General features: G+C 46.4%; 55 protein-coding genes and 3 pseudogenes (1 of these 58 running past the window's edge). 40 read left to right on the forward strand and 18 right to left on the reverse strand.

What is annotated here, in order from left to right; translation table 11 throughout:
* Nucleotides 1-108 precede the first annotated feature (108 nt).
* The 5 genes and pseudogenes from OU793_RS15735 to hemC all read right to left on the reverse strand — a co-directional run bounded on the left by OU793_RS15735 (nt 109) and on the right by hemC (nt 4,953).
* A pseudogene (locus tag OU793_RS15735) lies at nt 109-618 on the reverse strand (transposase).
* A gap of 255 nt (nt 619-873) precedes the next feature.
* Nucleotides 874-2,055, reverse strand: coding sequence for a heme biosynthesis protein HemY (locus tag OU793_RS15740; protein WP_021453686.1), 1,182 nt, complete (start codon nt 2,053-2,055; stop codon nt 874-876).
* The gene (locus tag OU793_RS15745) at nt 2,055-3,266 is read right to left on the reverse strand and encodes a uroporphyrinogen-III C-methyltransferase (protein WP_005496369.1); all 1,212 of its coding nucleotides are present in this window, start codon (nt 3,264-3,266) and stop codon (nt 2,055-2,057) included. Before OU793_RS15745 ends, OU793_RS15740 begins: the two co-directional genes overlap by 1 nt.
* Nucleotides 3,267-3,283: 17 nt before the next feature.
* On the reverse strand, nt 3,284-4,012 hold the full coding sequence (locus OU793_RS15750; RefSeq protein WP_140103732.1) for a uroporphyrinogen-III synthase: 729 nt from the start codon (nt 4,010-4,012) through the stop codon (nt 3,284-3,286).
* Nucleotides 4,013-4,014: 2 nt separating this feature from the next.
* On the reverse strand, nt 4,015-4,953 hold the full coding sequence (gene hemC, locus OU793_RS15755; RefSeq protein WP_025622947.1) for a hydroxymethylbilane synthase: 939 nt from the start codon (nt 4,951-4,953) through the stop codon (nt 4,015-4,017).
* A 347-nt stretch (nt 4,954-5,300) separates the two neighbouring features.
* On the opposite strand from hemC, the gene OU793_RS15760 reads away from it, so the two are divergent.
* On the forward strand, nt 5,301-7,829 hold the full coding sequence (locus tag OU793_RS15760; RefSeq protein WP_005496375.1) for a class I adenylate cyclase: 2,529 nt from the start codon (nt 5,301-5,303) through the stop codon (nt 7,827-7,829).
* Between the two features lie 68 nt (nt 7,830-7,897).
* On the opposite strand, the gene cyaY is transcribed toward OU793_RS15760, so the two are convergent.
* On the reverse strand, nt 7,898-8,212 hold the full coding sequence (cyaY, locus tag OU793_RS15765) for an iron donor protein CyaY (protein WP_005459084.1): 315 nt from the start codon (nt 8,210-8,212) through the stop codon (nt 7,898-7,900).
* Here cyaY and OU793_RS15770 point away from each other — a divergent pair.
* From OU793_RS15770 to OU793_RS15800, 7 genes and pseudogenes are all read left to right on the forward strand, one after another.
* Nucleotides 8,192-8,403, forward strand: a pseudogene (locus OU793_RS15770) (lipoprotein). The gene cyaY and the pseudogene OU793_RS15770 sit on opposite strands and share 21 nt — an antisense overlap.
* Nucleotides 8,404-8,464: 61 nt before the next feature.
* Nucleotides 8,465-9,718, forward strand: a complete 1,254-nt coding sequence (lysA, locus tag OU793_RS15775; protein ID WP_005459130.1) for a diaminopimelate decarboxylase — start codon at nt 8,465-8,467, stop codon at nt 9,716-9,718.
* 10 nt (nt 9,719-9,728) lie between these two features.
* Nucleotides 9,729-10,559, forward strand: a complete 831-nt coding sequence (gene dapF / locus OU793_RS15780; RefSeq protein WP_005459097.1) for a diaminopimelate epimerase — start codon at nt 9,729-9,731, stop codon at nt 10,557-10,559.
* A complete protein-coding gene (locus OU793_RS15785; RefSeq protein ID WP_020839837.1) occupies nt 10,553-11,284 on the forward strand; it encodes a DUF484 family protein in 732 nt (243 codons plus the stop codon). The genes dapF and OU793_RS15785 overlap by 7 nt, the downstream gene beginning before the upstream one ends.
* On the forward strand, nt 11,250-12,182 hold the full coding sequence (gene xerC, locus OU793_RS15790; protein ID WP_005459099.1) for a tyrosine recombinase XerC: 933 nt from the start codon (nt 11,250-11,252) through the stop codon (nt 12,180-12,182). Before OU793_RS15785 ends, xerC begins: the two co-directional genes overlap by 35 nt.
* 8 nt (nt 12,183-12,190) lie before the next feature.
* Nucleotides 12,191-12,907 carry a 5-amino-6-(5-phospho-D-ribitylamino)uracil phosphatase YigB gene (gene yigB / locus OU793_RS15795; RefSeq protein ID WP_140103731.1) on the forward strand — a complete coding sequence of 239 codons (717 nt, stop codon included), beginning with the start codon at nt 12,191-12,193 and terminating at the stop codon, nt 12,905-12,907.
* 139 nt (nt 12,908-13,046) lie between these two features.
* Nucleotides 13,047-15,533, forward strand: a complete 2,487-nt coding sequence (locus tag OU793_RS15800) for an EAL domain-containing protein (RefSeq protein WP_140103730.1) — start codon at nt 13,047-13,049, stop codon at nt 15,531-15,533.
* A gap of 72 nt (nt 15,534-15,605) precedes the next feature.
* On the opposite strand, the gene OU793_RS15805 is transcribed toward OU793_RS15800, so the two are convergent.
* Nucleotides 15,606-16,220: a tRNA-uridine aminocarboxypropyltransferase gene (locus tag OU793_RS15805; RefSeq protein ID WP_140103729.1), complete on the reverse strand. Its 615-nt coding sequence runs from the start codon at nt 16,218-16,220 to the stop codon at nt 15,606-15,608.
* A pseudogene (locus tag OU793_RS15810) lies at nt 16,220-17,828 on the reverse strand (COG3650 family protein). The gene OU793_RS15805 and the pseudogene OU793_RS15810 overlap by 1 nt, the downstream one beginning before the upstream one ends.
* Nucleotides 17,829-17,875: 47 nt before the next feature.
* Here OU793_RS15810 and OU793_RS15815 point away from each other — a divergent pair.
* On the forward strand, nt 17,876-18,346 hold the full coding sequence (locus OU793_RS15815; RefSeq protein ID WP_011106124.1) for an EVE domain-containing protein: 471 nt from the start codon (nt 17,876-17,878) through the stop codon (nt 18,344-18,346).
* 50 nt (nt 18,347-18,396) lie between these two features.
* On the opposite strand, the gene OU793_RS15820 is transcribed toward OU793_RS15815, so the two are convergent.
* The gene (locus OU793_RS15820; RefSeq protein ID WP_005478981.1) at nt 18,397-19,221 is read right to left on the reverse strand and encodes a Cof-type HAD-IIB family hydrolase; all 825 of its coding nucleotides are present in this window, start codon (nt 19,219-19,221) and stop codon (nt 18,397-18,399) included.
* 245 nt (nt 19,222-19,466) lie between these two features.
* Entirely contained in the window at nt 19,467-20,477 is a 1,011-nt protein-coding gene (locus tag OU793_RS15825; protein WP_005459120.1) for an alpha/beta fold hydrolase, read from the reverse strand.
* Between the two features lie 65 nt (nt 20,478-20,542).
* Between OU793_RS15825 and rhtB the strand changes: the two genes are divergently transcribed.
* The 6 genes from rhtB (at nt 20,543) to arsJ (ending at nt 25,875) form a co-directional block, all read left to right on the forward strand.
* Nucleotides 20,543-21,160: a homoserine/homoserine lactone efflux protein gene (rhtB, locus tag OU793_RS15830; RefSeq protein WP_005459098.1), complete on the forward strand. Its 618-nt coding sequence runs from the start codon at nt 20,543-20,545 to the stop codon at nt 21,158-21,160.
* Nucleotides 21,161-21,184: 24 nt separating this feature from the next.
* A complete protein-coding gene (locus OU793_RS15835) occupies nt 21,185-22,408 on the forward strand; it encodes an EAL and HDOD domain-containing protein (RefSeq protein WP_015297478.1) in 1,224 nt (407 codons plus the stop codon).
* A 106-nt stretch (nt 22,409-22,514) separates the two neighbouring features.
* On the forward strand, nt 22,515-22,850 hold the full coding sequence (locus OU793_RS15840) for a metalloregulator ArsR/SmtB family transcription factor (protein WP_005478993.1): 336 nt from the start codon (nt 22,515-22,517) through the stop codon (nt 22,848-22,850).
* A 42-nt stretch (nt 22,851-22,892) separates the two neighbouring features.
* Nucleotides 22,893-23,894 (forward strand): ArsJ-associated glyceraldehyde-3-phosphate dehydrogenase, encoded by a 1,002-nt coding sequence (locus OU793_RS15845; RefSeq protein ID WP_140103727.1) that lies wholly within the window; start codon nt 22,893-22,895, stop codon nt 23,892-23,894.
* Between the two features lie 12 nt (nt 23,895-23,906).
* A complete protein-coding gene (locus OU793_RS15850; protein ID WP_005485516.1) occupies nt 23,907-24,401 on the forward strand; it encodes a cyclin-dependent kinase inhibitor 3 family protein in 495 nt (164 codons plus the stop codon).
* Nucleotides 24,402-24,657: 256 nt separating this feature from the next.
* On the forward strand, nt 24,658-25,875 hold the full coding sequence (gene arsJ / locus OU793_RS15855; protein ID WP_005485505.1) for an organoarsenical effux MFS transporter ArsJ: 1,218 nt from the start codon (nt 24,658-24,660) through the stop codon (nt 25,873-25,875).
* Between the two features lie 80 nt (nt 25,876-25,955).
* On the opposite strand, the gene OU793_RS15860 is transcribed toward arsJ, so the two are convergent.
* Nucleotides 25,956-26,336, reverse strand: coding sequence for a cystatin domain-containing protein (locus tag OU793_RS15860; protein WP_020839828.1), 381 nt, complete (start codon nt 26,334-26,336; stop codon nt 25,956-25,958).
* 251 nt (nt 26,337-26,587) lie between these two features.
* Here OU793_RS15860 and OU793_RS15865 point away from each other — a divergent pair, with 251 nt between their 5' ends.
* Nucleotides 26,588-27,601: an acyltransferase gene (locus OU793_RS15865; RefSeq protein WP_030000799.1), complete on the forward strand. Its 1,014-nt coding sequence runs from the start codon at nt 26,588-26,590 to the stop codon at nt 27,599-27,601.
* A gap of 1 nt (nt 27,602) precedes the next feature.
* On the opposite strand, the gene OU793_RS15870 is transcribed toward OU793_RS15865, so the two are convergent.
* Nucleotides 27,603-27,932, reverse strand: a complete 330-nt coding sequence (locus tag OU793_RS15870) for a DUF2500 domain-containing protein (protein WP_015297474.1) — start codon at nt 27,930-27,932, stop codon at nt 27,603-27,605.
* Nucleotides 27,933-28,173: 241 nt separating this feature from the next.
* Between OU793_RS15870 and OU793_RS15875 the strand changes: the two genes are divergently transcribed.
* Nucleotides 28,174-28,542 carry a hypothetical protein gene (locus OU793_RS15875; protein ID WP_005489749.1) on the forward strand — a complete coding sequence of 123 codons (369 nt, stop codon included), beginning with the start codon at nt 28,174-28,176 and terminating at the stop codon, nt 28,540-28,542.
* 62 nt (nt 28,543-28,604) lie between these two features.
* Here the strand turns inward: OU793_RS15875 and OU793_RS15880 are convergent, their stop codons facing one another.
* On the reverse strand, nt 28,605-28,784 hold the full coding sequence (locus tag OU793_RS15880; protein WP_159408063.1) for a hypothetical protein: 180 nt from the start codon (nt 28,782-28,784) through the stop codon (nt 28,605-28,607).
* Between the two features lie 734 nt (nt 28,785-29,518).
* Here OU793_RS15880 and OU793_RS15885 point away from each other — a divergent pair.
* From OU793_RS15885 to OU793_RS15895, 3 genes are all read left to right on the forward strand, one after another.
* Nucleotides 29,519-30,139 carry a lysoplasmalogenase gene (locus tag OU793_RS15885; protein WP_005481960.1) on the forward strand — a complete coding sequence of 207 codons (621 nt, stop codon included), beginning with the start codon at nt 29,519-29,521 and terminating at the stop codon, nt 30,137-30,139.
* 69 nt (nt 30,140-30,208) lie between these two features.
* Nucleotides 30,209-30,430, forward strand: a complete 222-nt coding sequence (locus tag OU793_RS15890) for a YecH family metal-binding protein (protein WP_015297472.1) — start codon at nt 30,209-30,211, stop codon at nt 30,428-30,430.
* 119 nt (nt 30,431-30,549) lie between these two features.
* Entirely contained in the window at nt 30,550-31,134 is a 585-nt protein-coding gene (locus OU793_RS15895) for a YhgN family NAAT transporter (RefSeq protein ID WP_140103824.1), read from the forward strand.
* 40 nt (nt 31,135-31,174) lie between these two features.
* On the opposite strand, the gene OU793_RS15900 is transcribed toward OU793_RS15895, so the two are convergent.
* Complete coding sequence (locus OU793_RS15900; RefSeq protein WP_005496405.1) at nt 31,175-31,441, reverse strand: DUF1145 domain-containing protein; 267 nt, start codon at nt 31,439-31,441, stop codon at nt 31,175-31,177.
* Between the two features lie 25 nt (nt 31,442-31,466).
* Nucleotides 31,467-32,066, reverse strand: a complete 600-nt coding sequence (rsmD, locus tag OU793_RS15905) for a 16S rRNA (guanine(966)-N(2))-methyltransferase RsmD (protein WP_140103825.1) — start codon at nt 32,064-32,066, stop codon at nt 31,467-31,469.
* A 223-nt stretch (nt 32,067-32,289) separates the two neighbouring features.
* On the opposite strand from rsmD, the gene ftsY reads away from it, so the two are divergent.
* From ftsY to glpG, 6 genes are all read left to right on the forward strand, one after another.
* Complete coding sequence (gene ftsY, locus OU793_RS15910; protein ID WP_031841715.1) at nt 32,290-33,519, forward strand: signal recognition particle-docking protein FtsY; 1,230 nt, start codon at nt 32,290-32,292, stop codon at nt 33,517-33,519.
* A 22-nt stretch (nt 33,520-33,541) separates the two neighbouring features.
* Nucleotides 33,542-34,216: a cell division ATP-binding protein FtsE gene (gene ftsE, locus OU793_RS15915; RefSeq protein ID WP_005481953.1), complete on the forward strand. Its 675-nt coding sequence runs from the start codon at nt 33,542-33,544 to the stop codon at nt 34,214-34,216.
* Nucleotides 34,206-35,174: a permease-like cell division protein FtsX gene (gene ftsX / locus OU793_RS15920; RefSeq protein WP_005481956.1), complete on the forward strand. Its 969-nt coding sequence runs from the start codon at nt 34,206-34,208 to the stop codon at nt 35,172-35,174. The genes ftsE and ftsX overlap by 11 nt, the downstream gene beginning before the upstream one ends.
* 175 nt (nt 35,175-35,349) lie before the next feature.
* Entirely contained in the window at nt 35,350-36,210 is an 861-nt protein-coding gene (gene rpoH / locus OU793_RS15925) for an RNA polymerase sigma factor RpoH (RefSeq protein WP_005490420.1), read from the forward strand.
* A gap of 491 nt (nt 36,211-36,701) precedes the next feature.
* Entirely contained in the window at nt 36,702-37,022 is a 321-nt protein-coding gene (gene glpE, locus OU793_RS15930; RefSeq protein ID WP_005460380.1) for a thiosulfate sulfurtransferase GlpE, read from the forward strand.
* Nucleotides 37,022-37,864 (forward strand): rhomboid family intramembrane serine protease GlpG, encoded by an 843-nt coding sequence (glpG, locus tag OU793_RS15935; protein WP_025547935.1) that lies wholly within the window; start codon nt 37,022-37,024, stop codon nt 37,862-37,864. Before glpE ends, glpG begins: the two co-directional genes overlap by 1 nt.
* 59 nt (nt 37,865-37,923) lie before the next feature.
* Here the strand turns inward: glpG and OU793_RS15940 are convergent, their stop codons facing one another.
* Nucleotides 37,924-38,334: a flagellar basal body-associated protein FliL gene (locus tag OU793_RS15940; RefSeq protein ID WP_005460376.1), complete on the reverse strand. Its 411-nt coding sequence runs from the start codon at nt 38,332-38,334 to the stop codon at nt 37,924-37,926.
* Between the two features lie 153 nt (nt 38,335-38,487).
* Between OU793_RS15940 and OU793_RS15945 the strand changes: the two genes are divergently transcribed.
* Complete coding sequence (locus OU793_RS15945; protein WP_005460374.1) at nt 38,488-39,027, forward strand: chorismate lyase; 540 nt, start codon at nt 38,488-38,490, stop codon at nt 39,025-39,027.
* Nucleotides 39,028-39,882 carry a 4-hydroxybenzoate octaprenyltransferase gene (gene ubiA, locus OU793_RS15950; protein ID WP_005460372.1) on the forward strand — a complete coding sequence of 285 codons (855 nt, stop codon included), beginning with the start codon at nt 39,028-39,030 and terminating at the stop codon, nt 39,880-39,882.
* Nucleotides 39,883-39,940: 58 nt separating this feature from the next.
* Here ubiA and plsB read toward each other — a convergent pair whose 3' ends face one another.
* Nucleotides 39,941-42,367: a glycerol-3-phosphate 1-O-acyltransferase PlsB gene (gene plsB, locus OU793_RS15955; protein WP_005460370.1), complete on the reverse strand. Its 2,427-nt coding sequence runs from the start codon at nt 42,365-42,367 to the stop codon at nt 39,941-39,943.
* 367 nt (nt 42,368-42,734) lie between these two features.
* On the opposite strand from plsB, the gene lexA reads away from it, so the two are divergent.
* The 3 genes from lexA to dinF all read left to right on the forward strand — a co-directional run bounded on the left by lexA (nt 42,735) and on the right by dinF (nt 45,744).
* A complete protein-coding gene (gene lexA, locus OU793_RS15960; RefSeq protein WP_005480871.1) occupies nt 42,735-43,355 on the forward strand; it encodes a transcriptional repressor LexA in 621 nt (206 codons plus the stop codon).
* Between the two features lie 195 nt (nt 43,356-43,550).
* Nucleotides 43,551-44,345, forward strand: coding sequence for a class I SAM-dependent methyltransferase (locus OU793_RS15965; RefSeq protein WP_025523168.1), 795 nt, complete (start codon nt 43,551-43,553; stop codon nt 44,343-44,345).
* A 55-nt stretch (nt 44,346-44,400) separates the two neighbouring features.
* Nucleotides 44,401-45,744, forward strand: a complete 1,344-nt coding sequence (gene dinF / locus OU793_RS15970; RefSeq protein ID WP_180793920.1) for an MATE family efflux transporter DinF — start codon at nt 44,401-44,403, stop codon at nt 45,742-45,744.
* 95 nt (nt 45,745-45,839) lie between these two features.
* Here the strand turns inward: dinF and sthA are convergent, their stop codons facing one another.
* Nucleotides 45,840-47,270, reverse strand: a complete 1,431-nt coding sequence (sthA, locus tag OU793_RS15975; RefSeq protein ID WP_072829052.1) for a Si-specific NAD(P)(+) transhydrogenase — start codon at nt 47,268-47,270, stop codon at nt 45,840-45,842.
* Nucleotides 47,271-47,532: 262 nt separating this feature from the next.
* On the opposite strand from sthA, the gene fabR reads away from it, so the two are divergent.
* From fabR to OU793_RS16020, 9 genes are all read left to right on the forward strand, one after another.
* Complete coding sequence (gene fabR, locus OU793_RS15980; RefSeq protein WP_274647800.1) at nt 47,533-48,141, forward strand: HTH-type transcriptional repressor FabR; 609 nt, start codon at nt 47,533-47,535, stop codon at nt 48,139-48,141.
* Nucleotides 48,141-48,506, forward strand: coding sequence for a YijD family membrane protein (locus tag OU793_RS15985; RefSeq protein ID WP_005460363.1), 366 nt, complete (start codon nt 48,141-48,143; stop codon nt 48,504-48,506). The genes fabR and OU793_RS15985 overlap by 1 nt, the downstream gene beginning before the upstream one ends.
* 283 nt (nt 48,507-48,789) lie before the next feature.
* On the forward strand, nt 48,790-50,058 hold the full coding sequence (locus tag OU793_RS15990) for a site-specific integrase (protein WP_069548444.1): 1,269 nt from the start codon (nt 48,790-48,792) through the stop codon (nt 50,056-50,058).
* A gap of 171 nt (nt 50,059-50,229) precedes the next feature.
* Nucleotides 50,230-51,372, forward strand: a complete 1,143-nt coding sequence (locus OU793_RS15995; RefSeq protein WP_069548443.1) for an ImmA/IrrE family metallo-endopeptidase — start codon at nt 50,230-50,232, stop codon at nt 51,370-51,372.
* Entirely contained in the window at nt 51,372-51,932 is a 561-nt protein-coding gene (locus OU793_RS16000) for a PIN domain-containing protein (RefSeq protein WP_017050840.1), read from the forward strand. The genes OU793_RS15995 and OU793_RS16000 overlap by 1 nt, the downstream gene beginning before the upstream one ends.
* Before the next feature lie 137 nt (nt 51,933-52,069).
* Nucleotides 52,070-54,211 carry an N-6 DNA methylase gene (locus tag OU793_RS16005; protein ID WP_238826983.1) on the forward strand — a complete coding sequence of 714 codons (2,142 nt, stop codon included), beginning with the start codon at nt 52,070-52,072 and terminating at the stop codon, nt 54,209-54,211.
* Nucleotides 54,208-55,338: a restriction endonuclease subunit S gene (locus tag OU793_RS16010; protein WP_238826982.1), complete on the forward strand. Its 1,131-nt coding sequence runs from the start codon at nt 54,208-54,210 to the stop codon at nt 55,336-55,338. Before OU793_RS16005 ends, OU793_RS16010 begins: the two co-directional genes overlap by 4 nt.
* 14 nt (nt 55,339-55,352) lie before the next feature.
* A complete protein-coding gene (locus OU793_RS16015; RefSeq protein ID WP_238826981.1) occupies nt 55,353-57,452 on the forward strand; it encodes a RecQ family ATP-dependent DNA helicase in 2,100 nt (699 codons plus the stop codon).
* Nucleotides 57,449-57,671 carry the start of a DNA-processing protein DprA gene (locus OU793_RS16020; RefSeq protein WP_238826980.1) on the forward strand. Its footprint extends 1,106 nt past the window's final position, so only the first 223 of its 1,329 coding nucleotides appear in the window; it begins with the start codon at nt 57,449-57,451; the stop codon falls past the right edge of the window. Before OU793_RS16015 ends, OU793_RS16020 begins: the two co-directional genes overlap by 4 nt.

A 57,671-nucleotide genomic window follows, 5' to 3' on the forward strand; every position in this document is an offset into this window, starting at 1 on the left:
CCGTCCGCTCCGCCACTTATTTGAAAGCCCTGCTAGAAATAGCAGGGCTTTTGTCGTTTTAGGGGCTGTCATTTTCCCTTCCAAGAGAAGTCATACCAATCTGGAAAATTAACTGGTCAGGTCTATCCATCTTCTCGAGCATATTTTGGTGACTCTTTTGGAGCAATCCAAAAACCAATACTATGCATCGCAGACTTTGGAGATGATGTCGTCGTAATCAGTAAAATATTGATTGGCTAAATAGTGTTGCCTCAACCAACGCCATACTTGTTCGATAGAGTATAGCTCTAGAGAATAGGACGGAAGTTTGATGATACTGACATTCTTAAAGTCATTGGCTTTATCTTTTATGCATTGGCTCAATTGCTCTCTTTGCTCGGAAGTTAAGAATGGTGGTCTTCCTGATCTTGGCTTTTCTTGTCGTCCTTCCAGCCCTTCTTCAAGAAAGGTTTGAACCTACTTATTGACACTGGTTCGGCTTACCTTGAGAAACTTGGCGATTTGTGTACGTGAGTGTCCATCTTTGAAATGAGTAAGGGTCAGTGGCCTCATTTTCATCTGAATGGATTTTTGCTGACTTGCGAGTTTTTTAAAGTCGATATTATTGAGGCTGGCCATAGCGAATCAGTTCTGTTGTTGGACAGCCTCAATTGGATCATGTTTTTACTTAGATTGGTATTGCTTGTCTGTTGAGTGGTGCTCATTGGCGTGGGAGGAGAAAAGCCGAAAAAACGATAAGGGTCAAACTGTAGCGAGTGGGTTAAGAGAGAGGCTGGGTTTCTAGTTAATTTAATACGTGTTGATGGTTATGGATAAATGGCAGGCAATAAAAAAGCCGACAGTAAACTGTCGGCTTGATAATGTTGTTACTGGTTAGTCGTGCTGAACCAGCATCAGAGCTTTACGAGAGACTTCATGAGCTGCTTTGGTTAGATTTTGCTTCTCTAGTGTGTCTGCTAGGAAAGCATAGTCAGATACGTCTGAGCGAAGTTTTAGAGCTATTTCAAAGTGCTCCTGAGCTTGTTGCCATTTCTCTTGACGGAAGTAGAAGTGTGCTAGAGCGCTGTGTGCCGCTGCGTTGTCAGCTTCTTTCTTTACTACGCCTTCTAGGAAGACTACCACAGGATGGATATCTGGTAGATTTAAGTCTGGCAGTAGTTGGTAAAGTTCTGGTTCAGGCTGCTTTTTCAGTGCTTCTTTCAGTACGGTAAAGGCTTCGGTATCGGCTTTACGAGCGATAAGCTCACGTGCAAAACAAGCAATAAGATGCGTGTCTTGCTTCACTTTACGAGCCAGACTGTTCCAATGAGAAATTAGCCCTTCGCTACCTTGTTGTTGCGCGACTTCATGCAGTAAACCACATTGTGCTTTCTGAATCAGTTCTGCTTGCTCTTCTTCCGTTACTAGCTTTGCTTTCGCCAGTTGTGGCATTAGGTCAATCAATGGCTGCCACAATTTAAGCTGCATGTAAGTTGTTTTGAGTAAGTTCAAGACAATCGAGTTATTTGGGTATTGGCCTTTTAGCGATTGCAGGGTATCGAAAGCGGCTTCGAACTCATTATCACGAATAAATTGCTTGGCTCGAGTCAGTTCGACAGCGAGATGAGCATTCTCCTGTTGGCTAGCTAATGCAAGATAATGATCGCGTTTTGCTTTATCACCTTGACCTTGAGCAGCTTCAGAAGCAACGAGATAGCAAAGTAGTGGCATATCGTGGTGATTTGCCCAACGAGTGACTTTCTTTTCAGCACCTTTCCAATCACCTTCGAGGAGCTTGATAATGCCTTCATTGGTGTAGCGACGAGAACGACGCATTTTACGTACGCTGAAGTAGTTCCAAGTGCTTGAGCTTGCGTAAACCAACTTTTTAATCAGGTATTCAAGGAGGAAAAGACCAGCTAGCGTAGCGATAACGAAGATCACCAAAGTGGTCACGCTCATTTCGATGGTCTTGTTTGCTATTGAGATCAGTACATATCCTTGTTGACCAGAAAACTGAGTACCGACAAATAGACCTGCACCTAGAACGACAAATAGGAAAATAAGGCGAATCATTATTTATCCCCCGTACCTGTCATTGTTGTGACTTCACGACGTAGTCGCTCACGAATCACATCCGATAGCTGAGATTGGCTTTCCAGTTTTGCAGGGTACTCAACTTGAATATTTTGTTGGCTTAATTGGTTGAGTGCTTTGTTGAATTCTTTCACCGCGTTGTCGTCTTGATTGAAGAAAGCCATCGCCCACTTGTCAGCTGTCGTTAACGAAGTGGTGTAGATTTCGCCTTGCTCTTGGTAAACCGCTTTGATTGCTGTTTCCAGTTTGGCCTTGATGTTTTCTTTTAAATAGAAATGCTGCTCTGGAGACAATAATGGGATGACGTTGCCATCGCGAGTACGGAAAGTAATAAAGTTCTCAGAGAAGTCTTTCAGAGAGGTCATCAAATTATCTTGCCAGTTTGAAATGTCTTCTGATACTTCATGTTGAGCAACGACTTGGGCTTCCGGCAGTAGTGCATTTGCTAGAGGCAACTTATCTACTTGCTGCTGTAGAGCGGTTAAACGCAGAACAAGACCGTCACGGTCAATCAATGGGACAGTGCGCAGTTTGGTGATGTCGTTTGCCATCGCTTTACGCAGTTTAACTAAGCTTGGATCGTTTAGCGCGGCAATACGTTGGTCTGCGCTTTCCATTAGTTGAGTTGCGCTTTCTACGTCATGCTCTAAGAACAGTTTACGACCAGCCAACTTCACAAGGTAATCCGCTTCTGCCAATAGCCAGTCGTTTGGACGTCGGCCTTTCACATCAGCGACGGCGAGTTGTAAACTTTCAATGCTCTTTTGTTGTTGACCAAGCACCACTTCTGCTTTGTGCGTTACAGTGGTCGCTTTCTCGATGGTTTCTTCTTTAACTTGGTTTAGCTCTTGCTTCATCGAAGCTTGCGCTTTTTCTAGTTGGTTTTGTAGCTGAGCGATTTGGGTTTGGTAATCGGCTTGTTGTTCATGAAGTTTATAAGCGAGACCACCACCGAAGATGATTGAAAGAATGATCGCTACTGTGCCGAGTTTGACACCACGTTTGCCTTGCTTCTCTTCAAATTCAACCTTTGTTGGCTCCGCTGGTTTTGCTGGCTCAACCGGTTTAGAGGCTTCCTTTTTAGATTCAGCATCCTTTTTCGGTGCGTCTTTTTCAGCTAGCGGTGCCGATGAGGTTTCTTCGGAAAGGTTTTTATCGTTATTTTTTTGGTCGTTATTTTTACTTGTCATGCCTATATCCTGTGTAGCTAGGGCTGGAGAGCAGCCAGTAATTCTTGGTTGGATGCGCTTCCTGTGCACCTCACCCGAGTGAACCCCCTTTGAATTGCAATGTCAGCGATGCGCTGGCTGGGGATATACAACTCTTGTTGATTAAGCCAAGTCAATTGCTCTGACGTCAATTGGCTGCACAAATAATCCAGTTGTTCACCACTGGTGACGACGATCTGGTCAATTTGTAGGGTTTTCCATAGTGAGACACAGCTTACTGGATCGAATGGGATGAATTCTCTCTTGTAAGTCTCACTATAGTGAACTTTTGCTCCGCGTCTCACCAATGCATCTTTGATCAGCTCTCTTCCTCCGTTACCACGAAGGATAAGAACCGGCTGCTGCTCTACATTCTGTAACGCTGGAAGTCGCAATAAGTGTTCACTATCACTGACTTCGGGATAGTGTACTTTCTGTTGGGTGCATTTGCTTAAATAGTGTGCTGTTTTTTGACCAACGGCAAGGTATACCGCTTGTTTCGGCCATGATGCGCCATTGCTGGTTAGGATTTGCTGGGCGCATTGCACGGCGTGTCGGCTAACGGCGATTACTATTTGAGCTTGATGGAGATGAGTCGTGAGGTGCGTGTCCGTGAGATCGGCAACAATGTCGATCAGCGGATGGTGGTGTGCGGAAATGCCGTGCCTTTCGAGCAGAGAGCAAAGCGCGCTGCCTTGCTCTCCCGGCCGAGTGACCAACACTGCCATGATTAATCGTGGTCTGCGTACAGCTTGGTTAGAATGTCGCGGGCACCGTTATCAAGTAGCTCGTTAGCCAACCGGATACCGAGCGCTTCTCCATCTTTACGGTGACCACGCACTTCGCCACGCACAATTTCGCTGCCATCTGGTTCTCCGACGAGCGCGCGAAGCCAAACTTCATCACCTTCAAGTAGCGCGTAGCTACCGATTGGCACCTGACAGCCACCTTCAAGAGTTAGGTTCATGGCACGTTCGCACAACACGCGATCGGCGGTGTCTTTATGGTTGAGTGGCTCTAGAAGTTTGAGTAAGCGTTCGTCGTCTACGCGGCATTCAATACCGACTGCGCCTTGGCCAACCGCTGGCAGTGATTGTTCTGGTTCGATAAAGCTGCGAATTCGGTCTTCCAATTTCAAGCGCTTTAGACCTGCGGCTGCAAGAATGATAGCGTCGTACTCACCCGCATCCAGTTTGCCAAGTCGAGTCCCCACGTTGCCACGCAGTTCTTTGATAATGATGTCTGGGCGGTATTCTTTCAGTTGGCATTGGCGACGCAAACTGCAAGTACCGACGACCGCACCTTGAGGGAGTTCATCAATGCTGTTATAGGTATTAGAAACGAAGGCGTCGCGAGGGTCTTCGCGCTCGCAAATGGTCACGAGGCCAAGGCCTTCTGGGAAGTCGACAGGTACGTCTTTCATTGAGTGCACGGCTAGATCTGCACGGCCTTCAAGCATGGCAACTTCAAGTTCTTTAACGAACAAGCCTTTGCCACCAACTTTAGCCAGCGGTGTATCCAAAATCACGTCACCTTTGGTCACCATGGTTACCAACTCGACTTCCAAGCCAGGATGAGCGGCTTGAAGAGCGTCTTTAACAAAATGAGCTTGCCATAGTGCAAGTGGGCTTTTTCGAGTTGCAATGCGAATTGGTGTGGATTGGGTCATGATCTTCTCAATGCTGTTTGGATTTGGCTTTATCCTACCATTCTCATAAAGAAATGCTTACTGTTAGTTAGTTATCTCGTGGGGCTAAGGAAGGATTTACATAAGGTTGTGAAAATAGTGTGACTGGATTCTCAATTAGACTAAGGACTATTATTAGTTAGAGGCGATTACAAGCGACACTACCGCGTCTTCATTTTTGTGACTAAAGTATGGTTTTACGTCCGGTGCGAATTACGGGTGGAAAACTTTACCAACTCCAATGAAAGTGTTAAATTGATCACGTTTTTAGGCCATTTTGGTTTAAAACATCAGCAGATGTCCGTGATTGTTCAACCAAGGAATTACCCTTGCAGGCTTACACCTATACCATCATTCAGCGATTAGACAATTTGAACCAGCAGCGTATCGATCGCGCGCTGGCGCTTATGGATTCGCAAAGCCAGCAAGTTTTCCACTTGATTCCTGCCTTACTGAACTACAATCACCCTGTCATTCCGGGCTACTACGACGCTGACGTTCCGTACGGCGTACACGGGCTTGAACTCAATCCTATCCAACAGCAATTCATCGACGACATACAACTCGCCATTGGTCAGCCACTCAAGACGGCAGAAAAGCCAGCGATCTTGGGCTTATATACCATGGGTAGTACGTCATCGATTGGTCAAAGCACTTCCAGCGATTTAGACATTTGGGTATGTATTTCGCCAGAGATGGATTGTGACGAACGTGAACTGCTCACCAACAAATGTTTGCTGATCACCGATTGGGCGCAAAGCCAAGGGGTGGAAGCGAACTTCTTCTTGATGGATGAAGAGCGTTTTAGAAGTAACCATTCTGAAGAGATGACGGGTGACAACTGCGGTTCCTCACAGCATTTGCTTTTGCTTGATGAGTTCTATCGCAGTGCGGTGCGTATCGCTGGTCAGCGCTTGTTATGGCAAATTGTGCCACCAGAAATGGAAGAGTGTTACGACGAGTACGTTTCTCAATTGTGCAGCGATGGCTACATCGACTGTAGCGAGTGGATCGATTTTGGTAAGTTGAACCGCATTCCTGCCGAAGAATACTTTGGCTCGAACTTGTGGCAACTGTACAAAAGTATCGATTCGCCATACAAGTCGGTATTAAAAGCCATTCTGCTAGAAGCTTACTCGTGGGAATACCCGCACACACAACTGTTAAGTATTGACACCAAGCGTCGATTCTTTGCCCATGAGCCAGATCTCTATGGCATGGACGCATACTACTTAATGTTGGAAAAAGTTACGCGCTATTTAGAACGAATCCAAGACGATACACGTTTGGATTTGGTGCGTCGTTGTTTTTATCTCAAAACCCATGAAAAGCTGTCGCGTGAACCAGATGTCGGTTCAGTGGCCTGGCGTCGTGAAGCGCTGAGCGACATGATTGCGAAATGGAATTGGGATGACAGTGTGGTTGCCGAGCTCGATGACCGCCGCAACTGGAAAGTTGAACAGGTGAAAGTCGTACATCATGCGTTGCTTGATGCGTTGATGCAGAGCTACCGTAACTTGATTCAGTTTGCGCGTCGCAACGACATCACATCCGCGATCAGCCCGCAAGACATCAGCATTCTTGCGCGTAAGTTGTACGCTGCGTTTGAGGTGTTGCCGGGCAAAGTGACGTTGCTGAACCCACAAATTTCCCCTGATTTACATGAACCAGATTTGAGCTTCATCGAAGTTAAAGAAGGCGGGGTGAACAAGTCGGGTTGGTATCTCTACAAGCAACCATTGATCGCACATCGCATTCTTGGTCAGCCATGTCTTGAGCATCACGAGTACTTGAGCAAACTGGTCTCGTGGGCTTTCTTTAATGGCCTCATCACCGAATCCACGCGTTTGCATGCCGTGGTGCGTGAAGCACAGCTAGATATCGATAAGTTCTACCAAATGGTGAGTGACTTACGAAATACCTTTGCACTGCGTAAACGTCGTCCGACGATGCAAGCGTTAGCGAGCCCGTGTGAAATCAGCCAGTTGGCGATGTTCATCAACTTCGAAAATGACCCTACGTCGGAGCTGTCGGGGCGTTCACTGAAAGTGGATGTGAAAAATACCGATATCTTCAGTTTTGGTCCGGAACATAAAAACTTAGTCGGCAGTGTCGATTTGGTTTACCGCAACTCCTGGCATGAAGTGCGTACACTGCATTTCAAAGGCGAAACGGCGATGTTGGATGCGCTAAAAACCATTTTGGGCAAAATGCACCAAGATGCGTTGCCACCAGAATCGGTAGATGTGTTCTGCTACGCGAAAAACATGCGTGGAGTGATGCGTAATATGGTGTATCAGCTTCTTGCGGAATGCATCGACTTGCGTTTGAAGCCGGTGGAGCAAGAAAAACGCCGCCGCTTTAAAGCGATGCGTCTTGGTAACCAAACCTACGGATTGTTCTTTGAACGCCGTGGTGTGTCGGTGCAGAAGTTAGAAAACTCCATCGATTTCTACCGCAGCATTTCTACCAATAAGCTAAAAGGCTCGCCGCTGTTAATGCTCGACCGCGAGCAAGAATACCAATTACCAGAAGCGGTGGATGGTTTTGCCAGTGAAGGTTTGGTGCAGTTCTTCTTTGAAGATAACGAAGACGGTTTCAACATCTATGTATTGGATGAGTCGAACCAAGTGGAAGTGTATCACCAGTTCAGTGGCTCAAAAGATGAGATGATCGCTTCGGTCAACAGCTTCTACACTTCGGTTAAAGACGACAGCCGTGTGGCGTCTAAGTTTATTAACTTCAATTTACCGCAGTACTATCAGATCATTCACCCTGAAGAGGGTAACGCTTACATCATTCCTTATCGCAATGATGGGTGCTCACCGCATCGTCCTACTAAAGCGGTAAACGCGTAACGTAACCATATCCATAAACAAAAAGAGCACCTCGGTGCTCTTTTTGTTTTGGTGTTCATCGAGAGGATTTACGCCCAATCAATCTCTTCGCCAGCGTGTTTTTCACACTCTTGCTTCACCATTTCAAACAGCTCCATGCCCGTTTTTGAGCAGGTCCATTTGTCTTCTACTAACTTGAAGTGGAAACCACCCGATTTTGAGGCCAACCAAATCTCATGCATTGGCTCTTGGCGGTTGATGATGATCTGGCTGCGGTCTTCAAACTCTAATGTCATTACGTTGCCAGACACCTCGTAATCAATGTCTGCGCCTGAATCATCGATGGATTCTTCGATGATTTGCATCTGCGCATCCACCAGTTGATGAAATTCAGTATCGTTCATCCGTCTATCCTATTGCTTTTCCTGAGTGTGGTGCGATTATAGGGGGCATTGATTCAATAATCACGATATGCCAAATGAAAAAATTAGTAACAGTGTTGTTTGTGATGGCTGCCGCGATGCTGGCAGGGTGTGGCCAATCTGGCTCGCTGTACATCCCAGATGACGCACAACAAAACGAGCAATCACAATAAATAACCGCACCTTAGGGTGAAATTAGGGTTCAGCAGTCGAATTAAATAAGGGAAGCGAATTTTGGATTACTTCAACTATCAGGATGATGGCCAACTTTGGGCCGAAGACGTCCCACTTCAAGCTCTTGCCGAGCAATATGGCACTCCTCTTTACGTATATTCTCGAGCCACGCTAGAGCGCCACTGGAAGGCGTTTGATAGTGCTGTGGGTCAACATCCTCATCTTGTGTGCTACGCAGTAAAAGCCAACTCAAACTTGGGCGTACTGAACGCGCTGGCTCGTTTGGGTTCGGGTTTTGATATCGTATCTGGTGGTGAACTAGAGCGTGTGATTGCAGCGGGCGGTGATGCGAAGAAAGTCGTGTTTTCTGGTGTGGGTAAAACGCCAGCAGAAATGAAGCGCGCACTAGAGCTTGGCATCAAGTGCTTCAACGTTGAATCAGAGCCGGAACTCGAACGCTTGAATAAAGTTGCGGGTGAGCTTGGTGTGATTGCGCCTATTTCGCTACGTATTAACCCAGATGTTGACGCGAAAACTCACCCTTATATTTCGACCGGTCTTCGTGACAACAAATTTGGCATTGCGTTTGACCGCGCGCCAGAAGTGTATCAATTCGCCCAGAGCCTACCTAATCTGAATGTGCAAGGTATCGACTGCCATATTGGTTCTCAGTTAACGAGCATTGACCCATTTATTGATGCAACCGACCGTTTGCTGGCTTTGATTGATGACCTGAAAGCACAAGGCATCAACATTCGTCACCTCGACGTTGGTGGTGGTTTAGGCGTGGTATATCGTGATGAATTACCGCCTCAGCCTTCTGATTACGCGAAAGCGTTGTTGGGGCGTCTTGAAAATCATCAAGACCTAGAACTGATTTTTGAACCAGGCCGTGCGATTGCAGCAAACGCCGGTATTTTGCTCACCCGTGTGGAATTCCTAAAACACACCGAGCATAAAAACTTTGCCATCATTGATGCGGCGATGAATGACTTGATGCGTCCAGCACTGTACCAAGCTTGGCAAGATATTGTGCCTGTTTCCCCTCGTAATGGTGAGCCACAAACTTACGATTTGGTTGGCCCGATTTGTGAAACTGGTGACTTCTTGGGTAAAGATCGCGCGCTCGTTTTGCAAGAAGGTGATCTACTCGCGGTTCGTTCAGCAGGTGCCTATGGTTTTGTGATGTCTTCGAACTACAATACTCGTACCCGAGCGGCAGAAGTAATGGTGGATGGTAATCAAAGCCACCTTGTTCGCCAGCGTGAAGAGCTGACCAGTTTGTGGCAGCTGGAACAGATTCTACCGGAGTAACACACAACAAATGCATTTCCACTTTTCCAAAATGCACGGTTTGGGCAACGACTTCATGGTCGTCGACTGCATTACCCAGAACGTGTTTTTCTCGCAAGACTTGATCCGTCGTTTGGCGGATCGTCACACTGGCGTCGGTTTTGACCAATTGCTCGTGGTAGAAGCACCTTATGATCCTGAAACCGACTTCCACTATCGCATTTTTAATGCCGATGGCAGTGAAGTGGAGCAATGTGGCAACGGCGCGCGCTGTTTCGCGCGTTTTGTTCGTTTGAAAGGGTTGACCAATAAATACAGCATCAGCGTGAGCACCAAGAAAGGTAAGATGATTCTTGATGTGGAAGACGACGGTGAAGTGACGGTCAACATGGGTGTGCCAGAGTTTGAACCGAACAAAATTCCGTTCAAAGCGAAGCAGAAAGAAAAAACCTACATCATGCGCGCGGGTGACAAGACGCTGTTTTGTGGCGCTGTCAGCATGGGTAACCCGCATGTGGTGACAGTAGTGGATGACGTGGATACCGCAGATGTGGACACTCTAGGTCCGCTGCTTGAATCACACGAACGCTTCCCTGAACGTGTGAACGCTGGCTTTATGCAAGTGGTGAGTCGTGACCACATTCGTCTTCGAGTTTACGAGCGCGGCGCAGGTGAAACACAAGCTTGTGGTAGCGGCGCATGTGGCGCGGTGGCTGTGGGTATTTTGCAAGGGCTTTTGGATGAGAGTGTGAAAGTATCGCTACCTGGTGGTGAGCTGCATATTTCTTGGCAAGGCCCGGGCAAACCACTCTTTATGACAGGCCCTGCTACTCACGTATTTGATGGTCAACTGTCGTGCTAGTCAAAGAAAAAGGAAACGGTTTGTCTCAAGTTGAAGCTGACGCATTAACGGCAGAAGTGGTGGCTGAATACCTAAAAGATCACCCTGACTTTTTTGTTGAGCGCCCTGAGCTGGTGGATCGTCTGTCTTTTCCACATTCGGATTTAGGTACGGTTTCGTTGGTGCATATTCAAATGAATCGCCAGCGTCAGCGTATTGAAGAGCTTGAAGAAGAGATCACCACGTTAATGTCGCTTGCGGCAAACAACGATCGTACCTTCTACGAGTTCATGGATTTGCAGGGCTCGATTCTAAAGTGCGGTGACTTCAAGCAAGTTATTAGCGCGATAGAGCTAAAAGCCAAAGATCTCGGACTGCGTGCGTATGTTCGCTTGTTTAGCCAATGTGATGCATCGACGCAACTTAGCAAAGAACATTACCAGCGTTTTGCGACCAACCACCTAAATGGCAAAGAGGCTTATTTGGGCCGCTTGCGTAAAGTGGATCGTGAAGCGTTGTTTGGCAATATGGATGTGCCAGAAATGGGTTCCTATGTGGTACTGCCGCTGGTGAAGAAGCAGACGCTTGGCGTGCTTGCGTTTTCTAGCGAAGATGGCGGTCATTTCCAACCAGATATGGATACCTTGTTTTTGCGTCACCTATCCTTAGTAGTGGCACATCTTGCTCAAACATTGGTATGGCAAAGTTACGATGACGACAACTCCCAACACTCCTCTGCCAAATAGTCTTCAAAAGCCTCTTGAACGCTTCTACGAATTCTTGCGAAGCGAAAAGGGGCTCAGCTTGCACACTCAACGCAATTACAAGCAACAGTTGGAAACCATGGCGCAGCATCTTGCCGAAATGGGACTGAAAGATTGGTCTCAAGTTGATGCTGGCTGGGTTCGACAACTTGCGGGTAAAGGCATGCGAGAAGGCATGAAGGCCAGCAGCTTAGCTACGCGCTTGTCTTCGCTGCGTAGCTTTTTCGATTTCTTGATTTTGCGTGGTGAGATGTCAGCCAACCCTGCCAAAGGGGTGTCTGCACCTCGTAAAAAGCGCCCGCTGCCAAAAAACCTCGATGTGGATGAAGTGAATCAACTGCTCGAAGTGAATGAAGATGACCCATTGGCGATCCGCGATCGCGCAATGATGGAGCTGATGTACGGTGCCGGCCTGCGTTTAGCCGAGTTGGTCAGTGTGGATGTGCGAGATGTGCAGCTGCGCAGTGGCGAGCTTCGTGTTATCGGTAAAGGTGACAAAGAACGTAAAGTGCCTTTTTCGGGGATGGCAACGGAATGGGTAGGTAAGTGGCTGCGCGTTCGTGGTGACTTAGCAGCGCCAGGTGAACCTGCATTATTTGTGTCTAAACTCGGAACCCGTATTTCGCACCGCAGCGTGCAAAAACGCATGGCCGAGTGGGGACAAAAACAGTCTGTAGCTAGTCACATTAGCCCACATAAGTTGCGCCACTCATTTGCTACGCACATGCTGGAGTCGAGCAACAACTTACGTGCGGTGCAAGAGCTTTTAGGTCACGAGAACATATCGACGACCCAAATCTACACACACTTGGATTTCCAGCATCTAGCGCAAGCGTATGACCAAGCCCACCCACGAGCCCGCAAAAAGAACGGGGAGTGAGCCAAAGCATGAAATTTTACCGCCGTATCGAGCCGATTAAGGCCATGACATTCGATCTAGATGACACGCTGTATGACAACCATCCAGTGATTGTCCGTATGGAGCGCGAGTTACTGACTTGGTTGCAACAAACGCATCCTGCAGTGGCGCACATGGAAAAGGCCGATTGGTTGCAGGTAAAAAAACATGTGCTCCAGCAATGTCCTGCTCTCAAAAGCGATGTGACGCTTTGGCGCCTAGTGCAGTTAAAGCATGCTTTTCTATCCGTTGGCTACGATGAAGCGCAAGCTCAAGTTGCAGCGGAAGAGGGCGTGCAACTGGCGTTGGAATGGCGCAGTCAGTTTGACGTGCCGCAGCAAAGTCTCGATGTATTGGCGGAGTTGGGAGAACACATTCCTCTGGTGGCGATCACCAATGGTAATGTCGACTTAGATAAAATCGGTTTGACGCCATACTTCCAATGCGTATTAAAAGCGGGCCCTGACGGTCTCGCCAAGCCTGCTGCCGATTTGTTTGTCAAAGCGCAGCAGTTTCTCGATTTACCTGCCGAAAACATTCTGCATGTTGGTGACCACCTCACGACGGATGTACATGGTGCAAAGTTAGCGGGTTTTGCCGCATGTTGGTTTAATGATATGAATAAAAATGTCATTAATCATTCAAGAATACGTACGTTACCTGACATTGAAATCAATAGTTTGCAGCCGTTACTCACACTTTTTTAATTGCTTTCGCATTAATCCATTCTAAAGTCATTTTGTGCCTAGAAAAGCATCAAAAAGAAACGTAAATTACTAAGCCTAAAGTAAAAATAACGACGCCACTCATCGTGGTGAAAATAGTGTTACGGCAGTAGTAGGGTACATGCGAGCTTTTTCCAAACGGGTCCACGATGTAAGTCAGCTTAATGACTTTTTAGTCACTTCTCAGTTGCACCCAGATAAACAGTATTTGGTGCAAATTTTGTCTACGCAATCGCGAGAATGTGCGGCTGCACTCGCCAAAGCGGTTTTGTCGATGTTGCCCAATGCTCATGTCATCGGCCACAGCACTCGCAATGTAATTTTGGATGGCGACATTTTTACCTCTGGCTGCCTCATCAACCTGATTGAATTTGGCCAAACCACGCTAACGTCTGCCGTCCAAGCGTATTCTTTCTCTCCCGATATAGACGGTGGCGAGCTCAAACGTTCGCTGCAGTTACAAAGCAACTCTCAAGTCATCATCAGTTTTGCCGTGCAAATCGAACGTCGTGATTATCCTTTGTATCAAACTTTTGCGACCGAAAACGTGCGAGTGTCTGGTGGATTAGCGCAGACCATAGAAGACGGCTGTTGGGTGCTCTATCAAAACCAGACATACGACAACGCCGTAGTGGCAGTGGCTTTGCACAGTGATACTTTGAAAACTTGGACAGACGCGTATTCCGAGTGGAACCCAATCGGCATGCCGCACAAAGTGACGCATGCGAAAGGCACGCGCTTGTATTGCTTAGGAGAGCGTAAAGCCCTCGATGTTTACAAGCATTATCTTGCCGACGGGCACGACGTGACGATTAACCAATTACTCAGTTTCCCGTTGTATCGAGAAACGTTGGGGCGCAAGGAAGTTTGTACCGTCACAGAACTTCACGCCGATGGAAGCATGAGTTTCGATAGGCCGTGGTGCCTCGGTGATGAGGTTCAGTTTTGCTATAACCATCCTTCTCTGACGTTAGAACAAGTGCGTCATGGGGTGGTGGAACTTGCTATGCATCAGCCAGAAGTAGTGATGATTTACAACTGTGCCTCACGGCTGGATTTTATTGATAGCAGCGATGAAGTGCAGGCGTTTATGGATATTGCCGCGACCTTTGGCAGCTACTGCATGGGTGAGATACATGGTGACATTGGCCAGCCAGAAATTCTTCACCACAGTTTGACTTACCTTGCGATGCGCGAAGGCGATGAGGTGCAATCGCTGAATTTGCCTAAACCGCAAGTGAGCGCTTCGATTTCACCGCTGTTTAGTTTAATACGCAATGCGATTGGCGATTTGAATCATATGAACGCTCACATGGGTTATCAACTTGATCGTCAAACTCGCAAGTTACAAGAAAGCTACCGTCGTGACAGTCGCACGGGGCTGCAAAATCGCGTGGCACTGCAAGAGCGCTTAAGTCACATCGATTGTGACGAGCATTTGTTAACGCTTAAGCTACTCAATTTCAGCCACATCAACGAAAAGTACGGGTATCGAGTCGGAGACCAGCTGCTCAAAGATCTGTCGATGCATTTTACCAATCGATTGAGAAAGCGCTTAGGCATGCCAGCGGCGCTGCAACTGTACAGCATTGGTGTAGGTGAGTGGGCTTTTGTGTTTAAGGCTGAACAAAGTAGCGAGACGATAAAACAGCACTTTACTCGTTTTGCTGATGCGGTTGAGCAAACTAACTTTGAGCCGCTCGGCCTGCGCGAAATTGATTACCTGTCTATTTCCTTGTGTGGTGGCTTGGTTAGCCGTCGTGATTTTCCTTCGGCTTCTCCTGATGAGCTCTTATTAAAAGGCATAGAAGCGCGTCGTTCTGGCGTTCGCAGCAACACGCATATTTGCAACGCTAAAGACATCGAAGTCAGTGAAGATGTACGTAAAGAGCAACTAGGGTGGTTGAGTTGCGTCAGCCGAGCGATTCTCAAGCAGAACATTATTACGTATAGCCAACCGATTGTGCACGCTTACAGTCATCTTCCTGCCAGCCAAGAATGTCTGGTGCGGATTTTAGAAGAAGACGGAACAGTGATTGCTCCAGGGCGATTTTTACCGATCATCTCAGACACGCATTTGTACACCAGATTGAGTCGTCACATGATCCGCTCGACGCTGCATTACATGCGAGATAAGAAAGGGGATTTCTCGATTAATCTGTCTCCGCAAGATTTGTTGAGCGACAAAACGTTGATGTTGCTGGAGCATGAAATCAGCCAGTTGAATGACCCGACGCGGATAGGGCTGGAAGTGCTAGAGTCTGAACAGATTAAAGATTACGGTCGTATGATAGAAGTGTGCAGCCATTTCAGAAAACTGGGTGCGCGCATTATCGTGGACGATTTTGGTTCTGGATACTCCAATATTGATGAGATCTTAAAGCTAGAGCCGGAAGTGATAAAGCTGGATGGCAGCTTGATTCGAGACATCGATAAGGATTTAAAGCAGCGAAAAATAGCTTCTCAGTTGGTGCGTTTGTGCCAGGTGTTTAATGCAGAAACGGTCGCAGAGTTTGTGCACAATCGAGAGGTGTGCAAAATCGCGCAGGATATGGGCGTCGATTATCTGCAAGGCTACTACTTGGGTGAACCTAAGCGTCTGTTTTAGTCGTGTTTCACGTGAAACAATGCCAATAAAAAAACGCAGCCTTGGCTGCGTTTTTTGTTTCGTCGATTGGGTTTATTCGAGAGAGCGTGGTGACGGTTTGAGAGCATGGCCACTTTTCTCGGCTTGGAACAGTACAAGGTAGTGAGCAAAAAACGTATGCATTTGCTGTTGGTTATCCTGCTCACCAAGTTGACCTAATAAGTGGGCAGCAACCTCAAAGGTGCACAAATTGCCTTGTTGCTGATTACGTCGCAGTTGATATTGAGAATCGGCGAGTACGGAAAGTCCCATGGTAGGGATACCTTCTAACCAGCGACTCTTATTGATCATCTTGCGCGCTTCTTGCCAGGTGGCATCCAAAATAATGTACAGCGGCATTTTGGCTTGTTGCTGGCTTTGCATTTCCACATGTTCGAGTGTGATACTTTCTTCACTTGGGAATAAAATCACCGGGTACAGCGATGGATCAGCCAAGCGAGTGAGCAACTCTGCTGGTGGTTGTTTGCGATCCCAGATTGCTTGCTCGACGTTGAGTTGGCAATGCTGTAATAGCTGGCCCGTATTGGTGTCACGAGTTAGCTCATTTGGGTGCATCAATAGCAGTATTTCGAGCTTGCTGGTGAGTTTAGGCACCAGCGAGCAAATACAGTTGAACTGAAAACCGCAATGGGGACACGGTTGTGACATTACAGTCGAACCCCTTCACGCACAGGGCTAATACCATCCGAGAACAGACGAACACCACTGATTTGTTCTGGTGTGGCTGTTGGTGCCATGCTCGGGTTCAGAGGGTAGCTTACGCCAGTGTACTGCATGACATGTTTTGCTGGTGTTGCACCGCCGCCACTAACATCGAAAATCAGGTCGCGCCAACCGTGCGACGTTTGTTGGCCGAGCGCCGCCACTAACATCGAAAATCAGGTCGCGCCAACCGTGCGACGTTTGTTGGCCGAGCATCATTGGGCTTCTTACCAGTGTAATTCGACTGTTGAAGCGCCATTCTTTTTCATGGTTTTCGAACACCAAGAGCGTACAACCGCCTGAGCCGCACCAATCCAATTGAACCAGCAGTTCTTCATTACCATCACCATTGAGATCGTACGTTAACCAGCGGTATTGGTTATTGCTTGGGTCGGTTTGGTGAATGAAGAAGTAGTTACGTACCGCAGCATCGACTTTGGAATCGAAATCGGCACTGGATGGGACGTCAGCACTGCCGATAGGTTGGTCTGCGCGCTTCGCCGCCGGTTGTTGAACGCCTGCATCACGAACGGTTGCTGGGTAAAGCACTAAGCCACCATCGGCGATCGGGTACACCATGCTGCCCACTTTTTCCTTGATGGCTTTGAGTTGGTTGCCTTCGCGCGTAAAGAGTCGCTCAGACATCAAACGTTGTTGCTGGTGGTGGGTCATCACAACTTGAACTTGCGACGGGCTCAACTGTTGCCAGAAGCCGCGTTCCACTAATGGGTCTTGACCGTTTGAGTAGCTGTATTTCGTCGTGGCGCTGTGGTCAGGGTTTAAGGTCATTTGCACCTCAAAACCTTGTGATTGCGTTGAGGTGGCTACATAGGTATTTGCCCAGCCAAGTGTTGCATCAACGTTCGCGGCCATGCCACACCCTTGGTAAGTGTTTCCATCGTGTTTGAGTGTTGCTTTCCAGCCATACAAAGAGTCGCTCATGGTGTCTGAACAGAGGTTTTCCGTCATGCGTAGTTCACCATCATCAAGCCTATAAGTGCGTTGGCGTGGCTGCAGTTGACTGCTTTGAATAGACAGCATTTCGGTGGTTTTACCCATCTGTTGGAACTTAAGCGCATTGGCTTCAAAACTGGCTGCCCAAGACGGCTCGTTGCCAAATACACGCGTCGGTTTTTGCGGTTGGCTGCAACGATTTGGGTTTTCGGTAGTGAGGAAGTTCACTTGCTCAACCACAAAGTTGGCGTCGAAATCCGCAGAGAAACCATCAATGCCCGGAGGATTAAGATGACCGATGACTTCGCCATACATGGTTTGGTACGGTTCATTGCCGAGCTTAATGGCGCGTTGAATTTGTTGTGGTGACAGTTGCAACCAATATTGTTTGTCGCTGCCGCAAGGCATGATGTATTGGCTTTCATGGCCGATGATTACTTTGCCGCGCAACATAAAAGTTTGAGGTTGAATAGTTTCAGGCTTATCTAATGATGCTGGTGGAGAGGTTGGTGTTTCCGCGCCAGATTGTGGCGGTTGCGAACTACATGCTTGCAGAACCAGCAGAGTGGCGAGTGCCACTGGGTTTTTCAAAGCCTTCATGTTATATCTTCCTCATTATTGTTACTCAATCGGCATCGGATGGCATTATGGCATATTGGTTATTTAAAACAGAACCAGATACCTTTTCTATTGACACGCTTAGAACCCAAAAGGTTTCATGTTGGGAGGGAGTTCGTAATTATCAGGCGCGCAATATGATGCGTGACCAAGTAAAGGTGGGCGATTTCGTCCTGATTTACCACTCTTCCTGTAAAAATGTTGGCGTGGCGGGGATTGCCAAAGTCGTGCGAGAAGCCTATCCCGACCATTTTCAGTTCGACCCAGAAAGTGATTATTACGACCCAAAATCGGACCCAGACAACCCTCGTTGGATCATGGTCGATATTGAGTTTGTGCGTAAAACCGCGCGGGTGATCCCACTGTCGGTCATGAAAGCGATGCCTGAACTTGAGAACATGCCGCTGGTGAAACGCGGAAATCGTCTTTCGATCATGCCTGTGACCGAAGATGAGTGGGAAGCGATTCTTGGCAAAGAGAAGTTACCAAGCCAGAGATAAAAAAGGGCTGCAAGTAGCAGCCCTTCGTGATTTTGTTGTTAACCCAAGGGTTAGAGCAGGTGATCTTGCAGGTAATGCGCCACGGCATCGTCTGCGTTGCTGCCAATCACTTCATTGTTTGGCAGCGCTTTCATCACTTTCTCGTGTGATGTGCCCATTACTAAGCCTTTGCCTGCCATTGATAGCATTTCGACATCATTCATGCCGTCGCCAAATGCAATGCAGTTTTCGAGCGTTAAACCCAGAGTTTCTGCGACTGCTTGTAGCGCGTGGCCTTTCGAAACGCCCGCACTCATTACTTCCAAACACCAAGGAGTAGAGAACGCGATATTCAATTTATCGCCAAACTGTTCACGCAGTTTGTTTTCAAACACCACCAAACGTTCATGATCTTGCGCTGGATGGGTGAAGAAAATTTTCGCAATGCCGTCGGTTGGCGCTTGGTCTTCATCGAATAAGACGTATGTGAATTCGTCATGGAAATCACGCAGTGTTTCGTCGTCTTTATTCATCAACCAACTGTCGTTTTGATACATGTGGATAAGTATCTCGTGATCATGTTTGATCGTGTCGATCACTCCTTGAACCAAATCCGCAGGTACGTTTTCACTGTACATCAGTTGATCGTTTTGGTCATGAACACGCGCACCGTTTGAGGTGATCATGTAAGCCGGAATGCCCACTTGGCGACGAATGCTTGCAACGTCTACGTGGTGGCGACCCGTTGCAAAGACAAAGGTGTAACCCTTTTCATGCAGCGCTTTTAGCGTCTCTTTTGAGTAAGCACTTAGCTGATGGTTTGGTGCCAGTAACGTGCCATCCAGATCTGAGGCAACGATTTTAGTGATCTCTTTGCAAGGTAGCGATGTGCTCATGAAGCCCTCGTAAACGGTTTGGATAGAGTGGAACAGGTTGATTGCAAACGGAGTACAGTAGACTGACTAGATCATACTGCTCCGAATGCGGGGGAACTTAATGCTGCCTGCTTTCCTCGTTAAACGTGCGAGGTGCGCGAAACAGACGCAAGCAGTGTACGCCAAAATAAGGATGAAAAAGAGGGTAAATCGTTTGAGAGACATTTCCTCTTTAATCATTGCGGTGAAGTGGTCGCCTACAACTCTTATTGCATTTTTTCGTCTGACGACGAAGTAGGGTCATCCATAAAGCGGAAGATCGCATCGAGCGCTTGATTGCGGTACTGGTCTGTTTCGAACAAGATTTCATGCTGTGCGCCTTCAATAGAAAGCAATGCCGCATGAGGATTGGTTTTACGCAGCTTCTCGATAAAGCGTTTTTGCGCGAGATTGCTGACGATACGATCATTACCTGCTTGAACCAGTAGCACAGGCACTTTTACTTGGCGAGTTAACAAAAAGCACTGTTTCGCTGCCATGAGTCCTTGCCATACCCAGCGCGTGCTTGGTCCGCCGACTTGCAGTTCCGGCTTTTCTGTATAGAGATTGCGAAACCACTGGTAGCGGCCTGCGCTTTGGCTGAGAGGATTGTCCTCAAAAGGCTTGGGAAAGTACGGCTTGTGGCCCGGCGCATAACGCGGCAGTGGTGACACGGCAGAAAGAATTTGCGTCACTGGGATAGCGATGGGTGATAAGTACCACGGTAAGTTAATGCCAAACATGGGTGCGCTTAAAATCAAACCAGTGAATGGGTGCTCTGGGTGGGTTTGCAGGTAGCGCGTTGCGATGGCACCGCCCATGGAGTGCGCGATGATAAAGCACTGCTGATATTGTTTAAGGTCGTGTTGTTTGATCACCACGTCCATATCATCAATATAGTCAGTAAAGTCATAGACGTGACCCATATCAGAGTCAGATAATAGGCGATCTGATAAACCTTGTCCTCGGTGGTCAAAGGAATACACATCGTAACCTTGGCGGTAGAGATCGTAAAACAGCTCTTGGTACTTCCAGGAAGATTCGATGCGGCCATTGACGATCAGCACGGCTTTTTTGTGTTCAGGGTTGGTGAGTTTGCACCAGTAGATTTTCTTTTTCTCTGTCCCTTTAACAAAGCCCTCTTGGCGAGTTTGCCAAAGTGCTGCGATCGGACCACCAATTGCTTGCTCAAATAAAGTCTCTTGAGTATAAGTCAAAGGTGAATGGTTAGTAGCCATTAGTCGATTACCTGAAGATACATTGTAGACGCGATGTATCATCGAAGAATTAGTGAGGAAATGCAATGGATACCCACGTTTGGTTGGCCTATGTGGTAACTGCAATCGTTTTTAGTTTGGCTCCGGGTTCTGGCACGGTTAACTCAATCAGCAATGGCTTGAGTTACGGCACGCGTAAATCGCTTGGCGCGATTGTTGGTCTGCAAATCGGGCTCGCGATTCACATCGCCTTGGTTGGCGCTGGCATCGGTGCGCTGGTGGCGCAATCGGCAACTGCGTTTACTATCATTAAATGGGTAGGTGCGGCTTACCTTGTATGGTTGGGTATTCAGAAATGGCGTGACACTTCCGGCTTGATTGCCAATGAGAGTCACAAAGAGATGTCAGGTAGCGCATTATTGTATAAAGCCGTTTTAATTAACCTGACTAACCCTAAATCGATCGTCTTTTTGGTGGCGTTGTTCCCACAGTTTATCGACCCTGCAAAAGACCAACTGACGCAATTGTTGGCGCTAGGGGTGACGACAGTGGTAATTGATGCTTGCGTAATGTTGGGTTACACCACGTTAGCGGCGCAGATGGGACGCTTTATCCGTTCAGACAAGATCATGGGTAAAATTAACAAAGTATTCGGTTCAATGTTTATGGGTTGTGGCGCATTATTAGCGGCTGCAAAATCCTAAGCCATTTATAGGTAGTTCTATCGCATGAATACAACGTATGTCGCTCGTCAGCCGATTTTTAACCGTAAAAGACAGACGCTGGGTTATGAATTGTTATTTAGAGATGGGGAAAGCAACGCCTATCCCGCTCATATCGAATCAAACCGAGCGACATACCGATTAATCGTCGAGAACTTTCTATCACTGGGTACTAACCCAGTGATTGCGTCTTCGCGATGCTTCATCAACTTTCCTCATCAGAGCTTGGTACGCCGTTTGCCTCGCAGCTTGCCAAAAAACAAAATCGTCGTAGAAGTCTTAGAGACTTGCCAACCTACCGATGATCTTCTCGATGCAATTCGCGAGTTATATCGAGAAGGTTATTTGATCGCGCTGGATGATTTCACCTTAACGCCGGAGTGGCGTCGCTTCTTACCTTATGTGCACATCGTTAAACTCGATATCATGGCAATGGGGCTAGAAAAAGCGTGTGAACTGGTTAAAACCCACCTCGCCAAGCGCGTCAAATATCACTTTTTAGCGGAACGCGTCGAAACCGCAGAAGAGTTTGAGCAAGCCAAAGCGGCGGGTTTTAAATTCTTTCAAGGCTACTTTTTTAGCAAGCCATTGGTGTCGCAAACCAAATACGTCAGTCCGGAGCAGGTGTTAGCGTTACAACTGTTTCGGGAAGTCTGCGCGCCAGAGCCGGATTTTGACCGCATTGAAAGCATCATTACGCAAGATGTGGCCTTGTCGTACAAGTTACTGCGTTTTGTAAATACCCAGATCACCACATTAGAGGTGGAAATCAGCTCGTTCCGTCAGGCGCTGATTTACCTTGGTCAAGACAAGCTGAAGCAATTTGTCTCTTTGGTGGTGGCGTCTTACATCTCAAGCAACAAACCGCGTGAGTTGTACAACCTCTCTTTGCAACGTGCCCAGTTCTGTGAGCTGATGTCGCGTTACCAACCTTTTTCTCATCTTAATGAGCAAGGCTTTATGGTCGGCTTATTGTCGATCTTAGATGCTATGCTCGACTTATCGATCGAAGCCTTGGTGAAGCAACTGCCGTTGAGTGATTCTGTACAGCAAGCATTACTGCATCGTAAGGGTGAGTACGGCGTGCTGATCTCGCTAGAAGAATGCTACGAGCGAGCTGATTGGCATGGCGTCGAAAAGCTCTCGGGTCAGTTGGGTTTGTCATTCGATGAAGTCAAAGCCTCGTTAAGCGAAGCGGTTCGCTGGAGCCAAAGCGTCGTCGCGGTCTAATTCTCTCTATTAGTATGAAACTTTTATGAAGGCAAGGGTGTGGCTCTTGACGCCTTGGCACAATTAAATAAACATATACGCATATCCATATATAGGTATGTTAACTATGCTTCCACATCAGTTTTTCAAGCTTTTATCTGACGAGACTCGTGTGCGCTGCTTAATGCTGGTGGCCCGCGAAGGAGAAATTTGCGTAGGTGATTTGGCGTTTGCATTGCAAGAGAGTCAGCCGAAAGTTTCTCGTCATCTTGCTCAGTTAAGATCGAGTGGCATTTTAGTCGATAAGCGTCAGGGACAATGGGTGTACTACGAGTTATCGCAGCAATTACCAGGATGGATGCGCAAGTTGATTGAAGACTTAGTGGCATCGAATTGCTTGAAGCAAGAATACCAAGACGACATTACACGCTTGCACGATAAAAGTCGTGAGGCTTGCTGTTAACAGCGAACAAAGATTCAAGGTTGAAGATTAAAGGGTAAGACTATGACGATTAAAGTAGGGATTAACGGGTTTGGGCGCATTGGACGTTTGGCGCTGCGCGCGGCATTCGATTGGCCAGAATTGGAATTTGTGCAAATCAATGATGTTGCGGGCGATGCAGCAACGTTGGGCCACTTATTGGAGTTCGACTCTGTTCAAGGCCGTTGGCACCATGAAGTGCAGGTTGAGGGAAATGAACTCGTCATCAATGGCAAGCGCATCGCGACGACGCAGCATCGCGACATCGATGCAGTGAATTGGTCTGGTTGTGATGTTGTGATTGAAGCGACAGGCGTGCACCGCAAAACATCGTACCTTGACCAATATCTCGATCAGGGCGTGAAGCGAGTGGTGGTTAGCGCACCAGTGAAAAAAGAAGGCATTGCGAACATCGTTGTTGGCGTGAACGACCACATTTTCGATCCTGACAAACACCGTATCGTGACAGCGGCTTCGTGCACGACTAACTGCATCGCACCAGTAGTAAAAGTCATTCATGAGAAATTGGGCATTGAGCAATCTTCTTTCACGACGATTCATGATTTGACCAATACGCAAACCATTTTGGATGCACCGCACAAAGATCTGCGTCGTGCCCGTGCGTGTGGCATGAGTCTTATCCCGACCACCACGGGCAGTGCGACTGCGATTGTGGAAATTTTCCCTGATTTAAAAGGCAAGATTAACGGCCACGCAGTGCGTGTCCCGTTGGCGAATGCGTCACTGACAGACATCATCTTCGATGTGAAACGCGATACCACCGCAGAAGAAGTGAATGCTTTGCTGAAAGAAGCGTCAGAAGGTGAGCTAAAAGGCATTCTTGGCTTTGAAGAGCGTCCGTTGGTGTCGATCGATTACAAAGGCGATCAACGCTCAACCATCGTTGATGCACTCTCAACAATGGTCGTTGGTTCTCGCATGGTGAAGATTTACGCGTGGTACGACAATGAAATGGGTTACGCAACGCGCACCGCAGAATTGGTTCGTAACGTTGGTTTGGCTTAATAGGAGTTCACAATGTCTCATCCTACATGGCAATTAGATTTGGACTCTGGTGCATTAGTTTTAACACCGTGCCCGGGTACGAAAGGCGTCGATTTGCAAACGTCTTTACAGCAATTAAAAGAGCAGGGTGTTCAAGCCGTGGTTACGGCATTGGACAATGCTGAGCTAGCATCGAAAGACGTCGCGGATTTGGGTGAAGTTACCCAACAACTGGGTATGAAATGGTTCCAGATCGAGATTGAAGATGATTGCGCACCCAGTGAGGATTTCGCGATGAAGTGGCAACAAGCTAGCCCTGAACTGCATGCGATTCTTGCTCAAGATGGCAAAGTCGCGATGCACTGCATGGGCGGCTCGGGTCGCACTGGTTTGTTCGCAGCTCACTTACTGCTAGAAAAAGAATGGACGCTGGACGATATCGTGCGAGAAGTTCAGGCACTGCGCCCAGGCGCGTTTACCAAACCAGTGCAGCTTGAGTACATCGAACGGGTGGCAAAAGACGCGTGATCAGCTTAAATAGCTTTTGGAACATCATGATCCAAAAGCTATTGTCTGGTTTTTATAATGGAATATAGCTCAGTAATAAAACGGAAGGTGGTAATTTAAACTTTTGTTTTTATTGATTATTAATTTTAAATTATAAATGCCAGCGTGTTTGTAAACTTGAACTAAGGTTGTATCGCCTTATGGCTGGTGTGCAGGTTAATCAGTATTTAGAACATGATGATCTAAATACGTCTATCGCTGTACATAAGAGGTCAATATGATTTCTCAATTGAGCAAAAGTATTCGTCAGTACATGTTAGTGACGTTTAACTATTGGAACTTTACCGTAACCGACGGAGCGCTGCGTATGCTGGTGGTGCTCTATTTTCACGACTTGGGTTATTCCACGTTAGCCATTGCCTCGCTCTTTCTTTTCTATGAATTTTTTGGCGTGGTGACCAATCTGATTGGTGGTTGGTTAGGGGCCCGGTTAGGCCTGAACAAAACCATGAATATTGGCCTAGCGATGCAAGTGTTTGCGTTGTTAATGTTGGCTGTGCCCAACGCTTGGCTGACGATTCCTTGGGTGATGGCTGCGCAAGCTTTGTCTGGTATCGCTAAAGATCTCAACAAGATGAGTGCAAAGAGTGCGATTAAGACGCTAGTACCAGATGAGCAGCAAGGCGCGCTTTACAAATGGGTGGCGATTTTGACAGGCTCGAAGAACGCACTCAAAGGGGCGGGTTTCTTTGTCGGTGGCTTGTTGTTGTCTTGGGTGGGTTTCCAAAACTCGATGTTTATTATGGCAAGTGTGCTCGCGGTAGTGTTCATTTGCAGCATGATCTGGCTAGAAGCCGATATGGGCAAAGCGAAAAATAAGCCTAAGTTTAGCCACATCTTTTCTAAGTCTGAATCGGTCAACATCTTGTCCGCAGCGCGCATGTTCCTGTTTGGTGCGCGGGATGTCTGGTTTGTGGTGGCTTTGCCGGTTTATCTCGGCAGCGTATTTGGCTGGGATCACTTGTGGGTTGGTGGCTTTTTAGCATCATGGGTGATCGCGTATGGCTTTGTGCAAGGTTTTGCGCCGCGCATTACGGGTAAAGCGCAAGGTCGCGTGCCTGATGGAAGTGCGGCATTGGTGTGGGCGGGGATTCTTGCCTTAATCACGGGCGGGATTGCTTACGGAGTACAAATTGGTTGGCAGCCGGAAATCGTGATTGTGGTTGGGCTGATGATTTTTGGTGCGGTCTTTGCCATTAACTCTTCGCTGCATTCGTATCTGATTGTGAGCTATGCCAAAGGCGACGGCGTCTCGTTGGATGTCGGTTTTTACTACATGGCCAACGCCATGGGACGTTTGATTGGAACGGTATTGTCGGGGTGGATTTACCAAGAAGCTGGACTAGCGGCGTGTTTGTGGGTCTCTTTCGCTTTCTTGGCGCTGACAACGTTGATTTCGATTAAGTTGCCTAAAGCTAATATCGCCACGGCTTAGTTCTGATGAATGTGATGGGCTGAACAGAACATCGTGAATAAAAATGGCTCCAATCGGGAGCCATTTTTTATGTCTGCATATTATGAGCAGAAGCGTCCAAGCTTTGCAGGTTGCGTCATTTTGATTTCGTCGTCTAACGAACGGTAGACAATCGTATTCCAGATTTCGCCATTATCCATTTCAAATTCAATCGCATAATTCATGCCGCTTACCACCTGAGTGCGAACACTGAGGATTTGCTTTAACTTAGCGGAAGTGTTCATTTGCGCGAGTACCACATCAAGCAATGGTTGCGCTTCATCTGTCATGTCACTTTGTGACCATCCGCCGGGCAGTTTTTCTAAGTTACAGATTGGGTTCGCTTCCGGTTGCGATTGGGCTGGCGCCTCGGTCTCTTCCTTTTGATTACATCCAGCTAAAGCCACTACACATACGAGTGACGCCAATAATGTTTTCTTCATAACAAGACCTTTCTTTGTAATGTGCTCAGTATCCTAGGGGGTTCTGTGAATTATATCTGTTTCATATTCAAGAAAGTGTTGGTCACATATCGCTTTGTTTCAATTGATTCTGTTCAGCAGTATTTATCGGTTAAATACAATTAACAGGTCATTGTTGGGTTAAAAATAAGCAAAAACAGATTGTTAACTATTTAATTGAGTGAAAATTGCCCTATGCTATAAACGATAAGCAATCCAAGGTAGGAAAGGATATGAGAGAAAGGGTTCTGTTTTTTGATTTATTGCGCTGCGTCGCCGCAGTGGCTGTGATCGCTATTCATGTCTTGGCGCCTTATCGAAACGAGTTGGGCGTGATACCAATGGACCAATGGCTCACCGCCGTTGGAGTGAACAGCGTGACCCGATGGGCGGTGCCGGTATTTATTTTGATTACGGGCGCTCTGATGCTCAGTGATACACGTCCTTTTGATGGCAAGTATTACGTGAAGCGGCGTTTGGGGAAGGTGTTGGTGCCTTTTCTAATTTGGTCGACGTTCTACGCGTATCTATCGGGTTGGACGGCACAAGGATTCGATTTTGAAACCGTCAAAGAAGTGCTGAGTAATAGTCTGTTTCATGCCACCTATTACCATTTAGGCTTCTTCTATTACTTTATTCCACTGTATTTCGTGATTCCTCTATTCCAATGGATGGCACGTAATGTCGATGACAATGTCCTCTATACCTATCTGGCTTTTTGGATGTTCACTAGCACGTTATTCCTGTTCAAGATTGATGGGCCATGGAGTAACCAAATGTGGCTCTATATGGGCTATCTGCCTTTGGGTTATGTACTATTTCAAAAAGTGCCACTAAATCGTTCTATGGTGACGTTGTTCACTGGGTTTGGATTGGTGGCGTTAGCCGTGACATTCACCATGGTGGTGACCAACAGTTTGGAAGCGGAGAAATACACCGTGGGGCGTTGGTTGTCATACAAAACATTGAACGTGATTTTGGCGGCATCGATGATTTTTATGCTGTGTCGGTATTTTGGGGAAGGGTTGCCGAAGAACGTACAGAAAGTGGTGAGTTTTATCAGCCAGCACAGCTTGGGCATTTACTTACTTCACCCAATCTTCTTATGGCCGATGAAAGAGTTCGGCTGGTATACCGGTCATCCGGGATGGGTGATCCCTGTGTGGATTGTGTTAAGTGGGGCGGGAGCCTTGGCGATGAGTTATTTGTTCTCGAAATCAGCCAAGACTCGTTGGTTACTGCCGTAAGTTAGCGTTTGATTGCGAAATGTAGGAATTTGTCGCCGCAGTAGGTCAGGGTGCCTTTATCGCCTGGATTAAGCGCGTGGTAATAGTGCACACCAATTTGGAATTCTCGTTTCGGGCCGATTGGGCCACGTTGCACATAAATCCAATATTCTTGGTCGTCCTGTCCCGGCTGCGCATCCGGCACATCGATCGCTTGTTTGTCTAAAATCGTAACTTGAACACTTTGTTCTGGCGCATCTTCACCAACGTAATGTTTGCTGTAGAAACGAAAGAACACCCATGCGCCAAGGGCGATGAGGGCAAAAATGGCCAAGATAAGTGAGATTGGCATGATAACCTCCAATGTTTCATTGGGCCCTATTCTACAGAACTCCCTGATTAAACTATGAGTTGAGATAAACTATTCGTGATCTAATAAAAGGGGTGTAGATTTTATTCGGCGGACTTCACAGTTTATATGCGTGCAAGGGCGCAATTTGAAAGGAAAATTGCACTTAACCGCTCGAAAAAGCTCTAAATTTATAGAAGAATGAAATGACTAACGAAGGGAAGGTCAGTAAAGGAGGGTTACGATGTCAGATATCGAAAAAGTAGTCATGCGTACCCGAACGATCGAAAAGCTTTTGCGTACTCAATATCACGCAGAAGGGAAAGGGTTGCACCAACTTATCAGCAGTTGTGAAGAGCGCTTACCTCATGATGTGATCGCGAAATTGCGTTTTATCGCCACTGTGCGTAATAAAGTCGTGCATGAGGACAACTATAAGCTGGATGATCGAAAAGGTTTCATGGCAGCGTGTGATGACTGTGAAAAAGAGTTAACGCCAAGAAGTTCCCGTTTTATTTGGCGAACCGCTATTTTGCTAATGGCGCTAATCACACTCGCTGCACTCGGTTTTTACTACATGCATTGGGACATCTTGTCAGAGCACATACAGTAAACCTAAAAATTGAGAAATAAAAAAGGACGCGAAAGCGTCCTTTTTTATTTTTAATCAGTAACTTAGTACATCATTGGCAGTGTCATTAAACCCACAACCACTGCAATCATAACCAGCCCTTGTTTTTGAGAAGATGAAATCATAACACTACCTCTTAAATCTTTGATGAACTCGATGGAGTAAATATAGCACTGTTTTTGGCTGTTGATCAACTTATCTGTAGAAAACTTTTCAAAACTCATACTTAACTTGGCTGTTTTTACTTTAAATTGACCAATAAAACAGTGTTTTTTGGGCTGTATTTAAAGTGTTCGCTTTGGGTCTTAATTATGCTTTTGTGTTTTAAGTTGTTGATTTTAATGTGTTATAAATGGTTAATAAGTGGCTGTTATATTGTTTTTTGTCTCAGATTGGTGGTTGATTTGGTATTTTGTCTGTATTTCTCAAAAGTTGAGAAAAGTGAGTGTTGTGCTATGGCGGTGGTTAATGAAGGCTCTAGGATGGTGCAAGAATTTCTTATCTGATGAGAAAATCTGGCAAGGAAGTATAATTGGTGGGTCGTGGAGCGGCTAATAGTATTTTTCCCCTCATTAACGTTAATGTGTTTTTATTTATCATTGAGTTACGTTGTTTTAATGATATTTTTAATACAAACAAATCCACTTGGAGAGTGATGTTTAGATGGGCTTATCATGGCATTCTTTCCCATATCAGGATGAATAGGGGTAACCAGACTTTTTGTGGTTGATGTTTGTCCGTGTTGATGGCCATACACACAAGTTGGCTTTTTTACACACACTATGAAATCGTGTGAACACTAACCACGAATTCCAATCCACATTATTTTTGCTAGCGCTAGAGAGGGTTACAAAATGTTTCGAATCGCTAGCGAGATCCAACTTTCGTAGATTGTGTCTTTACATCAAAACTGGTCTACCTAGACTAGCGGCGAGTTTAAGTAAAAGGTATGTACGGCATGTGGAGTTGGCTGGCGATAGGGTTATCAGGTATGTATTCCGTGTTGGGTGCAAAGCAAGCGAACCCGACACAATCCTTAGTGTTTAAAATCTTTACGCTATTACTTCTTCTTATTTTGGTGCTAACCCAAGGGCCGTCGGCCGATCACAGCTACTGGATTGCTGGTGGTTTGGTGGTTTCTATGTTCGCCGATACGCTGCATTCGTTTAAAACACGCAAGCTGATCTATTTTGCTGCCTATCTCGCAGCGCAAGTGTGCTACAGCAAATCTTTTTGGGTTCAGCTCAATGGCGATATCGTGTGGTGGTTGTTGGCTTTGTTGCTTGCCGCCAGTATCGTGGCGTTTTTCCTTCTTTTACCGCAGTTAGATTCGCTCGTTTTTCCCGTAGTGACTATGGGCATAATGCTAGTGCAGCTCGCTTGGGCAGCCGGTGAGGTTTGGCTACAAACGCCTAGCTACGCGAATGCCATTGGCTTTAGTGGCACCGTCATCATGACGTATTCCGCGCTCGCTTACGCCATACACGGATTCCGTAAACCAATGAAGCGCGCGTATGTTTGGGTAAGTGGTAGCTACTTTCTTGCTCATGCACTCATTGTTGCTTCTATCATTTACTAACGTAAGTCAAAGCAGTGCTCGACGATTTCAGTACACTGGTCGGGTTCTATTTGCTAACTGGAGTTAATGATGAGTGACATTCATGCTCACAACTTACTAAACCTACTACGTGAAACCCCAATGAGCCGCGACGAGCTCGCACAACATTTTGGCGCAGACGTACGCTTTCATACCTGTAAGTTGAATGATCTAGACTTAGATGCATTGCTAACCTTTTTATTACAGCGCGATAAGGTTCGCGAACTCGAAGGCAAGTTCGTCGTCAACATGGCGCGTATTTGCAACCATTAAGCGGCGTCTGAGGTTGTTTCGGTAATCGAGGGCGAATTATCTGATTTCGCCCTTAGCCGTATACTCGCACAATCTCCTTACTATACACTGGTCGCCATTTTTTTCGTCGAGGCCAGAACATGGATATTCTTTCTGCAGCGACCATGCTGTTTCTTATCATGGACCCTCTTGGCAATTTGCCCATTGTGTTGTCCATTCTTAAACACATCGATCCCAAACGTCGTCGTAAGGTGCTCATCCGCGAGCTGATTTTTGCCTTATTGATTTTGATGTTGTTCTTGTTCGCTGGACAAAGCATCTTGAGCTTTTTGCACGTACAGCCGGAAACTTTGAGTATCTCTGGTGGCATCATCTTATTTATCATCGCAATTAAGATGATTTTCCCAAGTGCAGGGAGCATCACCGGGTTAGCAGCGGGTGAAGAGCCGTTTATTGTGCCAATGGCAATTCCAATGATTGCTGGCCCATCAGTGGTTGCCGCGTTGCTTCTTCTTTCTTCCCAGCATCCCGACAAACTGGTCGAACTTTCAGCGTCGGTGGTGATTGCGTGGGGCGCGACCTTCTTTATTTTGATGTTCTATGGCTTTTTCAATCGTCTGTTGGGCGAACGCGGTCTGAAAGCGGTGGAACGCTTGATGGGCTTGTTATTGGTGATGATTTCCACCCAGATGTTCCTAGATGGTGTGAAAAGCTATTTGGGATAAATCAAAGACAACAAAAAGGCGCTTTTCTTTATAACGATGTTTACATCATGTGTTTACGACGAATGTCGAGCAGGGCAAAAATACCAAAAATCAAGATGGAATACTTTTCCCAACTGCTCATCTGAATCTTATCGCCAAATGCACCAATGAAGATTGCCATTTGCAAACCGTGCATGATGAACAAGAAGGCTGTCATGATGTACAACGCAATCGCAGCATTACCTGGAAATGGCATCACAATATTCAGAATCAAAACCAGCCAAACAAAGGCAATCGCCGCTTTAGCTAGGATAAGTAGTGCTTTCATTTAAGTGTCCTTTTAAATCGAGGCGTTAGGCTGAGGTACGTTCATACAGACGGTAACTGACTTGGCCTGCGGTTTTTTTTCTGTGCAGGTGCCAATTTTCCGGAAGCCCAGCAATGCTCAGCTCTTTTTCCGTTTCAATATAAATCATTGCGTCTTCTGCAAGCCAACCGTTTTGCTCTAGCAAGGTCACGGTTTCATCCAATAGTCCCTTACGGAAAGGTGGATCGATGAAAACCACGTGATGTGGTGTGCCTGGTTGTTTCAGAAAGCTCAAGGCATCGGTATTCACCACTTGGATATTAGTGGCTTTCAACGACGCGACGTTTTTTTGTAACTGCTGAAAAGCTTGCGGGTTGAGCTCAATCATGGTCACGAGTTCTGCTTGGCGTGAAGCCGATTCAAAACCTAAACCACCAGAGCCAGCAAATAAATCGAGGCATTTTGCTTGCGGCACATCTTGTGCTAACCAGTTAAACAGGGTTTCTTTCACGCGGTCAGTGGTTGGACGCAAACCTTCAGCGTCATGAACCGGGAGTTTTCTGCCTCTCCATAAACCACTAATAATGCGAACAAAGCCCGTTGTTGGCTTTTTTTGTGATGTGTTTTGCTGGCGACGTCTTACCATAGATTTTTTGACCGCTAATAAAGTGATACTATACCCAATCGCCCAAGCTTTGAGCTTGGATACAGCCCAGAAAATTCAAGATGACAGAGTGTAACACTAATAAGATTAGAATCACCTAATTGGAAAGTTTTCACAACTTTGTCATTAGCCTTTTTTAGACAGATAATAATCTTGTCAAAAAAGAGTCATTAATAGATAAAAAGACAATCTAGGATAGCCCCAGATGACGGAAAAAAAGAAGCGCGGATTACTTTCGTGGCTAGGTTTTGGTGACGAAGAACAAAGCCCAAAACCAAAAACTGAAGAAACAGTAACAGAAGAAGCAGTGGAAGCGCCTTCTGAAGAGCAGCAAACCGAAGAGGTTGCTGAGCAAGCTCAACAAACTCAAGAGCTTGAACAAGAGCCAGAAAAAGCTGAGGCTGCCCCAGCAGAAGCAGAAGCAGAAGCAGAAGCAGAAGCAGAAGCAGAAGCAGAAGCAGAAGAGCCACAAGTACCGGTTGCGCCTCGTATTCAAGAGCAAGAAAAGCCGACAGAAAGCTTCTTCGCTCGCCTTAAACGCAGCCTTAGCCGTACGAAAGCGAACATCGGTGCTGGTTTCTTTGGTCTGTTCAGCGGTAAAAAAATCGATGACGACCTATTTGAAGAGCTAGAAGAGCAACTGCTCATTGCCGATGTGGGCATGGACACCACCACAAAAATCATCAACAACCTGACAGAAAAAGCCTCTCGTGGTGATCTGAAAGATGGCGAAGCTCTTTATGGTCTGCTGAAAGAAGAAATGGCGGAGATTCTATCTAAAGTAGAACAGCCTCTAGAGATCGACAGCAGCAAAACACCTTACGTCATCTTGATGGTTGGTGTGAATGGTGTGGGTAAAACCACCACCATCGGTAAACTTGCGAAGCAGTTCCAAAGCCAAGGCAAGAAAGTAATGTTAGCGGCAGGCGATACTTTCCGAGCGGCCGCGGTTGAGCAGCTGCAAGTGTGGGGCGAGCGTAACAATGTTCCTGTGATCGCGCAGCATACTGGCGCAGACAGCGCATCGGTTATCTACGATGCGATTGAAGCGGCAAAAGCGCGTGGCGTCGATGTGGTTATCGCCGATACGGCGGGTCGTCTACAAAACAAAGCCAACCTAATGGAAGAGCTACGCAAGATTGTACGTGTGATGAAGAAAATTGATGATTCTGCACCACATGAAATCATGCTGACGCTGGATGCGGGTACTGGCCAAAATGCGATTAGCCAAGCGAAACTTTTCAGTGATGTAGCTCCTCTAACCGGGATTACATTGACTAAGCTGGATGGTACAGCGAAAGGCGGCGTTATTTTCGCTATCGCTGATCAGTTTAGTATTCCAATTCGCTACATTGGTGTAGGCGAAGGCATTGAAGACTTGCGTCCTTTTGAAACTCAAGAGTTTATCGACGCTTTGTTTAGCCGTGAAGAGTAATTGAAGTTAGAGGAAATCAACGGTGATCAAATTTCAACAAGTGAGTAAAGCTTACCGAGGTGGTCGACAAGCACTACAAAAAGTCGATTTTCACCTGAGGCGCGGAGAAATGGCGTTTTTAGGCGGGCACTCTGGCGCCGGTAAAAGTACCTTGTTGAAATTGATATGTGCGATAGAGCGTCCGACCGATGGCAAAATCCATTTCAATGGTCACGACATCACGCGCATTCCAAGCAAAGACATTCCATTTTTGCGCCGCAATATTGGGATTGTCTTTCAAGACCACCGTCTATTAATGGATCGCAGTGTGTACGACAACGTTGCACTGCCGATGCGTATTGAATCGATTTCCGAAACTGAAATTAAGCGTCGCGTTTCTGCGGCGTTAGACAAAACGGGCTTACTCGATAAAGCCCGTTGTTTGCCGAGCCAGCTCTCTGGTGGTGAACAACAACGCGTTGGTATTGCCCGTGCAGTGGTAAACCGACCAACGTTATTAGTGGCAGATGAGCCAACGGGTAACCTTGACCCAGAATTATCCAACCGTGTGTTGCGTTTATTCGAAGAATTTAACCGTGCGGGCGTTACCATCCTACTTGCCACGCACGATGTTGGGTTAGTAAACACTCGCCCACAATATCGTCATTTTGAATTGAACCAAGGCTTCCTAAGTGAGGTAGAAGACTATGGCAGGTAACAAGCACTCCCAAAAGAAAGGGAAAGGCCGCAGTGCCAAGCGTGCAAATACCGATGGTTTTTTCTCTGTTCATGCAAAACAAGCAAAATCCTCTTTTAGCGCCTTATGGCAACGACCACTAGGCAACATTCTGACCCTAGCGGTGATCTCCATGGCACTTGCCATGCCAGCTTGTTTGTATCTATTGGGCAAAAACGTGGCAGGCGCTGCCGAAGATGTGGCATCTCCCTCGCAAGTTAGTGCTTACTTAGTGGAAGGCATGCCGGATGCGCGTGTGATGGTTCTCAAAGATCAAATTGAAACTTGGCCTCTTGTAAAAGAAGTGGAATATATTTCTCCACAGCAAGGTTTGGCCGATTTAAGCCAGTACGCGGGTTTTGACCAAGCACTGAGCTTGCTAAGCGGTTATGCATTACCAGGCGTGTTGGTGATTACGCCAGAATCTGATATCAAAACAGACATTCAAGCCCTAGCAAAAGAAGTAGGTCAACAACAAGATGTGACCGATGTTAGGCTAGATGAAGACTGGCTTGCGCGCTTAAATGCCATCAAAACACTAGCAGGCATTATTGTCGTGACTCTGACAATCCTGATGTTGGGTGCGGTATTTTTAATCGTTGGTAACACATTACGTTTTAATGTACTGGCGAATAAAGAAGAGATTCAAACCATGAAGCTTATCGGTGCGACCGACGGCTTCATTTTGCGTCCGTACCTATACACAGGTATGTGGTTTGGTGTATTAGGTGCTGTCATTGCGTGGTTTGTCACGGCGTTAGTGACCATTGTGATGAACAGCGCCGTAGAAGATCTTGCCGCGTTGTACGACAGCCAATTCCGTTTGATTGGCCTAAGTTGGGATGAATCTTTGCTGCTGATTATCACCGGTAGCCTTTTAGGTTGTATTGCCGCGCGCATTTCAGCGCAGCGCCACTTAAAAGAAATTGAACCAGTTTAAGTGATGAAGGTCTTATACTTGGAATTTATTAGCACAAGCTAATTTTTACCTCTTGTTTAGACCAATTGTTTATGGATAATTGCTCGCCCTTCTTGAAACTTGTTCATTTTGAGTTCAAGATATCGAAGCTAAATTGCAATGTAATGCTCCAGATCAGAGATTGATGAGGAATTGAATGACAAAAGAAGCGTATCCGATGGCTCTAGTCACGCAAGATAGCCTTGATAGCTATATTCGCTCTGTAAACAGCTACCCAATGCTGACAGCAGACGAAGAGCGTGAACTGGCAGAACGATTACACTACAAAGGTGAGATTGAGGCTGCGAAAGGCCTGATCCTGTCACACCTAAGATTCGTTGTTCACGTTGCTCGAGGTTACTCAGGCTACGGTTTGCCAATGGCAGATCTAGTGCAAGAGGGCAATATCGGTCTAATGAAAGCCGTTAAACGTTTTAACCCAGAAGTGGGCGTACGTTTGGTGTCTTTTGCTGTTCACTGGATCAAAGCAGAGATCCATGAGTACGTACTACGTAACTGGCGTATCGTTAAAATTGCAACAACTAAAGCGCAGCGTAAATTGTTCTTCAATCTACGCAAATCGAAAAAACGCTTAGGTTGGTTTAACAATGGCGAAGTCGAAACTGTAGCTCGTGAGTTGGGCGTAGAACCTTCCGAAGTTCGCGAGATGGAATCACGTCTTGCGGCGGTCGATTCAACGTTCGATATGCCAACTGACGATGATGACAGTGCGACTAGCTCATACACTGCACCGATGCTGTACCTAGAAGACAAATCGTCGGACGTGGCTGACAACATCGAAGCTGCAAACTGGGAAATGCACACCAATAATCGTCTTGGTCACGCACTAGCAAGCCTAGATGAGCGTAGCCAACGCATTGTGCGCTCTCGTTGGTTAGACGATGAGAAAGCAACATTGCAAGACTTGGCTGATGAGTTTGGCGTTTCTGCAGAGCGTATTCGTCAGTTAGAAAAGAATGCGATGAAGAAGCTGAAACTGGCCGTTGGTGAGTTCTAACTTCAGTCTCTAATATAAAGTAAGATTTTCATAGAAAGCCGAGATCATGTGATCTCGGCTTTTTTATTTTCGATCGAAAATAGGTAGCGTTTGCGATCTAAATTTTCTGTGCTACCTGTGCATAACTCTGTGAAGTAATTATTTATCAACTGTTCGAAACCCAGACAAAATAAGGGTGATAGCGGTTTTGTCGCTTGGGGATAGTTATAAATATACACACAGCTAGATCAGGATCATCACTACATCTTGTGGATCAAAAGATCCAAATATACTTTATCAACGCAATTCACAGCTTTATCCACAAATGGTTGGAATGTGTACAATTTTAAAAGCCCTGATTATCCTTGTGTCTAAGTTTGCCACTGGATAGGTTACAATGGCGGCAGTATACCCAAATGACTTTTTCCGACTTAATACACCGAGCAGCATAGTGTTTAGTTCGGGTACCAAGGTTATTTGGGTATATTCATAACGACAAAATGAGAAAGTAAATGGACCAGTTTCAGCATATCGATGTACAAGGTGCACAGGCTTTGCTTGAGCAGGGCGAGGCAAAGCTTGTAGATATTCGTGATCCTCAATCGTTTGCCGTGGCACATGCTGAGTCGGCTTATCATCTAACCAACGATACGATTGTGGCGTTTATGGAAGATGTAGAGTTTGAACAGCCGATCCTTGTGATGTGTTATCACGGAATTAGCAGCCAAGGCGCAGCGCAATATTTAGTTAACCAAGGCTTCGAACAGGTGTACAGTGTAGACGGTGGCTTTGAAGCCTGGCAGCGAGCACAACTACCGATAGTGAGAAGTTAATGAAGAGATTGGTAACGTTAAATAATCCACGCATGGCGCAAGCCTTTATCGATTATATGGCCTCTCGTCAGATAGATATTGAGATGATGCCCGAAGGTGAAGGACAATTTGCACTTTGGCTTACGGACAGCCAGCATGAAGTTGAGGCAGAAGCCGAACTGAAGCAATTTTTGGCGAATCCATCCGCTAGCAAATACAGCGCCGCTTCCTGGGACGTTGCCGATACTCGTAAGAGCCAATTTCATTACGCTAGCCCAAGCATCATGGGAATGATCAAAGCCAAAGCCGGTCCAGTGACCTTATTGATCATGACCGTATGTGCCGTGATTTATGGTTTGCAGATGTTAGGCTTTGGAAATGGGGTATTTGCTCTGTTGCACTTTCCCGCGTTTGAAGGCCAGCAATGGCAATTATGGCGTTGGGTGAGTCATGCATTGCTGCATTTCTCGGTGACACATATCATCTTTAACTTGTTGTGGTGGTGGCAACTTGGTGGCGATATTGAACGTCGCCTTGGTTCTGGTAAGTTACTGCAAATCTTTGTGGTGTCTGCGGCACTCTCTGGTGCTGGCCAGTTCTATGTTGAAGGCGCAAACTTCGGTGGGTTATCTGGTGTTGTGTACGCGCTACTCGGTTATTTGTGGGTTTTGGGTTACCGCTTACCTCATTTAGGTTTAACGCTGCCGAAATCCATCATCGGTTTTATGTTGGTGTGGCTGGTACTTGGTTTTGTGCAACCGTTTATGGCCATTGCCAATACGGCTCACGTAGCTGGCTTGTTGGCCGGGATGGCGATTGCGCTGTTCGACTCGGGCAAGCAGAAATACCAACAACAAGCGTGATAGCAAAAACAAAAAAAGACCGCTCGAAAGCGGTCTTTTTGTATCTAAAGCAGCGTTATTTACTGATAGAGGTATTTGGTAAACAGCAAATCAGCGATGACGGTTTTCCCGGTCTCTGGCAGCAAGGTTTCGTTTAGCTCTTTTACCAACGTTTTGCGTAGGTCTTCTCGGCCAGAAAGCGACTTGATCGTATCTTCGGTTTGTTTGCCTAGGAGTTCGATGACTGCATCGCGAATCAAGGGTTGATGGTGCTCAACAATCGCTAGGTCTTGTTGGCTCATCACCATGATGTCGATACGCACTTGTACATAGCCTAATTTTTTACCTTTGGTGTAAAAGTTAGTGGTTAAATCTGGCTCTAGGGTGAAGTACGCTAATTTTGGTCCAGTCTCTTCCGTTTCAGCCCAACTTGGTGCGGAGATCAGGATTGTTAACGCAAAAATAATTTGGGCTACATAACGTTTGTACATATTTCTAACTTTTCTTTCTCTGGATCGCGATATTCGAATCGCTTCAGTCTTGATACAATAGACCGTCTATAACAAATAACGGAACTTACGGTTTCAATAAGACGGTAAGTTGTTGCTTTATTGTACGCATAAAGCCTCCAATTGAATACTAGTATGAATCAGCCAACATCACTCTATCTTGCTTCTTTATTGGAAGTAGAGTGGCAAAAGCCCGAAGAATTTGAATTTCCAAACGAATTTGCCAAGCATTGGCTGGAAGAACAAGGGTCTTTGTCACGTCGTTTAAAGCAGCACTGTCAGGAATTGACAGTAGAACTGCTGCAAAATCATATCGTCACAGCGAAGACACTGAAATCGGATGAAAGTCAGTTACTGTCTGAGCAAGATTGCCTCCTAAGAGAGGTCGTCCTGTGTGGAGACGACTGCCCTTGGGTTGTTGGTCGTACTTTGATCCCACGTACTACGTTGGTCGATCAGCAATACGACTTAGCGCAGCAAGGCGATATCCCACTAGGGCTCACCGTCTTTAGCGCCGATAATGTCGAGCGCGACTCGCTCCAAATGGGTTGGGTTCACTTGCCTCAAGGCCGTTTTCTCGCACGACGCTCAAGGTTGTGGATGAATCACAAACCTATGTTAGTCGCTGAGTTATTCTTATCGAATTCACCTATTTACGCCAAGGAGAGAGTGTAAATGTCCGCAGAAAAAGCCAAAGCATATTGGCAGCTGATGCGAATGGATCGCCCAATTGGTTCACTATTATTGTTGTGGCCAACGGTTTGGGCTCTGGTCATTGCAGCCCAAGGCATACCGAGTTGGGATGTGCTCATTGTATTTGTGTTGGGTGTATTTTTAATGCGTAGCGCAGGCTGTGTCATTAACGATTTTGCAGACCGCAAAGTCGATGGTCATGTGAAGCGTACTAAACAGCGTCCATTGCCTTCGGGTAAGGTCACGGCGAAAGAGGCGATTGGCTTATTTTTGGTTTTGGCCGTGAGCTCATTCTTACTTGTGTTGACCATGAACCCCTTAACGATTCAGCTCTCTTTTGCGGGCCTTGTCTTAGCCTTTATCTACCCTTTTATGAAGCGTTACACGCACATCCCGCAGCTGTTTTTGGGATTAGCGTTTAGCTGGGCGATTCCTATGGCGTGGGCGGCACAAACCGGTGAGCTACCAGTGATGGTTTGGTTTGTGTTTGTGATTAATGCATTGTGGACGATTGCCTACGACACTCAGTATGCAATGGTGGATCGCGATGACGATTTAAAAATCGGTATCAAATCGACAGCGATTCTGTTCGGTCGCCATGACAAGTTAATTATTGGAGTGTTACAGTTAGTGACGTTGGCGATGTTGGTGGGGCTAGGGCAGTTTTATCAATTAGGCCAAAGTTACTACTGGACGGTTCTGATTGCCGCATCATTGTTTGTTTATCAGCAGCATTTGATCCGCCACCGCGAGCGCGATTTGTGTTTCAGAGCTTTCCTTAACAACAACTACGTTGGCATGGTGATAGCGATAGGTTTATTAGTCGCGTTCTGGTAATCAATCCGAAGATCAAAAAAGGCATCCATTGGATGCCTTTTGTTTTTTTGAGTGTTTGTTATGCCTGAAGTTGATGGATACTTTCTTCGATGGTCAACTTCACTTCTGGGTACAGCAGCGTAAACAGTAGCTTGGCAAATTTCTGCGTTTTCTTCTTATCGCAGTTACCGTCGCTATCGAGGTACTCTTGCTGTTTGAGCGTATTGAACATGGCGGTAAACACACCTTTGTCGAAGAACTCCGGCGCGTTGATACCGTGCAGGCGACCTAAACGTTGCGCGATGTCTTGGCTCTTCTGTTCCAGATCCGATTTACCCAATTCAGGGTACGCAACCAATAGGTTCATGGCGATGGAGTAACGCTGCAGCGTCTCAGTAATCGTGCGACCAAGTAGAACCAGCGGTTGGTTGTTTGATTGGTTGATTTCCAATTTGTTGCCATCAAGACAGATCATTTTCTGCTCGGCAAACTCATTCAACGTTTTCACCACAAGGTCGTTTAAATCTTCCTCTTGGTAGCTTAGGAACAGCTCTTTCTTCAAGAATGGGTAGATTTGCGCAACGTTCTCTTGGATTTTCTCCACGGTGAGATTGCGCTGACGAATAATCATCTGAGCAATCAACGATGGCAGCGCAAACAAGTGAATGATGTTGTTGCGATAGTAAGTCATCAGAATCGATTGACTACGATCCAGAGAAATGATGTCGCCCATACTGTCTGTTTCAATCACAAACTTATCTAACGAGATAGCATGATCAACCAACTCTTCAGCACTTTCTGTTGGGATGGTTGAAGTGCTTGAGTATGGGTTGTTCTTGAGTAGCTTCAAGTAGCACTCAATCTGATTGATCAGAGAATCACGAGACAGAGCACGTTGACGAGAAGCCAACAATGCTGTTGCACAAAGCGTTAAGGCGTTTGCCGCTGCCGCATCGTTAATATGCGTCATCATCTTGTTCGCTAGCTCATTGACCACAGGATTCATCCATTGTGGTTTGCTACCGCCCATGCTATCGATGTCTTTTGTCCACTCTGGCGCGTGCTCGTTAAGGTATTGGTTGAGCTGAATAGGCTCACCGAAGTTCACGTAGCCCAAACCAAAGTTACGCAGTTTACGTAGAGTGCGCAGAACAAGACCTGCGTTCTCTTTCTCTTTACGTTTACCGCGCAGCTCTTTGGCGTAAGTGCCTACTTCCATTACGTGCTCGTAACCGATGTAAACCGGTACCAGCGTTACCGGACGGTTTAGACCACGCAGCATCGCTTGAATCGTCATGGCCAACATACCCGTTTTCGCTTGCAGTAAACGACCGGTACGTGAGCGACCACCTTCGCTGAAGTACTCTACCGAGTAGCCTTTTGCAAACAGCTCGGCTAGATACTCGCGGAAAATCGTGGAGTACAGTTTGTTGCCTTTAAAGCTACGACGAATAAAGAACGCACCACCACGACGGAAAATCGGACCCGCAGGGAAGAAGTTCAGGTTGATACCCGCAGCAATGTGAGGTGGCACCATACCTTCATGGTACAGAACGTAAGACAGCAGTAGGTAGTCCATGTGACTACGGTGACACGGCACGTAAACGATCTCATGGCCATCTTGCGCCAAGCGACGCACTGTCGAAGCGTTGTTGATGTGCAGGCCTTGATACAGTTTGGTCCACAGCCAGCTCAGGATGCGATCGCCGTTTTTCACCAGACCGTATGAGAAGTCGGCTGCGATTTCATCCATGATGTCATGGGCTTCTTTGCGCGCTTTCTCAATCGAAATGTCTTTGCTTTTTGCCTCATCTTCAATCGCTTGTTCAATTGCAGGTGACTTTAACAGGCGAGCAAATAGCACTTGGCGTTGCGGTAGGTTTGGACCTGATGCCGCCAATTTTTGACGAGAAAAGTGGATACGTGCCACGCGCGCCAATTTATGCGCAATAGCACTGTCTGTACCGTGAGAATCCGCCATATAACGCAGTGAAACTACCGGGCTAAAGCGCACCAAACAGTCACGACCTGCTGCCATTACCGCTTTCGCTTTTTGTGGTCCATTCATTGGTTGCAGGTACGGGCGATGGCTCTCTTCTTTACCTGGTTTGCGTCCCCAAAGTACGGTCGCTGGGATCATCTGCACATCAAGCTCGCTATCAAGCTTGTGCAGTTCCAGCAGCTCAGTAAATAGAGAAACAGAATCTGTCGGGATGTCGTTGTCATTACCCATCACGGTTGGACGTGAGGCAATAAAGACGAAACGATTAAGTGTTTTGCCATTGATTTCCAGCGGACTGAGCGGGTCTGGTAGCCCAAGGCTCATGGCTTGTTTTTGCAGTGTCAGCAAATCCACGTTCGAACGGAACGGCAAGGCATACACAATCGGCTTAGTTAGGTCGATGTTGAGATCGTCAATCGGATTCGATGGGATTGTGGTGCCCTTTACCATTACCGATAAAGGTAGTTTTAGTAATGAACGTGAAAATGATTGTCCAGAAGACATAAAGTTCACAGCCTCAATAGGTATTCAAACAGGCCCAACCTTAGTTCTGTGTCCGCGTGGCTCAACTTCTTGGCAAAGAAATGAGTACGGCAATAGAAATAAGCCTAGGCAATAAATTTTAAGCGCAGCAAGGATACCAGAAACTGGTCAAACCTTTTAATTTTATTGAGTGGAAATTAGTCGAACTCCTAAGTTGTTGCTTTACTTTGATTAACTTCAGACACGGTGTTTTAAACGCGCTTTGCGCCACAGTTTGTGGGCAAGTTCAGAAAGCGAAGCAAATAAATTAAAAAACAACCAATTGGGTTTCCATTTGACCATTTACTGGATATACTCACAGTTAACTGTATAAAAAGACAGGTGAGACATGAAGCCGTTAACGCCACGCCAACAACAAGTCTTCGATTTGATTAAAAGCAAAATCGATGACACCGGAATGCCACCAACTCGTGCAGAGATTGCGCGTGAGCTTGGCTTCCGCTCTGCGAATGCCGCAGAGGAACACCTAAAAGCGCTTGCTCGTAAGCAAGCTATTGAAATTATTCCGGGCGCATCGCGTGGGATCCGAATCCTGCTTGAAGATGCGGCCAATGACGAACAGGGCTTGCCTCTGATTGGTCAAGTCGCTGCGGGTGAGCCGATTCTGGCTCAAGAGCACGTAGAAGCGCACTACCAAGTTGACCCTGCGATGTTCAAGCCGCAAGCGGATTTCTTACTTCGTGTAAATGGCGAAAGTATGAAAGACATCGGTATTATGGACGGTGATTTGCTTGCTGTGCACAAAACACAAGATGTTCGCGATGGTCAGGTTGTCGTTGCTCGTGTTGATGACGATGTGACCGTCAAGCGCTTGGAACGTAAAGGTTCAACCGTGTTATTGCATGCCGAGAATGAAGAGTTCGCACCAATTCAAGTGGACTTAACGTCTCAGCATCTGACTATTGAAGGCTTAGCCGTTGGTATTATTCGCAATACCGATTGGATGTAAGTTTATCGCAACAGCCCAGCTTCGCTGGGCTGTTACCTATTTGTCTTAGCACTTTTTTTTCTCATCCGCTTTGATTTCCTGCTCGCAGTTTATTTCTCATATTCTTGTCGGCTCTCTCTGTGCTTGATAATGTAATTGATATTCATTATCATCTTTTCCAGTGTCCATTCTTTCTCACTGGCGCAGGAAATGCCCATGTCTAAGTCAAAACATCAAGTTCCTAATCATCTATTGAAGCCTTTGCTATTACGCAGCCGTGAAAGCATGGTCGACAATGGTTTGGTGTATGACCCCATTGCAGCGAAAGCTTGTCTAAGCTGCAAGATGGCACCTGATTGTTTAAGTGGTGATATCGCGCAAAAGCAGCTGCTACACGTGACGTTGACTCAACTGTGCGACCAACAGGTAACGCAGTTTTTGCAGCAAAATCCGGACGCTTGGATCATCAATGTTGGAGCTGGACTCGATACCCGTTTTTACCGTTTGGATAACGGCCGCTGTCACTGGATTGAATTGGATGTTACGGAGAATCTAGTTTGGCGTCAGCGTCTATTTCATAAAAACGAACGCTACGAACATCGCAGTGGGAGTGTGGAAGATATGTCGTGGCTCGAATCTCTGACCATTCCAGATAAATCACCCGTATTGATTCTGTGCGAAATGGCATTGTTGGATTGCTCTGAGCGACATGTTGCGCGGTTTATTCAAAACTTAGGTCGCCATTTTGTCTCGGCTGAGGTCTGTATGGTACTCGCTGGAGACTTAACAGAAAGCAAGTGGGGGCAAAAGCTTGGCTCGGATTGCTATGCCCATGGATTTGAGGCACCGGCGGAACAAGTTCTGAGATGGTTGCCGTGGGCACAATGGGTGAAAGCGTTCTCGCCATTCGACCGATTCTGTTCACGATGGAAAGCTTGGCAACGCTGGCTCAATAAAATTCCAATGCTAAAGCACCGTCTCACGCCAGTGCTTGTTCACATCAAGTGGTAATTGGCTAGTCATTAAGCACTCAGGTACACTCGTCGCTCTAAACTACGAGGTGCCTGTGACAAACTCTATTTTCTCTCCTTTATCGAATCCTCAAGTGCATCGTCAGGTGTTAGCGCTCGCGATCCCGATGGTGTTGTCGAATATTACCGTTCCACTATTAGGCTTAGTCGATGCGGCGGTGATTGGCCACCTAGAGCACGCGTGGTATTTGGGCGGCGTCGCGCTGGGCAGTACTATGATCAGCGTAACGTTCTGGCTGTTTGGCTTCTTACGCATGTCGACTACAGGCCTAGCGGCGCAGTCTTACGGTGGTGAAGACAAAAAACAGCTCGCATTGGTGTTTATGCAAGGCTCACTCATGGCGCTGCTGTTTGCTTTTGTGTTCCTCATAGTCCATAGCCCACTTGCTGATCTGATTTTTGGCTGGAGTGATGCCAGTGCCGAAGTGAAGCACTACGGCATGCAATATTTCTCTATCCGTGCGTGGAGTGCGCCGGCGGCACTGATGAATTTTGTGTTGTTGGGCTGGTTGCTCGGCACGCAAAACTCCAAAGCGCCTATGTGGATGGTGATCATCACCAATGTCACCAACATCGCGCTCGATTTATTATTTGTGATGGGCTTAGGTTGGAAAGTTGAAGGTGCTGCGATTGCATCCGTGATTGCTGATTACTCAGGCATGGCGTTTGGTTTGGTCTGTGTGTGGAAGACGTGGCAAGCACGTCAGTTGCCGTCACCCAAGCAATTACTTGCTGACACTCAGCATGGGTTAGGGCGATTTGTGAAACTCAATCGCGATATCTTTCTTCGTTCATTATGTTTGCAAGCTGCGTTTAGCTTTATGACGTTTCAGGGCGCGAGCTTTGGTGATGATGTTGTCGCGGCAAACGCTGTGTTGATGAGCTTCTTGATGATGATTTCCTACGGCATGGATGGTTTTGCCTACGCGATGGAAGCGATGGTGGGGAAAGCGATTGGCGCGAAAGACCGAGCTCAGCTTAGTGATTCTCTGGTGGGGACATTCTTTTGGAGTCTGATCATCTGCTTAGGGCTTACTGCGGTATTTGGCTTAGCGGGATCGAATTTGATCGCCATGATCACTTCTATTGCGATTGTGCAGCAGCAAGCAGCGATCTATCTACCTTGGCTGGTGGTGATGCCGTTGGCATCCATGTGGTGTTTCTTATTCGATGGCATTTTTGTTGGTGCCACCAAAGGTAAAGATATGCGGAACAGTATGTTCGTGGCGACTTGCTGTTTCTTTGTAATCTTCTTTTTGTTCTCTGGCTGGCAAAACCATGCACTGTGGTTTGCGATGACCAGCTTTATGGCAATGCGAGGGATTGGTCTTGGAGTAATATTCTTCTATCAATGGTGTAAAGGAACGTTCCTCGCGTAAATAAAAACAGCAGGTCGAAAACCTGCTGTTTTTGCATTTGGATCATGGCAACCCAAATACTCATTTAACCTCATTATCTCAGCATTGTATGGCTACTAGAACAATCGGTTCAGCCCATTTAATGCCGCTACACGATAGGCTTCAGCCATGGTCGGGTAGTTGAAAGTAGTATTCACGAAATATTCAATCGTATTGGCTTGGCCTTTTTGTTCCATGATGGCTTGACCAATGTGGATGATTTCCGCTGCACGTTCACCAAAGCAGTGAATGCCGAGAATTTCCTTGGTTTCACGATGGAACAAAATTTTCAAACTGCCGACATCTTTGCCTGCAATTTGCGCACGGGCCAGATGCTTGAAAGAAGAGCGGCCAACTTCATAAGGCACTTTCGCTGCCGTCAGTTCTTGTTCTGTTTTACCAACAGAGCTGATTTCTGGAATGGTGTAGATGCCTGTTGGAATGTCTTCAATCAGATAGTTTTCAGCCTGACCTTTGGTGATCGCTTGTGCGACAAAGCGTCCTTGGTCGTAGGCTGCGCTTGCAAGGCTAGGGTAACCAATCACATCACCTACTGCGTAAATGTGCTCAACCGCCGTTTGGTAGTTGCGGTTCACTTTAAGCTGGCCGCGAGAATCCGATTCTAGACCGACGACATCCAAACTGAGTTTGTCGGTGTTACCGGTTCTGCCGTTCGCATACAGCAAACAATCGGCGCGCATTTTCTTGCCTGACTGCAGGTGAATTATGACGCCATCTTCTGTGCCTTCGATTTTCTCGTAGGTTTCGTCGTTACGAATGACAACGCCGCTGTTCCAGAAGTGGTAAGACAGTGCATCAGACACTTCGTTATCCAAGAACTCCAACAAACGATCTCGGGTATTGATCAGGTCGGTTTTCACACCAAGTCCGCGGAAGATAGAGGCGTACTCACAACCGATAACGCCTGCACCATAAATGATGATATGACGAGGGTCGTGTTTCAGGCTCAGGATAGAGTCACTGTCGTAGATTCGTTCATGCAAGAAGTCGACATCGCTTGGTCGGTAAGGACGAGAGCCCGTCGCGATGACAAATTTATCGGCCGAGTAGGTTTCTTCCGTACCGTCATTTTGCATTACCGCGATAGAGTGCGTATCGATAAAACGTGCAGTACCGAACAGCAGCGTGCAGTCATTGCGGTCGTAAAACCCCTGACGAAGGCGAGTTTGTTTATCGATGACCGTTTTTGCATGGCCTAAAATGTCAGAAAATGTTGCATGAAGGCTGGTGTTGTTTCTGCAAAATAGCGGGTTGCTATTGAATTCAATGATACGACTTACTGCATGGCGCAGCGCTTTCGATGGAATGGTTCCCCAGTGCGTACAGCCGCCGCCCACACTGCTTTCTTTCTCGACGATGGCAACATTCAGTCCCGCTTTGGTTAACCCCATTGCAGCCCCTTCTCCGCCAGGGCCACTACCAATTACGATCACGTCATAGTGATTAACATGCGCCATGATGCCTTCCTTGTTATATTTGCTTAACATTGCTTTAGCGCGATTTTAACTCATTTGCTCTATACGTACACGTAATGGCTGCGAGAGAGTGGAAGTGATCACGCAGAATCGAACAAAAGGATGAATTGGTATGTTGTATGTCTATAAATTGACTCGAGAACATTGCAATTAGATGCATGCCAATAGTAACGTTCTCGCCGCTTACCTCAGGTGAGGCAACATATCTTTCTCCGTAGGGGTGAATTGCGTTATATTGAAGCTCTTGTACCCTACAGAAAAGAGCAAGTTAAGAATGAAATCGATGGGAATCCGCGCGCAACAAAAAGAGAAGACACGTCGATCACTGATCGATGCGGCATTTAGTCAATTAAGTGCGGATCGCAGCTTTTCCAGTCTCAGCTTGCGAGAAGTTGCCCGAGAGGCAGGAATTGCACCCACTTCTTTTTATCGTCACTTCAAAGACATGGATGAGCTAGGCTTAACAATGGTTGATGAAGGCGGTTTACTATTACGTCAACTGATGCGTCAGGCACGTCAACGTATTGTCAAAGAAGGCAGTGTGATTCGAACTTCGGTTGAAACCTTTATGGAATTCATTGAAAGTAGCCCTAACGTATTCCGCTTATTATTGCGTGAGCGCTCTGGCACTTCTTCTGAATTTCGTACTGCCGTCGCTCGAGAAATCCAGCATTTTGCGGCAGAATTAACCGAGTATTTAATGAGCACCGGTATGACCAGAGAAGAGGCGTATACTCAAGCAGAGGCGTCTTTAGATTTAGATCGACGTGAGCGCGATGAACTCGCCGAGCGATTGATCATGCAATTGCGAATGATAGCCAAAGGGGCCTATTGGTATCGCAAAGAACGTGAACGTAACCGATTAAAAGGCGGGATAGAATAATGTCGAATGGAAATAAATCTGAAAAGAAAACGCTGATTTTGGCACTGGTTGCAGGTATGTGTGGTGATGCTTTATTGTCATGGTTGACCATGAGTGAAGTGTCTTTCTCAATCTTCCCACTGATTGCACTCGTACTGGCTGTACAAGCTCTTTACCAAGAGTACTTAAACAATCCGGTGTCGGAAGATATTCCGCTAGTGGGCTTAGCGTGTTTCTTTGTTGGTGCCTTTGGTCATTCTGCGTTTATCAAAGCGCAATACCCAGAAGCAGGCTCAAACTTCTTCGCAATTATGGTGTCGATGATCCTATTGGCATGGATTGGTAAAAAGCTGGGTTTCATGGAAAAGAAAACTTCTGCTGAATAATTGAAAAAATTCCGACAAAAAAGCGAGCTATTAAGCTCGCTTTTTTTATGTCTTTCGCTGGTGGCTTACGCTTTACGTTCTAGTAAAACGCCCGCTTCCATGTGGTGGGTAAATCGAACTCTGAATCTTGTAATGTCTTCCAAAATCCAGGTTTAAATTTTAATTTGTTGTTTTTATTTATTTTTTAATTGCTCGTTGTCCAAGGGTGTCTTTAGCCGTACAATGAAAACTCGTCTTTCCCCGTACCCCACGCCGTACCCAGAAATACAGAGGTTTTTCAGTCATGATCAAGCCAGTCGATAAAATTAGTACGAATGCCACGCTGAAAGCATTGAAGCCACAAGGCAAGGAATATTTAATTCCAGATAAGAAAATCGAAGGATTGAATATTCGCGTTCGACCAACGGGCACGATGACTTGGATCTTTCGCTTTCAGGCTGGTAACAAACACGAAAAAATCACCATGGGGCGGTATGTTAAGTTGAAACCGGAAACGGGGATGACGCTTGAACAGGCTCGAACAGAAGCAGGGCGTTACCGTAGCTGGCTGGAAAACAATAAAAATCCGAAGCAGGAACTAGCGCGAGAGCAGCGCGAGCAAGAGGAAGCGAAAACTTTTGATGATGCTTTTACCAGTTATGACGAGAAGCGTTTGTCCAAGCAGCTACGAGGTGAACAACCGAGGGCAACTTATAGTCGGGATATCAAACCATTTCTTGGTCACATCAAATTAGAAGAGTTGAGAATTTCTGATCTCAATAAAGTATTTGATGCAAAGGTTGATGAGAATGGACAGAGAAAAGCGGGTGCGATTAGTGCATGTCATAGAATAATCAATCAGGTGCTCAACCATGCGCTAGCTTTGAATATGATTGGAGCTCATCCTGCACCACATTTGAAATCCAAGGATGTCGGTGGTGGCTCTAAAGTCACCAAGCGTAATTTGAGCTTTTCAGAGTTGAAGACTTTGCTAACCAGTTTGCCTTCTTGGCGTACAGAACCCTCAAACGTCCGTTTAATGCAGTTTTTACTTGGGTGTGGGCAACGTATTAGTGCCGTGCTTGAAATGCGCTGGAGTGAGGTAGATTTGCAAGAGAAGGTATGGTTGTTGCCTGCCAGTTCAGAGGATCGTCACACCAAAAGCCAAGAGAGCCGAAAAGTACCATTAAGCGATTACCTGTTGGCACTGCTTAAAGAACAGCGTGAGAGTGTACCAAGCAAATGGAAACTAGTTTGGCCTCAGCTTTTGGTCGATAAGGTTCAAGAGCCAGCAGCAGTACGTGCACTAATCAAACGTAACTTACCGGATGATTTTGAGCGTTTCTCACCACACGATCTGCGCCGCACCTTTATCAGTCGTTGCAGTGAAATGGGGTTAGATATTGTGGCGATTGAAAAGACGGTTGGCCACCAGCTACCAGGCATGTTGAGGGTATACAACCATCACGATTACCTTGAAGAGCAGTTAGTGGTATTACAAGCTTGGGGCGAGAAGTTACAATCTCTGACGGTTGCCAATGTAGTGCCGTTGGAAAAAACGAAATCAGCTTGAGATTCTATGAACATAGTAATCAAAGTGAGTATCATTTGTAGTGCGGCTTTTGTTCATCGGTGTCTTCTCTTTTCATGCCACTGTTTGAATTAATGATTATTTTTATATAATTTAGGTTTTGAGTAAGTCCTCTTAACTTGACAAAACTTGACCTGGTCATATACTCACCACATGCAAAAAGTACTTAATATAGAAAACGCTACTGAAGCGATGCAAAAGAAAGGACTGACACAGACCGCTGTGGCAGACGGCCTTGCTGTATCCAAAGAAGCAGTTTCGCAGTGGCTAAATGCCAAGTCATTCCCACGCCCGAACAAGCTACTCCAGCTTGGCAAGCTGCTGGGTTTGACGTTTGATCAACTTGTTATCAAACAAGAGCTTAATACTCCCAAAGTAGCCTTTCGTAAAAAGGGCTCAGCAAAAACAAAAAGCCATCATGTAGAGAAAGCTCAGGAGATGGGACGTTTTTTACGTCATCTTGTGCCTTACCTTCCTTTTGATACGTTTGAAATGCCTCCTGTGCTTAAGTCGCCAAATTGTGACTATGACTATTTACACAAAGTAGCGGCAAAGGTGCGGGAAGACATCAATGTAGGGCCGACGGATAAGATTGATTTCAAACATCTGATTCGCCGTTTCAGTGAATTACAGGCGGTTGTCATTCCTGTTTTATGGGGTACAAAGCAACGCCATGAGAACGCTATCCATATCTACTTACCTGATTCTCAAAGTACTTGGGTTTATCTGAATCTTGATACCAATATTCATGATTTCAAGTTTTGGATGGCGCATGAGTTGGGACATTGCATGTCTCCCGGATTGGAAGGCGATGAGGCTGAAGATTTTGCTGATGCATTTGCTGGTTGCTTATTATACCCGGCAGAATTGGCAGAACAGGCTTACAAGGAACTAGTTGCAGTAGCTACTCCTTCAGCAAAAATAAATAGACTAAAAGAATTGGCCGAGAAACAGGTTATCTCGCCAAACTCAGTGCTTCAGCAAGTCAACAAATATGCGGTTCGAATGGGGTGCCCAGAGATAAATATGGGTAACTCATTTTTTGCTGCAGTAACGAAATTCAATCAACAGTATCCTAACTTAAGCGAAGCTCTACTTAAGCCTACAGGTCTTGATGAACAAGGCAACCCTACAGCAAGAGCTTATATTGACTTAGTCAATGAAGGTTTTGAAACACCAATATTTGAACTTCTGAAAGCCTACATAAAAGAACACAACAAAGGACCAGGATTTGTGCAAACTGTGCTGGATATGCCACTGCTTGATGCCCGGAGTATCCACACAGAGTTGACCTGATGCCTCAATCCAAGATTCTAGTAGATACCAACGCCTACCTTCGATTGGCAAAAACGATAAGACCACTGTTGTTCGTCTCTTTTGGGGACGAACAGTACTGCTTGTATATTTTACCCGAACTGAATCAAGAACTAGCTGGCCGAAAACTTCAAAGCAAGTTTCCTTGGACGGAAGACGACGAGTTTCTTGAAAACCGGAAACACTTTCCAAGTATTAGCCGAAAGCAGAAGCAATCCATCAAAGATACATTCGAGTACGTCTGGGATTATGTCCAAACTGACCTGTCCGGTCCTTCTCGAGTGGATGCTTGGTATATTGCTTACGCCCTTGAACTTGGTGTTCCTGTCGTTACCGATGATCAAGACATGAGCGAATTGGCACGTGTGTTTGATGCGCAGGTGATGTCGACACTAGAGTTACTTAAAATTATGCTGGATTGTGGTCATGCTGATATGAAAACAATCGATGCACTGTGCTCTTACTGGCAACACATATCGGATATGCCAGCGAAATTCCACTCAGATTATCCTCGCCTTTTTGGCAAATCACCGCCGCTTTAAATATCAGCTGGTTACTATTCTGGGTTAAACTACCCGCAGTCTTAAATGTTGTTCAATGACTGTATTTGAGATGGAATGCCTCCAAGGTCACCATCAGTTGTTGAATGCTACTCCAAGAATGATCAGGATTTGGCCTTATGGCACAACTAGAAAATATCGAAGCAATCGAAAAACGACTTTGGAAATCCGCCGATAACCTCAGAGCTAACTCTGAGCTGGCGAGTAATGAATACTTTCTCCCAGTCATGGGGCTTATTTTTTTGCGTCATGCTTATAGTCGTTATCTGGCGGTCAAAGAAGAGATTATCGCTGAATTGCCAAGTCGTGGTGGTAAAACACGCGAACTGACCAAAGAAGATTTCTCACAGAAGAGTGCCATATTCCTCGCTCCAGAAGCTCAGTTTGATTACCTGATTGCTCTGACCGATGCAGATAAGCGTGCGGAAGCAATTATTCAGGCGATGGAGTCCATTGAGAAAGATTACAAAAACCTCAAAGACCAATTGCCGAAGCAGGAATACAACAATATCCCGAACGATGTTCTCGGTGTGTTGCTGCGCACTTTAAACCCAGAAGAACTGAAACAAGCCAGCGGCGATATTTTTGGGCGTATTTACGAATATTTCCTGACTGAGTTTGCCGACCAAGGTGCTCACGATGGCGGTGAATTCTTCACACCAGTTTCTTTGGTGCAATTGCTGGTTAATGTGCTGGAACCTGATCATGGTAAGATTTTTGACCCAGCCTGTGGTTCGGGCGGCATGTTTGTACAAAGCGCCCACTTTATGGAGCGTAACGCTCAGAACCCGCAAGAGCTGACCTTCTACGGACATGAGAAAAACCGTGTAACTACCCGCCTCGCCAAAATGAACTTAGCCGTACATGGCTTAGAAGGCAACGTTGAAGGTGGTGAAAGTGCCATCACTTATTACAACGACCCCCATGAAGGGTTGTTTGGTACTGTCGATTATGTAATGGCTAACCCTCCATTTAACGTTGATGAGGTAGATGCTGACAAAGTCAAAAAAGACAAAGCGCGTTTGCCGTTCGGTTTACCTGGCGTTAACAAGAACAAAAAAGTCAGCAATGCCAACTACTTGTGGATTCAGTATTTCTATAGCTACCTGAACGACACAGGACGCGCAGGTTTTGTGATGTCTTCGCAGGCATCGAGTGCCGGACGTGATGAAGCGAAGGTGCGTGAAAAACTGGTGAAAACGGGCGATGTTGACATCATGGTCGATGTACGCGGCAACTTTTTTTATACCCGTACAGTGCCTTGTCAGTTGTGGTTCTTAGATAAGAACAAACCCGCCAACCTGAAAAACAAAGTACTGATGCTGGATGCGCGTAACGTGTACCGCAAAGTTACGCGCAAGATCTACGATTTCAGTCCAGAGCAACAAAAGAGCCTGACCGCCATTGTTTGGTTATACCGCAATGAAGGTAAGCGGTTTATTGAACTGGTGCGAGAGTACATTTCACGCAGTTTGTTGGAAGCACAGCAGTGCGGGAAAATTGAAAGATCTGACATCAAATACGTACCTGACTTTATCGCTGAGTTGGAAAAGTTACAAAAAGCCTTTGCGCCATTTATGACCTCGTTGGAGAAAGCCGGTGTTGATTTGGATGTGCACGCCGAGTTCCTGCATGTCAAAGGGATGACTGAACAAAGCTGGTCTGCAATGCAAGCGATAACCTCAAGCTTACAAAAACGCTGGAGTGCTGATGACATTAATCAGGCTAGCGGGCTGGTTACGTTTACAGACAAAGATGAAAGCCTCAAAGTGCTGGCAGATCAAAGCCGGAATCTGATCAAAGAGTTGGATTTGGCATATAAGCTGGCAACTCGCGTCATTGAGCTGGCAGAAGCCAATGGTGCAAAAGACAGCGAACTTTGGGATAGCGCCCTGTTAAATAGCCGTGCACGCAAAAACCTGAAAAAGTCTGCGGATGAAGCTCGCAAGCTGGCAGTTGAGCAACTTAAGCAGGTGCGTTACTTCTACAAACAGGCACATTGGCTGCTAAGCCGTTTCCCGGAAGGTAAGCTCCGTGATGTAGCAGGCTTAGTGAAGTTGGTGGATATCAAAGAAATTGAAGCCGCTGACTGGAGTTTGACGCCGGGACGCTATGTAGGTGTGGCGCCTGAGGAGGTAGATGAAGACTTCGATTTTGAAGAAGCACTACGAGATATTCATATTGAACTTCAAGGATTGAATGCAGAAGCGGTTGAGTTGGCTCAGAAGATTGCCTGCAATTTTGAGGAGTTGGGGATATGAGTGAATCGCACCTAACTCTAAATGATGTATGTGAATTTATAGTTGATTGTTTGCATAAAACGGCCCCGACACAAAGTACTGGCTTCCCATTGATTAGAACACCCAACGTTGGCAGGGGTAGGTTACTTCTTGATGGAGTTTACCGAGTATCACAAGAAAACTACGATATCTGGACTCAAAGAGCCATTCCCGAGCCAGAAGATTTAATTTTGGCTAGAGAAGCTCCTGCAGGTAATGTTGCAATTGTACCGCATGGTGAAAATGTTGTGTTGGGCCAGCGAACCGTTCACCTCCGCCCTAACAAAGAAATAATTGATCCCAAATTTTTGTGCTATTTCCTTTTAGCGCCAGTACAACAGGCAAATTTACTTGCAGGAGAGACTGGTGCGACAGCTAAGCACGTAAATATGAAGGACATACGGAGACTGCCTTTACCTGGGCTTCCTGCTCTTGTAGTTCAAAGAAAGCTTGGAAACATAATCGCCACCTACGATGACCTCATTGAAAACAACCGCCGCCGTATTCAGCTGCTGGAAGAATCTGCACGCCTGCTTTATCAGGAGTGGTTTGTTCACCTGCGCTTCCCGGGACATGAGCAGGCAAAGATCATTGATGGTGTGCCTGAGGGGTGGGAGAAAAAAACATTAAAGCAAATCGCGACGCTTAACTATGGAAAAGCCTTAAAAGCTGATGTCCGGATTCCCGGACCTTACCCTGTGTATGGCTCTAGTGGTGAAGTAGGCTCACATGAAAAAGCTTTAGTTGATGGACCTGGCATTGTGATTGGTAGAAAAGGGAATGTTGGTAGTGTGTTTTGGGTAAATACCGACTTTTTTCCTATTGATACGGTTTATTTCATTACACAGGAACAAAGCAGTCTTTTTCTGTATCACGCATTAAAAAATGTTCAGTTCATAAATACTGATGTGGCCGTGCCAGGATTAAACCGTGACATGGCTTATAGTCGCGAAATATTGGTTCCAGATGAGATCAACTACGGAAATTTCATAAGAGAAGTACAACCAATCCAGCATCAAATCAATAAGTTGAAAGACTATAGCGATAAACTCGCTCAAGCCCGCGATCTACTGTTGCCGAAACTGATGAGCGGTGAATTAGCCGTTTAACTCAAGGAGAGAAAATGAACCGAGCTCAGGCCCAACAACTATTACAAACGGCCCTCGCTAACCCTACAGCAGAGTTCCGAGATGGACAGTGGGAAGCGATAGATGCCTTGGTTAATCATCGGCAGAAATTGCTGGTTGTTCAGCGCACGGGCTGGGGTAAAAGCTCGGTTTATTTTATAAGCACCAAAATTTTTCGTGATCGCGGTATGGGGCCAACCATTATCGTATCCCCTTTGCTGGCTTTGATGCGCAACCAGATAGAATCTGCGCAGCGTCTAGGTATTGTTGCGGAAACCATGAACTCTACCAACACCGCGGATTGGGAAGCAGTAAAACAACGAATCCTGAACAATCAGATAGACTGTGTATTGATCTCCCCTGAGCGGCTGGCTAACGATAATTTCATTGAAACTGTACTTCAGCCTATTTCTGATCGTATCTCGTTGATGGTGATTGACGAGGCGCACTGTATTTCAGACTGGGGACATGACTTCCGTCCTGATTACCGCCGCATTGTGAATATTCTGCGTCAGTTACCTCCGAATACGCCAGTCTTGGGCACAACGGCAACGGCAAACAACCGTGTGGTGGAGGATATCCAAATACAACTGGGTGACATTCAAATCCAAAGAGGGCCTTTGTCTCGCGACAGCTTGGCGCTGCAAACCATGGTACTGCCGGATCAGGCATCGCGTTTGGCATGGTTAGCGCAGGTGATCCCTACGCTAGAAGGGACTGGGATTGTCTACACACTAACGGTGCGTGATGCAGAACAAGTTGCACAGTGGCTTAAAGATAACGGCATTAATGCTTGTGCTTACCATGGTAGTGTTGAGGCTGAAGGCTTTGAAAACAGCAACGACTATCGTGAGCATCTCGAAAATATGCTTCTCCAAAACGATATTAAGGCCCTTGTTGCAACGACTGCACTGGGGATGGGCTACGACAAACCTGATCTGAGCTTTGTTATCCATTATCAGGCTCCGGGATCTATTGTGGCTTATTACCAACAGGTTGGTCGTGCTGGGAGAGGCATTGAGCATGCGATTGGTGTACTGATGTCTGGAACGGAAGACACCGATATTCATGAGTTTTTCCGTTCATCAGCGTTTCCTTCTGAGCCGCAGGTTAATGAAATTCTTGCTGTATTGGCGGCCTGTGATGGGTTGTCGATTCCTCGTATCGAAGAGAGAACCAACCTTCGTCATGGTCAGATTGAAAAGGTCTTGAAGCTGCTGAGTGTTGAAAGCCCTGCGCCTGTTATCAAAGTGGGGTCTCAATGGCGCAGGACGGCCGTTCATTTCACCATGGATCGGGAGCGTATCGAACACCTCACCTCTCAACGCGAACAAGAGTGGCAAGAAGTTCAGGCTTACCTTGGTGCTGCTGATTGTAAAATGACCTATCTCCGCCGAGCGTTGGATGATAATGACCCTACCCCTTGCGGAAAGTGTGCATCTTGTCTTGGGCAAGCCGTAATTAATCTTCCAGTCAATCCTGCATTAGCCCATCAAGCGGCCACATTCCTTAAACATGCGGAGATGGTTATAAAGCCTCGAGCACAAGTCGCTGCAAATGCCTTTTTAGAATACGGGTTCAGTGGCAATCTCCCTCAAAACCTTCGGGCGAACGAGGGGCGTGTGCTTTCCCGATGGGGTGATGCAGGCTGGGGTAAAGTGGTAGCAGATCAAAAACACGCTGGTCAGTTTAGCGATGAACTGGTCGAAGCGATGGCGACTATGATCCTGGAGCGTTGGCATCCAAACCCGATGCCGCAATGGGTGTGCTGTGTGCCTTCCCGTAACCATCCAGAGCTAGTGCCTCAATTTGCTCGTAAGCTGGCACTTAGGCTTGAGCTGCCATTTATAGACGCAGTAAGTAAAGTGAAGAACAATCAGCCTCAAAAAGGGCAGCAGAACCGATTCCATCAGTGTCGTAATTTGGATGGTGCGTTTGCCATCACTCAACCCGTTCCTAATACCCCAATGTTACTTGTTGATGATATTGTAGATTCAGGATGGACGCTGACCGTTATCGCAGCATTACTAAAACAAGCAGGCAGTGGTGATGTATATCCCGTTGCTTTGGCCTCTTCTTCGGTGAACGACGCATGAATTTATCGCCAATAGCACAGGCAACATTGTTGCTGACGAGTTATTTTTCGAAAGCAAACACTGAGGATGTAAAGCCTCTCTCCAATGCAGAATGGGGACGTTTTGCTTTGTGGTTGAAAGGTAAGTCAATTACGCCAGCTGATTTATTGGTTTCAGACCCTAGGCCTTTGCTGCATGGATGGCGCGATACTCGAGTTAGCATAGAACGTATCGAGTCCT

Source organism: Vibrio sp. VP6 (assembly GCF_028823755.1).
Lineage (GTDB): Bacteria > Pseudomonadota > Gammaproteobacteria > Enterobacterales > Vibrionaceae > Vibrio > Vibrio parahaemolyticus.

Coding starts and splice junctions, on each gene's coding strand:
- OU793_RS15740 (WP_021453686.1), bottom strand. CDS start 2,055: ATGATTCGCCTTATTTTCCTATTTGTCGTTCTAGGTGCAGGTCTATTT.
- OU793_RS15745 (WP_005496369.1), bottom strand. CDS start 3,266: ATGACAAGTAAAAATAACGACCAAAAAAATAACGATAAAAACCTTTCC.
- OU793_RS15750 (WP_140103732.1), bottom strand. CDS start 4,012: ATGGCAGTGTTGGTCACTCGGCCGGGAGAGCAAGGCAGCGCGCTTTGC.
- hemC (WP_025622947.1), bottom strand. CDS start 4,953: ATGACCCAATCCACACCAATTCGCATTGCAACTCGAAAAAGCCCACTT.
- cyaY (WP_005459084.1), bottom strand. CDS start 8,212: ATGAACGATACTGAATTTCATCAACTGGTGGATGCGCAGATGCAAATC.
- dapF (WP_005459097.1), top strand. CDS start 9,729: ATGCATTTCCACTTTTCCAAAATGCACGGTTTGGGCAACGACTTCATG.
- xerC (WP_005459099.1), top strand. CDS start 11,250: ATGACGACAACTCCCAACACTCCTCTGCCAAATAGTCTTCAAAAGCCT.
- yigB (WP_140103731.1), top strand. CDS start 12,191: ATGAAATTTTACCGCCGTATCGAGCCGATTAAGGCCATGACATTCGAT.
- OU793_RS15800 (WP_140103730.1), top strand. CDS start 13,047: ATGCGAGCTTTTTCCAAACGGGTCCACGATGTAAGTCAGCTTAATGAC.
- OU793_RS15805 (WP_140103729.1), bottom strand. CDS start 16,220: ATGTCACAACCGTGTCCCCATTGCGGTTTTCAGTTCAACTGTATTTGC.
- OU793_RS15815 (WP_011106124.1), top strand. CDS start 17,876: ATGGCATATTGGTTATTTAAAACAGAACCAGATACCTTTTCTATTGAC.
- OU793_RS15820 (WP_005478981.1), bottom strand. CDS start 19,221: ATGAGCACATCGCTACCTTGCAAAGAGATCACTAAAATCGTTGCCTCA.
- OU793_RS15825 (WP_005459120.1), bottom strand. CDS start 20,477: ATGGCTACTAACCATTCACCTTTGACTTATACTCAAGAGACTTTATTT.
- rhtB (WP_005459098.1), top strand. CDS start 20,543: ATGGATACCCACGTTTGGTTGGCCTATGTGGTAACTGCAATCGTTTTT.
- OU793_RS15835 (WP_015297478.1), top strand. CDS start 21,185: ATGAATACAACGTATGTCGCTCGTCAGCCGATTTTTAACCGTAAAAGA.
- OU793_RS15840 (WP_005478993.1), top strand. CDS start 22,515: ATGCTTCCACATCAGTTTTTCAAGCTTTTATCTGACGAGACTCGTGTG.
- OU793_RS15845 (WP_140103727.1), top strand. CDS start 22,893: ATGACGATTAAAGTAGGGATTAACGGGTTTGGGCGCATTGGACGTTTG.
- OU793_RS15850 (WP_005485516.1), top strand. CDS start 23,907: ATGTCTCATCCTACATGGCAATTAGATTTGGACTCTGGTGCATTAGTT.
- arsJ (WP_005485505.1), top strand. CDS start 24,658: ATGATTTCTCAATTGAGCAAAAGTATTCGTCAGTACATGTTAGTGACG.
- OU793_RS15860 (WP_020839828.1), bottom strand. CDS start 26,336: ATGAAGAAAACATTATTGGCGTCACTCGTATGTGTAGTGGCTTTAGCT.
- OU793_RS15865 (WP_030000799.1), top strand. CDS start 26,588: ATGAGAGAAAGGGTTCTGTTTTTTGATTTATTGCGCTGCGTCGCCGCA.
- OU793_RS15870 (WP_015297474.1), bottom strand. CDS start 27,932: ATGCCAATCTCACTTATCTTGGCCATTTTTGCCCTCATCGCCCTTGGC.
- OU793_RS15875 (WP_005489749.1), top strand. CDS start 28,174: ATGTCAGATATCGAAAAAGTAGTCATGCGTACCCGAACGATCGAAAAG.
- OU793_RS15880 (WP_159408063.1), bottom strand. CDS start 28,784: ATGAGTTTTGAAAAGTTTTCTACAGATAAGTTGATCAACAGCCAAAAA.
- OU793_RS15885 (WP_005481960.1), top strand. CDS start 29,519: ATGTGGAGTTGGCTGGCGATAGGGTTATCAGGTATGTATTCCGTGTTG.
- OU793_RS15890 (WP_015297472.1), top strand. CDS start 30,209: ATGAGTGACATTCATGCTCACAACTTACTAAACCTACTACGTGAAACC.
- OU793_RS15895 (WP_140103824.1), top strand. CDS start 30,550: ATGGATATTCTTTCTGCAGCGACCATGCTGTTTCTTATCATGGACCCT.
- OU793_RS15900 (WP_005496405.1), bottom strand. CDS start 31,441: ATGAAAGCACTACTTATCCTAGCTAAAGCGGCGATTGCCTTTGTTTGG.
- rsmD (WP_140103825.1), bottom strand. CDS start 32,066: ATGGTAAGACGTCGCCAGCAAAACACATCACAAAAAAAGCCAACAACG.
- ftsY (WP_031841715.1), top strand. CDS start 32,290: ATGACGGAAAAAAAGAAGCGCGGATTACTTTCGTGGCTAGGTTTTGGT.
- ftsX (WP_005481956.1), top strand. CDS start 34,206: ATGGCAGGTAACAAGCACTCCCAAAAGAAAGGGAAAGGCCGCAGTGCC.
- rpoH (WP_005490420.1), top strand. CDS start 35,350: ATGACAAAAGAAGCGTATCCGATGGCTCTAGTCACGCAAGATAGCCTT.
- glpE (WP_005460380.1), top strand. CDS start 36,702: ATGGACCAGTTTCAGCATATCGATGTACAAGGTGCACAGGCTTTGCTT.
- glpG (WP_025547935.1), top strand. CDS start 37,022: ATGAAGAGATTGGTAACGTTAAATAATCCACGCATGGCGCAAGCCTTT.
- OU793_RS15940 (WP_005460376.1), bottom strand. CDS start 38,334: ATGTACAAACGTTATGTAGCCCAAATTATTTTTGCGTTAACAATCCTG.
- OU793_RS15945 (WP_005460374.1), top strand. CDS start 38,488: ATGAATCAGCCAACATCACTCTATCTTGCTTCTTTATTGGAAGTAGAG.
- ubiA (WP_005460372.1), top strand. CDS start 39,028: ATGTCCGCAGAAAAAGCCAAAGCATATTGGCAGCTGATGCGAATGGAT.
- plsB (WP_005460370.1), bottom strand. CDS start 42,367: ATGTCTTCTGGACAATCATTTTCACGTTCATTACTAAAACTACCTTTA.
- lexA (WP_005480871.1), top strand. CDS start 42,735: ATGAAGCCGTTAACGCCACGCCAACAACAAGTCTTCGATTTGATTAAA.
- OU793_RS15965 (WP_025523168.1), top strand. CDS start 43,551: ATGTCTAAGTCAAAACATCAAGTTCCTAATCATCTATTGAAGCCTTTG.
- sthA (WP_072829052.1), bottom strand. CDS start 47,270: ATGTTAAGCAAATATAACAAGGAAGGCATCATGGCGCATGTTAATCAC.
- fabR (WP_274647800.1), top strand. CDS start 47,533: ATGAAATCGATGGGAATCCGCGCGCAACAAAAAGAGAAGACACGTCGA.
- OU793_RS15985 (WP_005460363.1), top strand. CDS start 48,141: ATGTCGAATGGAAATAAATCTGAAAAGAAAACGCTGATTTTGGCACTG.
- OU793_RS15990 (WP_069548444.1), top strand. CDS start 48,790: ATGATCAAGCCAGTCGATAAAATTAGTACGAATGCCACGCTGAAAGCA.
- OU793_RS15995 (WP_069548443.1), top strand. CDS start 50,230: ATGCAAAAAGTACTTAATATAGAAAACGCTACTGAAGCGATGCAAAAG.
- OU793_RS16000 (WP_017050840.1), top strand. CDS start 51,372: ATGCCTCAATCCAAGATTCTAGTAGATACCAACGCCTACCTTCGATTG.
- OU793_RS16005 (WP_238826983.1), top strand. CDS start 52,070: ATGGCACAACTAGAAAATATCGAAGCAATCGAAAAACGACTTTGGAAA.
- OU793_RS16010 (WP_238826982.1), top strand. CDS start 54,208: ATGAGTGAATCGCACCTAACTCTAAATGATGTATGTGAATTTATAGTT.
- OU793_RS16015 (WP_238826981.1), top strand. CDS start 55,353: ATGAACCGAGCTCAGGCCCAACAACTATTACAAACGGCCCTCGCTAAC.